45 protein-coding genes and 1 pseudogene (1 of these 46 running past the window's edge) are annotated in these 57,671 nt (G+C 38.6%); 3 read left to right on the top strand and 43 right to left on the bottom strand.

Annotation, left to right across the window (positions count from 1 at the left end; genetic code table 11):
• From BLR54_RS12870 to BLR54_RS12835, 8 genes and pseudogenes are all read right to left on the bottom strand, one after another.
• Positions 1-349, bottom strand: the 5' end (the start) of a protein-coding gene (locus BLR54_RS12870; protein WP_090421720.1) for a hypothetical protein. It extends 419 nt beyond the left edge of the window; 349 of the gene's 768 nt are visible here — the first part of the coding sequence; it begins with the start codon at positions 347-349; the stop codon falls past the left edge of the window.
• Positions 350-516: 167 nt separating this feature from the next.
• A pseudogene (locus BLR54_RS12865) lies at positions 517-1,098 on the bottom strand (T7SS effector LXG polymorphic toxin); the annotation flags it as partial.
• 27 nt (positions 1,099-1,125) lie between these two features.
• The gene (locus tag BLR54_RS12860; protein WP_090421716.1) at positions 1,126-1,341 is read right to left on the bottom strand and encodes a hypothetical protein; all 216 of its coding nucleotides are present in this window, start codon (positions 1,339-1,341) and stop codon (positions 1,126-1,128) included.
• Positions 1,342-1,398: 57 nt separating this feature from the next.
• Positions 1,399-2,547, bottom strand: coding sequence for a GGDEF domain-containing protein (locus BLR54_RS12855; RefSeq protein ID WP_090421714.1), 1,149 nt, complete (start codon positions 2,545-2,547; stop codon positions 1,399-1,401).
• Between the two features lie 129 nt (positions 2,548-2,676).
• Positions 2,677-3,930 carry a serine/threonine transporter SstT gene (gene sstT, locus BLR54_RS12850; RefSeq protein ID WP_090421711.1) on the bottom strand — a complete coding sequence of 418 codons (1,254 nt, stop codon included), beginning with the start codon at positions 3,928-3,930 and terminating at the stop codon, positions 2,677-2,679.
• A 189-nt stretch (positions 3,931-4,119) separates the two neighbouring features.
• Positions 4,120-5,682, bottom strand: coding sequence for an ABC-F family ATP-binding cassette domain-containing protein (locus BLR54_RS12845; RefSeq protein WP_090421709.1), 1,563 nt, complete (start codon positions 5,680-5,682; stop codon positions 4,120-4,122).
• A gap of 98 nt (positions 5,683-5,780) precedes the next feature.
• Positions 5,781-6,503, bottom strand: coding sequence for a hypothetical protein (locus tag BLR54_RS12840; protein WP_207645286.1), 723 nt, complete (start codon positions 6,501-6,503; stop codon positions 5,781-5,783).
• The gene (locus BLR54_RS12835; RefSeq protein ID WP_090421707.1) at positions 6,500-6,961 is read right to left on the bottom strand and encodes a LytTR family DNA-binding domain-containing protein; all 462 of its coding nucleotides are present in this window, start codon (positions 6,959-6,961) and stop codon (positions 6,500-6,502) included. The genes BLR54_RS12840 and BLR54_RS12835 overlap by 4 nt, the downstream gene beginning before the upstream one ends.
• Positions 6,962-7,580: 619 nt before the next feature.
• Between BLR54_RS12835 and BLR54_RS12830 the strand changes: the two genes are divergently transcribed.
• Positions 7,581-8,066, top strand: a complete 486-nt coding sequence (locus BLR54_RS12830) for a hypothetical protein (protein WP_090421706.1) — start codon at positions 7,581-7,583, stop codon at positions 8,064-8,066.
• Here the strand turns inward: BLR54_RS12830 and BLR54_RS12825 are convergent.
• The 19 genes from BLR54_RS12825 to BLR54_RS12735 all read right to left on the bottom strand — a co-directional run bounded on the left by BLR54_RS12825 (position 8,063) and on the right by BLR54_RS12735 (position 42,404).
• Positions 8,063-9,601 carry a PP2C family protein-serine/threonine phosphatase gene (locus BLR54_RS12825; RefSeq protein WP_090421704.1) on the bottom strand — a complete coding sequence of 513 codons (1,539 nt, stop codon included), beginning with the start codon at positions 9,599-9,601 and terminating at the stop codon, positions 8,063-8,065. The genes BLR54_RS12830 and BLR54_RS12825 overlap by 4 nt on opposite strands.
• A gap of 28 nt (positions 9,602-9,629) precedes the next feature.
• Positions 9,630-11,162, bottom strand: coding sequence for a PP2C family protein-serine/threonine phosphatase (locus BLR54_RS12820; protein WP_090421702.1), 1,533 nt, complete (start codon positions 11,160-11,162; stop codon positions 9,630-9,632).
• 18 nt (positions 11,163-11,180) lie between these two features.
• Complete coding sequence (locus BLR54_RS12815) at positions 11,181-13,523, bottom strand: hypothetical protein (RefSeq protein WP_090421701.1); 2,343 nt, start codon at positions 13,521-13,523, stop codon at positions 11,181-11,183.
• A gap of 16 nt (positions 13,524-13,539) precedes the next feature.
• Positions 13,540-13,941 (bottom strand): ATP-binding protein, encoded by a 402-nt coding sequence (locus BLR54_RS12810; RefSeq protein ID WP_090421699.1) that lies wholly within the window; start codon positions 13,939-13,941, stop codon positions 13,540-13,542.
• Between the two features lie 76 nt (positions 13,942-14,017).
• Complete coding sequence (locus tag BLR54_RS12805) at positions 14,018-16,783, bottom strand: hypothetical protein (protein WP_090421697.1); 2,766 nt, start codon at positions 16,781-16,783, stop codon at positions 14,018-14,020.
• 43 nt (positions 16,784-16,826) lie between these two features.
• A complete protein-coding gene (locus BLR54_RS12800; protein ID WP_090421695.1) occupies positions 16,827-18,038 on the bottom strand; it encodes a hypothetical protein in 1,212 nt (403 codons plus the stop codon).
• 56 nt (positions 18,039-18,094) lie between these two features.
• On the bottom strand, positions 18,095-18,595 hold the full coding sequence (locus tag BLR54_RS12795; RefSeq protein ID WP_090421694.1) for a hypothetical protein: 501 nt from the start codon (positions 18,593-18,595) through the stop codon (positions 18,095-18,097).
• Complete coding sequence (locus BLR54_RS12790) at positions 18,592-19,344, bottom strand: hypothetical protein (RefSeq protein ID WP_090421692.1); 753 nt, start codon at positions 19,342-19,344, stop codon at positions 18,592-18,594. The genes BLR54_RS12795 and BLR54_RS12790 overlap by 4 nt, the downstream gene beginning before the upstream one ends.
• A 31-nt stretch (positions 19,345-19,375) precedes the next feature.
• Positions 19,376-24,589, bottom strand: coding sequence for a hypothetical protein (locus BLR54_RS12785; RefSeq protein ID WP_090421690.1), 5,214 nt, complete (start codon positions 24,587-24,589; stop codon positions 19,376-19,378).
• 31 nt (positions 24,590-24,620) lie between these two features.
• On the bottom strand, positions 24,621-24,920 hold the full coding sequence (locus BLR54_RS12780) for an STAS domain-containing protein (protein ID WP_090421688.1): 300 nt from the start codon (positions 24,918-24,920) through the stop codon (positions 24,621-24,623).
• 2 nt (positions 24,921-24,922) lie between these two features.
• Positions 24,923-28,735, bottom strand: a complete 3,813-nt coding sequence (locus BLR54_RS12775) for a VirB4 family type IV secretion system protein (protein ID WP_090421686.1) — start codon at positions 28,733-28,735, stop codon at positions 24,923-24,925.
• A gap of 49 nt (positions 28,736-28,784) precedes the next feature.
• The gene (locus BLR54_RS12770; RefSeq protein WP_143008448.1) at positions 28,785-30,593 is read right to left on the bottom strand and encodes an Mbov_0396 family ICE element transmembrane protein; all 1,809 of its coding nucleotides are present in this window, start codon (positions 30,591-30,593) and stop codon (positions 28,785-28,787) included.
• A 16-nt stretch (positions 30,594-30,609) separates the two neighbouring features.
• Positions 30,610-31,554 (bottom strand): hypothetical protein, encoded by a 945-nt coding sequence (locus tag BLR54_RS12765; RefSeq protein WP_090421681.1) that lies wholly within the window; start codon positions 31,552-31,554, stop codon positions 30,610-30,612.
• Positions 31,555-31,591: 37 nt separating this feature from the next.
• A complete protein-coding gene (locus BLR54_RS12760; RefSeq protein ID WP_242871253.1) occupies positions 31,592-33,619 on the bottom strand; it encodes a type IV secretory system conjugative DNA transfer family protein in 2,028 nt (675 codons plus the stop codon).
• Positions 33,616-35,316, bottom strand: a complete 1,701-nt coding sequence (locus BLR54_RS12755; protein ID WP_090421679.1) for a hypothetical protein — start codon at positions 35,314-35,316, stop codon at positions 33,616-33,618. The genes BLR54_RS12760 and BLR54_RS12755 overlap by 4 nt, the downstream gene beginning before the upstream one ends.
• Positions 35,317-35,328: 12 nt before the next feature.
• The gene (locus BLR54_RS12750; protein WP_242871252.1) at positions 35,329-35,730 is read right to left on the bottom strand and encodes an Mbov_0395 family pilin-like conjugal transfer protein; all 402 of its coding nucleotides are present in this window, start codon (positions 35,728-35,730) and stop codon (positions 35,329-35,331) included.
• Between the two features lie 232 nt (positions 35,731-35,962).
• Entirely contained in the window at positions 35,963-38,305 is a 2,343-nt protein-coding gene (locus tag BLR54_RS12745) for a hypothetical protein (RefSeq protein WP_143008447.1), read from the bottom strand.
• Entirely contained in the window at positions 38,271-40,328 is a 2,058-nt protein-coding gene (locus BLR54_RS12740) for a hypothetical protein (RefSeq protein WP_090421674.1), read from the bottom strand. The genes BLR54_RS12745 and BLR54_RS12740 overlap by 35 nt, the downstream gene beginning before the upstream one ends.
• 42 nt (positions 40,329-40,370) lie before the next feature.
• A complete protein-coding gene (locus BLR54_RS12735) occupies positions 40,371-42,404 on the bottom strand; it encodes a hypothetical protein (RefSeq protein WP_143008446.1) in 2,034 nt (677 codons plus the stop codon).
• A gap of 174 nt (positions 42,405-42,578) precedes the next feature.
• Between BLR54_RS12735 and BLR54_RS12730 the strand changes: the two genes are divergently transcribed.
• Positions 42,579-43,175, top strand: coding sequence for a Crp/Fnr family transcriptional regulator (locus tag BLR54_RS12730; RefSeq protein WP_090421670.1), 597 nt, complete (start codon positions 42,579-42,581; stop codon positions 43,173-43,175).
• Between the two features lie 69 nt (positions 43,176-43,244).
• On the opposite strand, the gene BLR54_RS12725 is transcribed toward BLR54_RS12730, so the two are convergent.
• The 3 genes from BLR54_RS12725 to BLR54_RS12715 all read right to left on the bottom strand — a co-directional run bounded on the left by BLR54_RS12725 (position 43,245) and on the right by BLR54_RS12715 (position 47,349).
• Positions 43,245-44,774 (bottom strand): alanine/glycine:cation symporter family protein, encoded by a 1,530-nt coding sequence (locus tag BLR54_RS12725; protein WP_090421668.1) that lies wholly within the window; start codon positions 44,772-44,774, stop codon positions 43,245-43,247.
• Positions 44,775-45,013: 239 nt separating this feature from the next.
• On the bottom strand, positions 45,014-46,636 hold the full coding sequence (locus BLR54_RS12720; protein WP_090421666.1) for a spermidine synthase: 1,623 nt from the start codon (positions 46,634-46,636) through the stop codon (positions 45,014-45,016).
• A gap of 167 nt (positions 46,637-46,803) precedes the next feature.
• Positions 46,804-47,349, bottom strand: coding sequence for an AI-2E family transporter (locus tag BLR54_RS12715; protein ID WP_090421664.1), 546 nt, complete (start codon positions 47,347-47,349; stop codon positions 46,804-46,806).
• Positions 47,350-47,553: 204 nt separating this feature from the next.
• Between BLR54_RS12715 and BLR54_RS12710 the strand changes: the two genes are divergently transcribed.
• On the top strand, positions 47,554-48,405 hold the full coding sequence (locus tag BLR54_RS12710) for a DUF4825 domain-containing protein (RefSeq protein ID WP_090421663.1): 852 nt from the start codon (positions 47,554-47,556) through the stop codon (positions 48,403-48,405).
• 257 nt (positions 48,406-48,662) lie between these two features.
• Here the strand turns inward: BLR54_RS12710 and BLR54_RS12705 are convergent, their stop codons facing one another.
• The 13 genes from BLR54_RS12705 to BLR54_RS12645 all read right to left on the bottom strand — a co-directional run.
• A complete protein-coding gene (locus BLR54_RS12705; RefSeq protein ID WP_090421662.1) occupies positions 48,663-48,890 on the bottom strand; it encodes a purine biosynthesis protein PurH in 228 nt (75 codons plus the stop codon).
• 97 nt (positions 48,891-48,987) lie between these two features.
• Positions 48,988-49,428 (bottom strand): DUF5680 domain-containing protein, encoded by a 441-nt coding sequence (locus tag BLR54_RS12700; RefSeq protein ID WP_090421661.1) that lies wholly within the window; start codon positions 49,426-49,428, stop codon positions 48,988-48,990.
• Positions 49,429-49,430: 2 nt separating this feature from the next.
• Positions 49,431-49,901, bottom strand: a complete 471-nt coding sequence (locus tag BLR54_RS12695) for a GNAT family N-acetyltransferase (RefSeq protein ID WP_090421660.1) — start codon at positions 49,899-49,901, stop codon at positions 49,431-49,433.
• 692 nt (positions 49,902-50,593) lie between these two features.
• On the bottom strand, positions 50,594-51,247 hold the full coding sequence (locus BLR54_RS12690; RefSeq protein ID WP_090421738.1) for a hypothetical protein: 654 nt from the start codon (positions 51,245-51,247) through the stop codon (positions 50,594-50,596).
• Positions 51,248-51,591: 344 nt separating this feature from the next.
• The gene (locus BLR54_RS12685; protein WP_090421659.1) at positions 51,592-52,317 is read right to left on the bottom strand and encodes a MerR family transcriptional regulator; all 726 of its coding nucleotides are present in this window, start codon (positions 52,315-52,317) and stop codon (positions 51,592-51,594) included.
• Between the two features lie 118 nt (positions 52,318-52,435).
• Positions 52,436-53,263 carry a deoxyribonuclease IV gene (locus BLR54_RS12680; protein ID WP_090421658.1) on the bottom strand — a complete coding sequence of 276 codons (828 nt, stop codon included), beginning with the start codon at positions 53,261-53,263 and terminating at the stop codon, positions 52,436-52,438.
• Positions 53,264-53,266: 3 nt separating this feature from the next.
• Positions 53,267-53,563 carry a hypothetical protein gene (locus tag BLR54_RS12675; RefSeq protein WP_090421657.1) on the bottom strand — a complete coding sequence of 99 codons (297 nt, stop codon included), beginning with the start codon at positions 53,561-53,563 and terminating at the stop codon, positions 53,267-53,269.
• A 98-nt stretch (positions 53,564-53,661) separates the two neighbouring features.
• Entirely contained in the window at positions 53,662-53,991 is a 330-nt protein-coding gene (locus tag BLR54_RS12670; RefSeq protein WP_090421656.1) for a putative quinol monooxygenase, read from the bottom strand.
• A 58-nt stretch (positions 53,992-54,049) separates the two neighbouring features.
• Positions 54,050-54,826, bottom strand: a complete 777-nt coding sequence (locus BLR54_RS12665; protein ID WP_090421655.1) for an alpha/beta hydrolase — start codon at positions 54,824-54,826, stop codon at positions 54,050-54,052.
• A gap of 36 nt (positions 54,827-54,862) precedes the next feature.
• Entirely contained in the window at positions 54,863-55,585 is a 723-nt protein-coding gene (locus BLR54_RS12660) for an AlkZ-related protein (RefSeq protein ID WP_090421653.1), read from the bottom strand.
• A gap of 39 nt (positions 55,586-55,624) precedes the next feature.
• Entirely contained in the window at positions 55,625-56,755 is a 1,131-nt protein-coding gene (locus BLR54_RS12655; protein WP_090421651.1) for an alpha/beta fold hydrolase, read from the bottom strand.
• Between the two features lie 37 nt (positions 56,756-56,792).
• Positions 56,793-57,176, bottom strand: a complete 384-nt coding sequence (locus tag BLR54_RS12650; protein WP_090421649.1) for a VOC family protein — start codon at positions 57,174-57,176, stop codon at positions 56,793-56,795.
• Between the two features lie 193 nt (positions 57,177-57,369).
• The coding region (locus BLR54_RS12645) for an integrase core domain-containing protein (RefSeq protein ID WP_090421647.1) at positions 57,370-57,671 on the bottom strand (302 nt) is incomplete at its 5' end.

Genomic DNA, 57,671 nt, shown 5'->3' with positions numbered 1-57,671 from the left:
CGTGAGAAGATTCCTCAGTTTTTCTTTTTATTGTAATTTCCCCTTCGAAGGAAGAAGTATTATAGCCGTCTGCAAATGACGTAACTTCCCCTGTTTTACCGTATGCGATATCAAAAAAAGGAGCAAATTTGTCCTCAGTAGTTGATACATTATCACAATAAACAGCATCTAATATCAAAAAATCTGTATTTGGGTTAACATCATCTACAGATTTAGTCATATTCTCAGCTTGATTATCCGTTTCGTCCGCCTCAGATATTTCAGGTTCCTCAGCCTGATAGATATTACTGGAACAGCCATTTATCAAAAGCATCGTCAAAGCTGCCATCACTAGTATCTTAGATTTCATTGTATTTATGTTTTACTCCTTAATTACTACACTCGAGGAATTGTTATACCAACTTTTCTTATCGTGATTATATACTATTAAACTAGAAGATTCATATTGCTTAGCACTAGATGATTCATTGTGTATTCTTCCATAATCTTCATCCGTATAGAATAAATTTCCATCAACTAAATATATCTCGCTACATTGATCAACTTCATACTATCAATGTAAGCAGATTCTTCCATGTCATATTTTATAAAAGCTTGCTTAACACTATGAATGAATCCAGCATCTAAATCATCACCTCCGCAAAGATGTGATAGTGCTTCCTTGGCAGGTTTTGAATATGGTTTTGAATATGGTCTTGAAAAGTTGTACACATTACCATGATTTCTGTTCAAATCATCAACTACAGACTCAAAGAAATCAGAATATGACACAAGTTCTCGATAGATAGACCTCAATTCAGCTTCTGCTTCATTTAGATGTTCTAAATCAATTCTAGCATTAGGCGCTGAATCTACCTTTTCTGCAAAAGAAGTTACAGCATGCCTATACATTTCAAGTAACTTTTTCTGCATTTCTAGCTGCGAATTGATAAATCCTTTCTCTACAGTATTTACAAATTCTTTTGACGCGTCAGCTTCATCACCTTGGAAACTATCATTGTTTACGAAATTATCAAATTTTAAAAGCACAACATCAGCCTGGGATTTATAGTTTTTAAAGCAGCTTTCTATATCTGTTATAACACTATTCATTTCCTCGGTGCTAAAATATTTATCTTCCCATAGTTACACTTCCTTCACTTGAATATTTTCTGCTACAATTTCATCCACATTTTTAAGAGAATCTTTTAATGTGTTCAACGCTACAGGAAGAACTTCTCCAACATGATTATGATGATGTGCAGATGATTCACATAGGGCATTAAGATAATTAGCCAGCTTGTTTCCAGAGTTACATGCTCTAGTGTTTTTTAGATACCCTCGACCGCAAAAGATGAACAACTAAAGCTGTCCATCCTTTTGGGTCATCTCCCGGTCACAAAAGTTGGGTAGCTGAAGCTACCCATCCTTTTGGACCATGTGGTGTTCTTGTTTTTGGTTGTACATTAGTGAGTCGATGTGTTCCGTGAATTCCGATAGGGTGGTTTTTCTGTTGTGGTTGTAGATTTCATAGCCGCAGCTTACATCCACATTTTCATCCCAGCCATTTTTTTGTCGGACCTTAGCTATTCGCTCTCGAACTCGTTCTATCATTAACTCAATCTCTATTCGTGATACATTGTCAGTGATAACACAGAATTCATCACCACCAAATCGTCCGATTGCTACCGCATCATCAAAAGTAAATGCAATTATGTCAGCAACTGCTTTGATGGCCTTGTCACCTTCCTCATGTCCAAAGGTATCATTTATGGTTTTAAAATTGTCTATATCCATCATGATAGCAGCAAAGTCTTTTCCAAAATTCTGGGCATTTTTAATTTTTTCTTCCATTTTAATATCCAAGCCACGTCGATTTAGAACGCCAGATAGATAGTCAACGTTAACGTCATTGCTTTGGAAGAAGAAAAATAGAATTAAGCATCCCAAGGAAATTCCGCCGTAAGTTGTATCTATACTAGACAGGAAAACCTGGAGCACAGCACCAATCAACGCAAATATTGGTAAGAATAAAATCATATTCTTGTACTCACTCATAAAATCCTTCCTAAACACCACGGCGTAAATAAGAAGCAGAACTATAAATATCATTACCATAATGGCACGAACCATAAAGAACTCGCCGCGGTAATAAACATTATTTTCAAAGTAATAAAACCATCTCAGATTTAAAATATTAGATACAGTTACAAGAATAATATTTATAAGGGCAAATGCCTGGAAAGCTGCCCTAAAATAATCGCGAGGCTTGCTATTTTTATTGGCCATCCAGCAATCTACATAGCTCACCGCGAATAGAATATCTACCGGATCTAAAAGGAAAATCATGTAATAGCCTATTTGTGCAAGGAAAAGATATTTATCAGGGTGTAACTCGCCAATACGACCTATGGATTCTGAAAAGAGTAAAACGAGCGTACAAACTAGAATTGCAGAGTATTTTCTACCAGACTGCAACCTTGAGGTTTTGTTCTGAAAAATCAAAAGAAGAATCAAAAGAAACGATGTGAAAAAATTTAGTATGACCCAACCAGGTACTTCTATCATTCTTTACCTCTAAACTAACTGATGATATATTCCCCCATGATTGGTTCCATTTTAGCACCATATATTTACGAAATTGTGTCCTAGAGAAATAACAACCCCCAACCAATTAAACTTGGTTGGGGGAATTTTTTAGATATCTACTTTTGTTGTACCGCCTAGGAAGGTTGGAAGAGATTTTCCAGCGCGCTTCCACTGTGAGTACTCAGCTGTGGCTGCAAACATAACATCACCTGATGAGTTAAGTGCTGTCTCCACAGAATCCTGAACAACTCCGATGATGAAGCCAACTGCTACAACCTGCATGGCTACGTCTGCGTTTACACCGAAGAGTGAGCAAGCCATAGGAATCAAAAGAAGTGAACCGCCAGCAACACCTGATGCTCCGCAAGCTCCAAGAGTAGCGATGAAAGCAAGGATTAAAGCTGTCACAAAGCTTACCTGGATTCCAACAGTGTTTGCCGCTGCAAGTGACATAACAGCGATTGTGATAGCAGCTCCATCCATATTGATGGTTGCACCAAGAGGAATAGATACTGCGTACATTTCCTTATCCATACCAAGCTTCTCGCAAAGCTCCATGTTTACAGGAATGTTTGCTGCTGAGCTTCTTGTGAAGAAGGCTGTCAAACCAGATTCCTTCAGGCATCTGAATACAAGTGGATATGGATTTCTTCTAAGGATGATTGCTGCAAGAAGTGGATCAACCACAAGTGCTACAGTGAGCATACATCCAACTAAGAGAGCAAGAAGCTTTCCATAATCTGTAAAGATTGAAAGTCCGTTTGTTGAAACATTCTCATAAACAAGGCCCATGATTCCAAATGGAGCAAGATTGATAATCCACTTAACGGCAAGTGAAGCAATGTTTGAGAGATCCTCAAGAAGCTTCTTTGTTGAATCACTAGCTACTCTCTTTGCAGCAAGACCCATAACAACTGCCCAGAAAAGAATACCAATATATCTTCCTTCAACGATAGCGCCAACTGGGTTTGCCACCATGTTTATAAGAAGATTTGAAAGAACCTCTCCTACACCTGTAGGAACAACATCTGACTCAGCTGCCTGGCTAAGAACAAGTGTCTGAGGGAATAAGAAGCTACCTACAACTGCAACTACAGAAGCAAGAAGTGTACTTGCCATATATAGAGCAATAACTGTCACAAATCTTCTGTCCAACTTGTCATTTCCCTGTGCAAGAGAAGATATAACAAGAACAAATACAAGCACTGGTGCAACAGCCTTTAAGGCTCCAACGAAAATGCTTCCTAAAAGTGCAACCACACTCAAGTTACTGAATGCTACACCAAGGACAGCACCTATAACCAAACCACATAGAATTCTTACAATTAGACTTACGCTATTGTACGCTTTAACTAGTTTCATACTAATCTCCCTAAAATATTATTTGCATTGCACGGACATTTGTCTTTCCACACAAGACATTATAGATGGTATTTTAACGCTTTATCGAGTTAAAGTAAATAGTGATTTAACAATTTCTCATATTTTTTTATTTCAAAAAAGCCTTCACACAAAAGTGCAAAGGCTTATCTTTATACTATTTAATTTAAACTAAATCTTTAAGCTATGGCCGCTAAAATCCCACACATCTGTGGCAAGGCCCTCATAAAACTCTGGCTCATGGCAAACCATAAGGATGCTTCCATTGTATTCCTTAAGGGCACGTTTAAGCTCCTCCTTAGCCTCCACGTCTAAGTGGTTTGTAGGCTCATCCAAAAGAAGAAGATTTGTCTCGCGATTTAGAAGCTTGCAAAGTCTGACCTTGGCTTGCTCTCCTCCGGAAAGTACACGGCAAAGACTTTCGATATGCTTTGTGGTAAGACCACATTTTGCAAGAGCTGAACGAACCTCATTCTGATTATAGGAAGGAAACTCGTTCCAGATTTCCTCAATACAGGTGGTGGAAATATGCTGATCCATCTCTTGCTCAAAATATCCAATCTCCAAAAACTCTCCCTGATATACAGTTCCCTCAAGTGGTGGAATGAGACCAAGAATACTCTTGAGAAGAGTGGTCTTTCCAATACCGTTTGCACCAACAAGAGCAATCTTCTGCTTGCGCTGCATTTCAAGGTTAAGAGGCTTTGTAAGAGGCTCATTCTTGTCGTAGCCAATTACCAAATTCTTTGTTGAAAAGATTACACGGCTAGGTGTGCGTGCCTCCTTGAAATAAAACTCTGGCTTTGGCTTTGTGGCAGCAAGCTCAATCACATCCATCTTATCCAGCTTCTTCTGGCGAGACATGGCCATATTTCTTGTAGCCACATTAGCCTTGTTTCTAGCAACGAAATCCTTCAGCTCAGCAATCTCCTTTTGCTGTCTGTTGTAGGCTGCTTCCAGCTGGCTTTGCTTCATAGCATAAACCTCCTGGAACTTGTCATAGTCACCCACGTAGCGATTAAGCTGCTTGTTGTCCATATGATAAATCAGGTTAATTACTGAATTGAGGAATGGCACATCATGAGAAATCAAGATAAAAGCATTCTCGTATTCATTTAAGTATCTCTTCAACCATTCGATATGCTCTACATCCAAATAATTGGTAGGCTCGTCCAAAAGAAGAATGTCTGGCTTTTCAAGTAAAAGCTTTGCCATAAGCACCTTTGTACGCTGACCGCCAGAAAGTTCTGTAACATCTCTATCAAGCCCAAGCTCCAACACACCAAGAGCTCTTGCAACCTCTTCTACCTTGGCATCAATCATATAGAAATCATGCATAGTCAAAAGATCTGCGATAGTGCCTGCCTCTTCCATGCGCTTGTTCATTTCATCATCGTCAGTGACCTCTCCAAGGCTGGCATAGATATCATTCATCTCCTGTTCCATCTCGTAAAGGAAATCGAAGGCACTATGTAAAACCGAACCGATGGTCATTCCCTTTTCAAGGACAGTGTGCTGGTCCAAATAACCAACTCGCACCTTTTTGCTCCACTCAATCTTACCCTCGTCAGGCTGAAGCTTTCCAGTGATGATGTTCATGAAGGTGGATTTACCTTCACCGTTGGCACCAACAAGACCAATGTGCTCTCCCTTTAAAAGTCTGAAGGATACATCCTCAAAAATAGCTCTATCTCCAAATCCGTGAGATAAATGTTCAACATTTAAAATACTCATAAAAATCTTCCATTCTAAAAACTAATTAAAACCTAGAAAGGATGATTAGCATTGCTAACCATCCTCCCGAAAGACATTGTAACATATTCAATTGAAAATTACTCGAAATAAATATCTGTCTGTCCAAGACCATTGTCGATATCAAGGGAAAGCAGTGGACTTGCTTCATCATGGGAATACTCGCCATGAGTGTTAATAGCCCCAAGGCCATTATCGATATTCATCTTTACTCTGAATTCCTTTGGAATAAATACCTTCAAGCTTCCAAGGCCATTGTCGATGCTAATGAAAGCACCGGCTGGATCAAGGGTTGAACCATTAAGATAAACTGTAAGGCTACCAAGTGCATTATCAATATCACCACGACGAAGATTCTTTACTGTAACGTACTCTGTTCTCTCTCCCAGATTGTTATCTACACAAAAGGTGCCCTCTGCTTCTGAGTATTCCACTGTTGAATTACCTCCGCAATGCTTATTCCAATTATGACTCTCTTTACCTCCAATAACCTTTACCGCTGGATGGTGACCAAAAATCAAGGTAAGACCAATACCTACCAGCACTGATACAAGGATGATGATAGCTGGTGAAACCTTATCAATTCCAAGCTCTGTACTAAACAGACAAGCAATAAGTCCAAGTGGGAAGGTGATTCCTACAAACTGTAGCTTTCTCAAAGAGCAAGCGATAACATAAACCAAAATGGCAGACATACCAATCTTTATAATTGGCAACTCTGGGAATACTCCCAATTTATCCATAAATAATGCTACTGCAAAAAGTATAAGCACTAAACCTGCTACGACTTGTTTTCCTTTCATCTCTTTAACCTCTTTTCTTCCATTATTTCAATAAGTGCCTTAATGTAGTTTCTTGAAGCAAATGCCTTTTTGTTTGAATTGCTAAAAGATATCTCACTTGCACCAGTTATATTTTTCTTTATTGCGGATATCTGTATCGTATTTACGATAGTTGACTTGGATACCCTGATAAAATCTCGCGGAAGAAGTTCTTCCAGCTCGTATAGCTTTTGCCTGGTTTTGTAAATCTCCTTTGAAGTATGGATCAAAATATAATTACCATCAGCCTCCATAAAGATTATGGACTTGAGCTCAAGGAAATGTTCCACATCATTTTGAAAAGCTGATATCCTGAGAGAACCAGATGATTTGCCGGCCAAGCTTTTTTGAAGCTCTAATATTTCATCACTCAGTTCCCTGCAATGAATCGTAATGTAATCCTGCTCCAAAGAGTCATCTACATCAATCGTGATTTTCAACCCCTTGCCCTCCTTGTGATTATAGTAAAACACACTCCCCCACAAACCTCAACACTTTGGGACAAGAGGTAAAAAAATGAACGTAACACGTAACTTCTGCCCCCTGCCAGGATAATCTTTGCAGCCCCGCAAGTGCCCTGCCCAATGCCCTGTCTCTAGCATGATTGGATATGAATTTTGCATTTTCTTAATGCTACAAACGAGCTTTTAGTAGGTGTCTTTTATTTGGTGTTGCACTTTGAAGCTACTGTATGAATCACGCAGACACTTGTAATACTCACTAATTCTCTTATCAGCTATATACAGATTAAGTGTCTTCATGCTCCATTCACCAAGTGGAATTAAGAAAATGAGTTTTGTATGTATAGTCACCGTGCTCAATGTCAACGTCCTGTTGCAAATCGCACTTGTGCCGCCGTCCATGGCGGCACATGCCTATACATTTCAAAACTCATTTTCTATTCCACTAGGTTCATTCCAAAATCAGACACTTAATTCTGTATATAGTCTGATAGAGAATTATTTATATATAGAGTGTGTCTGCGTGATACATACTGTAGTGCACAAAGTGCAATGAATATAAAAGACTTGTTCCGAGGTCCTGTGCTATACTAGGGGTATGAGTAGGGAATTTAACGAGGCTTTGGGGAATTTCATTACGGATTTTGCTGGTGGAGGTGCAGTGCGCCATTTGGCGGATCAGGGGCTTACTGTGTCCGAGATAATGGGTAAGCTGGATTATCCGCTTCCAAAAGAGAAGGTGGCGGAGATTGTGTGGCAGCACTACATAAATACTGGTGTAGTGTGCCTTGAAGAGCCTGGGGGTACGGTCGAGAAGGTTTCCTACGTAAAGGAGCAGGATAGCTTTGGCAAAACCAGCATGCGACGTGTGGTTGAAAAGATTGATATGTCTGATGTGAAGTATGTAAAGGTGGATTTTGGTAAAAGGCTTTATCAGAATCCTGAGGGATTAAAAAAATCCCTAGCAGAATTATCTGCCAAGGATTGTGATTACGTATTAGACCTGCCATGGCCTCTGCAGGAGGTTTTCCATATAAAAGATGACAGGATGAAACGTATTTGTAAAACTCTAAATATCAATTAATCCTGCTTGCCATTGTAGGTTAGGCATAGCATTGTAATATCATCATTCTGTCCTGCATCTTTTACAAAATCGTAAATTGATTTAAGGACTAGTTCGATTGCTTCTTGTGGTGTGGCATCCAGAGCCGTATTTAACGTATCCTCCAGACTTTCTTTGCTATAAAGCATCTCATTTGCATCCATTGCCTCAGTAACACCATCTGTATAAACAAATAAACTATCCCCAGGATTCAGCTTGAAAGTGCGAGCGTGATATTCCATATCCGGAAGCATGGCCACAGCCAAATCGTGAGGGTATGAAACCAGTTGATAACTCTCACCGGCTCGTCTAATGACAGGGTTTAGGTGTCCTGCATTCACCTCTACGCCTTCTCCAGTGTTTAGATCTATAATTCCAACCCATACAGTAATGAAAAGATCTGCAATATTACCTTCGCACAGTTGGTTATTTACCTCGTAAAAAATCTTTGAAAGACTATCTCCAGCTTGTATTCTGTTCCTAATCAGGGTACGACTGTTCATCATAAAAAGCGCAGCTGGAATTCCCTTGCCAGACACATCTGCAATTACAAGAGCCAAGTGGTTATCATCCACCATAAAGAAATCGTAGAAATCACCTCCTACTTCCTTTGCAGGCTTCATTATGGCGTATAAATCAAATTCTTTTCTGTCCGGTAAATAAGGGAATGTCTTAGGGAGCACATTTTCCTGTATTGATGACGCAATGGAAATCTCACGCTCTGACACAGCAAGTTCTCGCCCTTGAGTAACATTCAAGGCACAGTACATAAAAAGAGTGATTACCATTGTGGTAATTGGCGTTAGAGAAAGGCCTCTCACCCATATGGAGATTACGCCTACCAAAATTGGAGCCAAGGCGTATAGAAAAACTGCTATAAGCTGTATAGGCTTAAACTGCTTTCTTTCGGCTACAATGACAGATAAAGACAAAATCATTATGACGACAAAGTATACTTTTGAAAGAGAATAATATGGTCCTCTGGAATAGATTCCCATTTCATCTATAGTAAAATAATAACCGTATTTTACATTTAGGATTCGCACAATGATTGTCACAATAAATCCTGCTGCAACAAACTTATTAATAGTAATCAGCTTCTTGTTTCTGACCTTTAGATAGTTCATAGTATAATGCCAAAACAGCACAGCATTTGCAGGAATTGTAATATAGTAAAGCACTGTGACAAAAATATTGTGCATGCGATATTCAGGTACACCATCAGAAATATATTCAACGGCATCTGTGAAAAGACCAATATAGGTAATTACAATAATTGCCATAAGATACTTAATGGTCTTCCCTTTTTTTTGCTTGTCCAAATATAGTCCCACAAGGATTATATATCCTACCAGCATTCCAAATATATCCAAGGTTATGTTTATGATATAAAGAGGATTCAGTACATCAAAGCCTCTCTTGTTGGCAAGCTGAGACACAAAAATAGCAAGCCCTAAAAATAGGACTGTCCTAGCTACAGTATTCAATACTTCTTTTCTAGATGAATACTCTTGCATTGCCCCCTCCAAACAAACATCTCAGCTATTATGAGCCATAATAAGTCATAGCTAACATTGTAATATCATCAAACTGTTCTACATCCTTGGCAAAGGAGTGAATAGCCTCCAATACATTTTGAATAGATTCTTTAGGTGAAGAATTAGGCTTGTCATTAAGTACTGAGGCTAACCGCTCCTTTGTAAACAGCTCATCCTCATCATTTATTGCTTCTGTAACTCCATCCGTATATACGAATATACTATCACCAGGATATAGCTGAAAATCACGTTCCTTAAAGGTCTGCCCCTCAAACAAAGCCACCGCCAAATCATGATGGTAAATCACAAATTCGTACTGGCCATTGGCACGCTTTAAAAGTGGATGCTCATGTCCTGCATTAACAGCTACGCCTTTACCTGTTGACAGCTCTATTATTCCAATCCAAAGGGTTACAAACAAATCAGCCACATTACCTTCGCAAAGCTGATTGTTTACATCCTCTAATATATCTGACAGTCTATCTCCAGCCATAACTCTGTTTTTAATAAGAGTTCTACTGTTCATCATAAATAGTGCCGCAGGAATTCCCTTTCCAGACACATCTGCTATTACAAGAGCCAGATGATTATCATCCACCATAAAGAAATCGTAGAAATCTCCACCAACATCCTTTGCAGGCTTCATGACAGCATATATATCAAATTCCTTCCGTTCTGGTAAATAAGGAAAAACCTTTGGTAACACGTTTTCCTGTATAGATGAAGCTATACTTATTTCCTTATCTGCCACAACCTTCGAAACGCCTTGTGTTACATTCAAAGCGCAATACATTAGCAAAATAGAAAGCATTGCAGACGAAGGGTTCAAGGATAACCCAAAGGCTGTAATGGTGAGCCCAGACGCTATTAATGGACCGGATGCATAAACAAAAAATGCAAAGATTTGTAAAGGCTTTAGCTGTTTTCTCTCAACCACGACCACTATAAGTGATAGAAAAATCAGGCACAGAGAATATACCATTGACAGCTCATTCCAAGGACTTCTTATATAAGTTCCATTACTATCAACAGTAAAATAAAAACCGAACTTCAAATTAAGGAATATCAGTAACAGACTTATAGCATAAAAAATATTAACCAAAATATTTGCTAGATAAATGCGTCTGTTCTTAACCTTCAAATAAGTAAGAGTATATTTCCAAAAGAAAATCGCTCCGGTTATTAATGAAATATAATAAACCGTATTTATCACGTAATTAGTGATTATAAAATCCGGCTCATCCTGTACAATCCAAGCAATAGCATCGGCAAAGGCTGCCATATAGGTCGAGATAATAAGACCATTCAAATAATGGGCATTCAATCCATTTTTCTGTCTATCCACGTACAAACCTAACAACAATACATATCCCGTAAGCATGCTAGCGATGTCAGCGCTGATACTGATGACATGATAAGGATTAGCCCCCTTCAACCCGCTTTGAAACGCAAGGGCAGGGACTACCAAAGCAACGCACAAGAATAGCGCTGTTCTAATAGTTGTGCTCCATATAATTTTTTTTACTGAAGCCTCTCCCATACGTTCCTCCAAGCCTGGCTACACTGTTGCCACCTTATTTGCTGCAACCTCATTCGCAGGAGCTCCCTGTTTTTCATTCTTCTTAGGGTCCTGCTGAAGATTCTTATTATCAGTCCCCATCTCTTTTTCCTTTTGGGCCGCCAATCCTGTAACTATCGATTCTCTTATAGTTTTAGGAGTCTTAAATGAGCTATTGTAAACAACATCTAAAACGTCTTTCAAATTGTCACTTTTAAACAAGGTATCCTTGTTGGCTTCCTTAACCTGCTGAACAATCTCCTTATAGGCCTGACTGCCCTTATCTCCAAAATACTTTATGAGAGTGTTTACCTCTTCCGATCTAATCATGTCTGCATTAAATGATGTACCATCCACCATTTTTGACAGCTTATCTGAAAAAGCTACATTTACCTTTTGTTCAATCAATCTATCAGTAATAAATTGCTTATCCTCAGGAGAAATCCTTGCATTAGGATCACTCTTGTATGACTTGACCAACTCAGAAATTTTTTCATTTAACAATCTTGTTGGTTCATTAAGATTTTTTATGGCCTTTACAAACTTTTCCTGTGGCATTCCTGCACTTAATTCTCTCATAGCCATTAATGTACATTCACCCTTTGAATTCTCCACGCCTCCATTTCTGAAGAAATGCTCTATAGTCTTATTTAATACCTCAGACTTCTTATCATTGGAACTGATTCGCAAATTTCCGTAATGCCCTATATCATTTAAAATCTTCTCTTGCGCCTTCGTTACCTTAGAAGGTGTCTTTGTAAGGTTGGAAATAGTGGATATTGCGTTTCCAACACCATAATTATCTGCTATCAAAAGGTATACCGTTTTGAAATCATTAAAATCGTGATATGCAATTTCAGAAACCTTTTCTGGGAACTCCTCCTTTAATGAAATATTCTTTTCGGCTGTGTAGGTAGCCTTATCCTCCAACCAAACCTTGAAATCTGGCAAGTTATTACTCTTAATCTTGTTTTTATCCCTGACTATGCCTGATTCATTTCTTTCAAACAAAATTTTGTCTGGATTGTTATTGGTCTCGTCAAAAACATGATAGCGCTCTACTATAGAATTACGACGCGCTTCTTTGGCTGCACTGGTATCGTTGTTAAATAAAGCAGCCTGTTTATCCTTACAGGTTTTGATTTTAAATGGACCCCAGTTGAAAAAAGTTCTTCTAAACCAAGAATGACTTGAAACCTCTCTATTTGAAGCAAGTGTTAAATCTGCCTTCACCTCCATTAGGGTTCCATGCATTTTTCCATTCTTGTCCATATAGCGCACTGTTGTCTCCACATGATGTTCACCACTGAATAAGGCCTTCAAGCATTCTCTAGCATATACCTTATCATTTGCAAATTTTCCCATTTGATCATTAACCTGGTTCCCACAGTAATCCTTCAGGGATACTCCATCAATGAACACCTGACTGGATATGTCATCATTTAATGGTTTATCCATGTTACTAAACAGATGTGGAAATACTCCAGTAAACATAGTGTATGCTTGATCATTTTGATCCAAATCAGCAGCAGTATAATTCCAACTTGAATGAGGACGGAATTTCAACTCGGGCTCTGGAGGATTTTTTTCACCATTCACCATGGCCATTCTATACCCATATATTTGCTCCATTGCCTGAGCACCTACAATTGTAGCCAGAGGGCCTGCAAACTGCGGATTTCCACTATTGATTTGATTGTAGATAGCTATGTTTGCTTCGCTGTTTTCATTGCCCAAGCTTTCATCATATCCATTTTTCCTTAATAAATAATGGATAATAGCATCCTTTGTCCTCGTTCCATACTCCTCATTTATATACTCCTTATACCTTTCCTGTGGGGATAGACGAGACAATCTATTTAAATAATACTCTTCATTTTCCTTTGCCCTTGTAGAGCTAAGCTGATTAACTTTTGCGTAGAGAACAGTTTTGATTACATCGTTCTCACTTGATGTCAAACCGTTGGGCTGGACTTCAGTATTATCCTGTCCTGATAGGCATGAAAAATTAAAATTTCTATAATCCAAATTGCGAAGCCGTTCATAATACTGATCCAAAGTATCTTCTCTAGCTGCCTGGTCCTGGTTTATGTAATTCATGCCATTTTGAAAGCCATTATCTTCTGCAATATTAGACAAAGAAATATCATCAGCCATAGCCCATGCAAAAGGTGCAACCTCTCTTAAATCGGTTTTAAAGCTCCGATAATTACGCTGGGCATCTTCTTTAACCTCTTCAGCCATTGGGCCTACAGAATTACAAAATGTTCCAAGAACTCGTCTAAGATTATCTGTTAAGTTAGAATTTGCTCTTTCATTTAAATACTCGTTAATAAATGGCATATATACCCCCTAATCATTAAAAGTATTTCTTTATAGTCAAGACGTTCTTTCTATCCCTATACTCATATGAAACTTCGTCCATACTCTCCTTCACAATATAGATTCCCAGGCCTCCTAACTGGTTGCTTTCTGCAGCGGCTTCCACATCAGGGTCTTCTTTTTCTAGAGGATTGAAAGGCTCTCCTTGATCCATAAATTCAATTAGCCCTCGCTCTGGTGAAATATCCATACGAATTGACACTTGTCCCTTGTTTTCCCCATAGGCATAATGGGAGATATTTGAAAAAATCTCTTCCACAGCAACATCAAGCTGCAGCTGTGCCTTCATAGGACAGTCTACAGCTTCCAGCTGCTCATCCAAGATTGATACCAATCTCTCTACATTTTCAATTGATGCATCAATCCGTATTTCCTTCACTACCTAATTCCTTTCAAAGGTTCCTTATACTTAAATATGAAACATTTTTTGCTCACAAAACCAGACCCAATAGTATCTACAAATTAGGAGCTTGTATATTAGGCTGATTAATAATATTGTTATTGGCTGGTGCTTCCACAGCTGCCTCTGGTTTGTGCTTGTTCATCTCATCTATTAAAAGATTTGGATTTTTTAACGCAATATTGCATAGCTTTGCACAATCACCAGTGGTTTTCACACTATCCATCATAGCTTTAAAGGATTCATTCTTCAGAAGCTTCCCGTATCCCTTCGCTATAGCATTATCATCTACATCTTTTATAGATATTTTCATATCTGGATTTTTACCTAATGCTTTTTTCGCCTGAGATAACAAAATCAACTTGGCAATTCTACTTTCAACACGATCCTTATAAGATGCAAAATCACCATTAGCATTGTCACTTATTAACAAATCTTTAGTACCACTAATATGTGTGTCAATGTATGTCTTAACCTCAGGATACAGCTTACTAAGGGTCTCATCTGCCTTTGCATCTTCCTTCTCGTGAAGCTTTTCTGTAGCCTCTTGATGCAAATCCTCTACAGCAACTTTTTGACTTACAATAGACTGGCTAAAATCCATACTTTCTGGTATATCAACCAGTGTATCTAGTTTTTCCTTTGCGAAAACCTGTAAAGTCTGAGATAGAGTTTTTCTTTTAACTCCATTGTCCCAAAATGCTGCAAAGGTCTGAGCATTTATCTTATCCTCATACTGCTTTGACGTATCTCCCAGATATCTAAAAGCTTCACATATCTCCTTAGGGGAGTCATTTATAGTTAATTCATCTACCTTTCTCAAGGCTGTAAGCATATTCTCAAATGAACTAGAATTTTTTTCTCTTCCCCTAGCAAGTGTCTCTAACTGTTCCAGATAAACTGATACTTGGCCCTTAATTTCATTAAAGCCTCTTTCATATTCGTTGATTTTCGCTACTTCCTGACTAAGGGTTGATTCTCGTAATTCATCGTTAGGCAAAGAGCCAAGAATACCATCTATATCAGATAAAATACCATAGCCTTCCATAAGGTCTGTTTTGATATTTTCTGCACTTGTTAAATAGAATCTTCTTTCTGCCTTTGTAAGACCATCTGTAGCATTCTTTATATAATCGTTTTTAAGTTCGGTCTCATCATGATTATTTAGAACACTTTCAAATCTTTCATGCATTTCCTTCAAGGCTGCTATATTTCTAGCAAGATTGCTATCTGCTAGTAAATTATTTGCATATCGTTTGCTGAAGGTATAGTCTTTCTTGACAGCATCAAAGTCCTTACCTGTGTTAACCCTACCTTCACGAATATCCTTTGCCTTCTGTTCCAATCTCTGACCATATTCTATTTGTCTTTCAAAATACAATTCATTAGTTGCCTTTTGTAATGCTACTGCGTCAATACCCCCAGGATTAGTTACCACTGACATGGCATCCTCAAACTGTTGACGTACGCCACCTCCATTAGGATAAGCTGCAGTCAGTTGCTCTTTCATCTCTAGATATTCCAACAGGAAAACCCGATAATTACCTGAATCTCGTGCCTCTTCTAATAATCCATTTATATACTCTACTGGATTATTCATTTTTTCCGTACGAATAGAGTTTTGATTTTGTCTTTCTAAAGCTATGCTTTTATCAATATACTTACTAATTTCATCGAAATGTTTAATGTTATTAATGGCTACACCACAACAGGTCTTTGCCGCAGGAGATGCCTCCGGAGAATTTGCAGCATTAACAAATGCTATTACCTTATTAGCAAGCTCCTTCTTTTGAACAGCCGAATCCACTCTGGTGTAATAACATTCTTCCTTTAAAGCATATAACTGAGATTTAAAGGCAGATAGCTGCTCTTTTGTTTTGGCAGAACCATATTCCTCCTGTCGACGTACTTCTGCCTCTATTGAACCGATTACTCCGATAATATATGCATCATCTCTATCCCATCCATTTTCTAGGGCCTGCTTTTCTCCTCGGATAATGCCAATGTATGGATCAACATGTCGATCCCCACTTCCTCTACCAAAAAGGTGAGCTAAGCTGTTACCAAAATGAGCTGGTGCTCTATTTGGAGGATTGTCATAAAACTCTTTAAGTCTCTCGTATTGAACAAGAAGATTAGAGTGGGCCTCATACATTTCATCCCGTAAGCGATTCTCAATCATTTCGCTCTTCTCAGGCTCCATTCCCCACTCCTGATGGTAATATTCACACCTAGCTTCGTTTGCTATAGCATGTAAAAAATCGAGGCTCGCTTCATAAAGAGGTACTCCCAACTGAGCTTTTAAATCCTTTGAGCTTACTCCTTTTGGAACCACCAATTCTGCATAACGGCCCATCAATGATGGAACATATGGCGAAGTAAAAAATAATTGGGTAACATTTCCATTGGTTGGTGTGTATATATCTGCTAAATCCTCATAGAACTGTACCATCCTAGGGTCATTACGCTTTTTTGCCTGCTCTCTTATTGCATTTCCTGCCTTAACAAACCCTCTTTCTGCAACACTAATGCCCTCTGAACCAGGAATTCCTGCAATAATTGGCCTAGAAGAATCAAGAAATACAACCCCTGATTTAGCATCGTCGTATTGGTTTATATTTCTCATGACGGCCGTCCTTGCCTCTAACTCTTCATGAGAAATCGTCGCAATATCTTGTCCTGCACCAAGTGAATTCAGTTGAAAAATCTCTTCATCGTTGAATGTACCATCTGGTAATTGTGATATTAGAAGATTAGTTAAATAGGTTTTATAATTTGCACAAACTGCATCGCTTAACCAAGCATCAATTTTCTCAGGCATAAGCAATACCTCTCTTTCTTAGGCTAACCAATCCATAAAAGATTTACATATTAGGTAAATTTGGTGCTTTAAGCTGATTTGAATCTATCTCAAGGGATTTTTGCTTGCTCTTTTCTACATTGGCATCAATCTTTGAGATATTTTCATCTCTCTTGGCCAACTCATTATACAAACCATTACCATTGTCTTCATTTACAAGTGTTCTGACCTTTTCCATATCTTCTGGAGATTTAATAGAATCAGCTAAGCTCTTGAAGGCTTTACTACTCTCTCTATATACTTTTACATTCTTATTAAACTCTGATTTGTATTCTTTGCTAGATAATGCTCCAGGATTATTTTTTTCTGCAACTTCCATTTCCTTCAGCATACATAATTTTGACAGACGATTTAAAAAGAGCTCTTTTCCTTTTACAAAATCACTATGCTCTTTATTAATAAATGATAATTCGTTATCTCTCTGTTCCTTATTCCAGTCAAAGAATGCCTTCTGCTCCGGGGTGTACTCTGGCTGCTTTTTATTCTTGTCAGCAGATTTTTGTTTTAACTCGCTATCCTTTACCTCTGGAGCTTTTACCTTTTCTTTCTCCTTTGCTTTTGACTTTTCAAGTTCTTTCTCAGACTTTTTTGAATCTTCCTTTTCCTTTTGTTCTGCCTTCTTCTCCCCTACCTTCTTTGCTTCTTCTCTTGATTTCTTAAAATACTGATAACTCTTTACAGCATAAGAAGCTCCTTTGACTACAGCAGAAAAAAGAGAAAAAATAACCAGTGGAGCTACCACAACGGTATAACCTATAAGTGAGCCTACTAATGCACCAACACCAAACCCTACAGCTGGCAAAAGACCTCTGTCAAAAAGTCTTGGTGGTTTCTTGCCTGCTCTTCTATATGCATCCTCACGTTCTTGCTTTTTTCTTTTCTTTTCTTCCTTTTTTTCTCTTGCCGCCTTTTCTTTGGCAATTTTAGCTTTTTCTTTCTCAAGCTTTTCTTCTGCTTTTCTAAGAGCGGCTTCATCCTTTTCTTTCTTTCTCAGTTCTTTAAGCTCTTTATCAAGTTCCTCTTTAGTTTTTTGTTTAAGAGCTTCTCCCTTTACCTGATTGTTCGCTTCTTCCTTTTTTTCTTCGTCTTTTTTTTCTTCCTCGTCATTAGAAATAGCATTTATATCATTAATATTCACTTCTACATTGTTTTCTTCTACATTTTTTTCTTCCACCTTATTCTCTTTTACATTGTTCTCTTGACCTTTACTTGGCATAGCTCTACCTCCATTTATATAAACAAGCTATCGCACTGATATTATTAACACCTAATTTATTCTTCCTTAGGTGCATAGTAACGTTTTATTTTTCCTCCTGAAGTTTTTTCCAGCTTTGACAGTGCATGCTTTATTGATAATCCTGCAAGAGGCGCTCTTCCACAGTATGCCGAAAGTACCAGCTCATTATGTGAAGCTTCGATTTCTTCCTCGTTAACTGGTACCTCTTCTAACACCAGCACCACCGGTCGAAAGAAAACATGTCTAACTAACGCACTGGCACTATCAGGAGCCTCTTCCAGCTTTAAAAGTCTTCCAATATCCTTCATCGCCTCTGTAGCCTTATATATCGTTTGTGTGTTGCTGGTATATTCAGACTCCATCAAATAGGCTTTTTTCTTCACCCCGAGAACCATGGTTGCACCAGCTCCATCACCTACTCCCCAAAGAGTAATTCTAAAATCTGGTCCCACTGCAAGCCTTTTGTCATCTGTTAATACCAAATTGTTTAATAGAACCTTTTTTATTTCATGCTTTCTCTCTTTTGAATCATTCATTTTGCCGCCGCCTTTTTTATTGTGATATTTCCATTATCATCCGAAACTGCAACAAGCTTTATTTCTTGCTGAAGGGTTTCATTTTTTAAAACCAGTTCCAGCTGTTCCTGGTCAGCCAAATGATTTACACGATAGTAATGACTGCCGTTATCATCCATGCCTGGTGTCACAGTATAATCATCCTCAGGTACTTCTTTACCTTCAAAGGCTGCATTATACAACGACCACTCTCCTCCATTTGGAAGATATACATAGTTTTCTTTGATGTAGTAAGGCTCGTCTGTGTCTTCTGCTCCAAGTATTCCCTCTGATACCCTTTCATCAACCTGAACCAGCTTGGCCACAAAGCCTTTTTCTCCAGCAGCCACCACCACATCTAAATATAGGGTGGCTACTGGGTAATCAAGTTCGTTAATTCTTCTTACTTTTGTAAGCTTTATTGTTTCATAGCCAGATTTTACAGGAGCAATTGTTATGGTCAGCTTAGCATCACTTGAAGCTTTCACCTTATACTCAATTGGAGAATCCTCTAACTCCTGGTATTCCCATGGAACATCTGCAGACTTAGAGCCATCTACTGTGATTTTTAGTCCCCCATCCTTTAACTCCTTTGACTTAACAGGATAGCCTTCATCATAGTAGGTTTTAGGAGTTGCCTGATCTGTAATTAATAACACAGCAATCACTATCAGAGCTAATACTCCTACTCCAATCAGTATTAATTTCTCCTTTCCAATCTGTTTCAACATATTTTTCTCCTAACCTATCTCCTTGATAATATTATGGATCTGTTGGGTCGGTACCACCGCTACTTGGGTCAGTACCTCCACCACTTGGGTCGGTGCCTCCACCGCTTGGATCAGTACCTCCACCGCTTGGATCAGTACCTCCACCACTTGGGTCCGTGCCGCCACCGCTTGGATCGGTGCCTCCACCACTTGGGTCGGTACCACCGCTACTTGGATCGGTACCTCCGCCACTTGGGGTTGTGCCGCCAGAGCTTCCACTATTATTATTCTTCTTTTGTTCCTGAATAAGCTCCTCGTTATTCTTCTTAAGCTGCTCCACAACATTATTAAGATTTCCTGTATCCTTTGGATAAACAGTAAGTGTAATCACATCAATAATGGAAGGATTAGCCTTTGAAGCCACTTCAATATTGTAGGTCTGTGGATCACCTGTGGTATTGTCAGGCCCTAACAGATAGAAGCCTGTTCCTGTAAGCTCCTTAATTACCGCTCCGGTCATTTCTGTCTTTGTGCCATTAACAACCCAATAAGCCTTTGCAGTAAATCCTGTTCCATCTGCAACAGTAACAGTCACGTTGACCTTTTCACCGCTCTTCATTACAGCACCAGCCTGATGATTTGATACAGTCTGGGCTGCATTATTATTGATTGAGAAGTAAGTGGTCATTACTACTTCCTTAATAAATATTGTTCCACCAGCGGCCTGAGTAAATACTTGATTTACAGCTCTGTTAAACATGGCATCTCCCAAACCAAGGCTTCCGCTTATATTGCTAATAGCCCAGTTTGCATTGCCGCTTTCGTCGTAAGGAAGAATTTGTATAGATAATAATTCCTTACATTCTGGCAGGAAGAGTCTAACCCTTGTATCCGAACCAGTCTTAAAGATATGCTCTCCTCCCTGAATGTATTGCTTAATATCTCCAATTGTCCTGTTTCTGGTAGCACCTGCCTGGTCGTAGTAATTGAATATCATCTGAACTGGTGCCTGAGTACCACTTTCGCCTGTGGCCACTGCTCCAGTTGTTGTAAAGATAATATCTAGAGGATTTAATGCACGGTCCCCTATCATTCCCTGAGCAGAAACCTGTTTTTCTATAATCGAATTGGTTATAGCATAAGGCACTAAAACACCACCTTCGGATACATCTCCAATGCTATAAACACCAAGTCTAGTTAAATCATTTGAAACTAATTCACCTGTAGCCTCATCCTTTGTCTTTGATGAATAGCTATTGTTTGTAATTACTGCACCTTCAATTGTCGCCTCTATGCCACCAAAGCTACCGATTCTGTAGCCGGTAATTTCTGTAACGTAAGGAATATTGAAGGTTACCTCAGCCATCATGCCAGGATATATTTTGCCAATTCCCACATCTGTTAAATAAACATATGGTGAATAGTATTCCTGTGCTCCACTATCAAGAGAAGAACGATATTTGAATGCAACTGCTATATCATTTTCCTCTGAGAACAAGTGAGATTCTTGTGTAGCTGCACCAAAGGACAAATAGGCCACCTGCTCACGAGGCTCCGCCGCACTAGTGAAGTTGTTTGGTTTTACAGTGACACCAAATAATGCAGATGAGTTATTAAAGCTTAAATAATAATTATTTACAACAACACCATCTCTTACCTGCTGCACTACCGCAGAATCAAAGCCCATTCGCTCATTATTACAGCTTACTGTAAGGCTATTTAAGGTTGCCATGCCAGAGGCTCTAACTCCCGAAGCCATATAACAAGCTTTCTCTGTTCCACTGGACATAGGAACAAAGGAACCTCTCATTTGCTGTGGCTTAGAGAAGGTCATAGCATACTGAACTGCGTAATTAACTGGAGTTCCAGCAATATCTCTTGAACTAGCTGTAGGATAAAGATAAATGTTTAAGGTATCCTCTTCGCCATCAGGAATACGAGTAACAGGAGATACCCATGAATCATCCTCTGACCATACCAACTGATTTTCAGTGAAATCAATTTTTAAGGTCTCCAGCTCTCCAGCTGGAAGGAACATTGACAGCTTGTTCTTATCTGTTTCCATCTTACAGATTGGTTGTGTCTGTAAATCTCTGTAATATTCGTTGTCAGCTGTCAGCTGAACAGGACCATCGTTGATGACCTGAGATATGGCCACATCTCCAATAACCCATTGAGCTGGCTTGTTGTTTCGACTCATGGCAAGAAGGGTCATACTCTTAATTGTCTGCAGATTCGGAATTGCAGGAAGAATAAATCGGTCTGTGTGATTTGGTCGAAGCATCCACTCTGGGTCCGAAACTGTGGTCATATTCTTATAATATTTTGCTGAAGAATCATTAGGATCTGTAGGAGCTTCGAAGGATATGGCGGTCTTGTCCATGTACATTGCCATACGCTTTATAACATCAAAAGTTATTGTCTGAGGCTGACCACTAGTATCCAAATAAACAAGCTCGCAGCTAACAGAACCCTCTACCTGCTTGTAGTCCTCCATCTCCCAAGGAAGGGTCATAATCTCGCATAAAAGATTTACTACATGACGCTGGGCAGAAACTGTATAGCGGCTTGCCAACTCAGACATCATTCTGCCCTCTCTACCCTTAATTGAAGAATTCTCAGCTTCATCATGGTAGTCAATTCCAATCCAGCCAACATTGTCAATAATGTACTGCATTGCAGCTCCACCATTTGAATCCTCTGTGACTGTGATTTGAGAAATATTTAATTTATCAAAAATTTCACTATCTGAAGAAATATCCTCTGGAATAATTCGAATTCCAGTTAATACGCCATAATCTCTGTTTACAGAAATAGTGAAATTCTCATTTACACCTGCTCTAAAACCATCAGCTGACAATTGCTGATTAGCAAGTACTACTGCCGAATTACCATTCTTAAACATCAATTGGAAGAAGAACTGGTTTGTAGAACCCGAATCTCCATTCTCATTTGAAACATCAGAATCTTCTGCAACACTAACTGTTACATCATAGGTCTTTTGACTTTTAACAAAGCCAAGATTCATCTGTGTCTGCTCGTAGGTCATTGAGTATCGCATTGAAGAATAATCTAATTCCTCACCTGCAGTACCTCTTCCAGTTTTCACATTCCAATCCATGCTATCATTTGCATTAAACAAATGCGTGATTCCAAGTGGGAATGGTGGAATGTCAGATTTTTCCATTGTTCTGACAATCATAAATGGAGAATTATCACCCTGGGCAGATATTGGACGAAGATATATTCTTCTAGGGCCAATATTATTTACAAAAGCAACAGACACACCATTTATCTGCCACTCATCTTCACTTTCTCCATCAAGGCTAATCTCAACATTTTCAATGCCTGTAACATCTGGTAGCTCTATTGGAAACTCAATGGTTCCACCTACGTCCGTCTCATAATAATATGCAAAGTTACCCTTAGGATCTGTAATAGATGGCCAATAGCCTAATAGCTCCTGGACTTCTTTCTTTGCATCAAATTTAGCTGTCTTTTGAGAAACACCACCAGCTGTAGAATAAGTTAATCTCACAGAAACACTATTCTTTGTAGCTGCATTTTCCATAGTGTCTGTATGAAGACGAATCATGAAATTGCCATAGGCTTGAGCAGCTATAAGTGGGTCTTGAGTATTGTATTTCTTCATTCCCACCTTCTCACTGGTATTACCATTTATACGCATACCATTCTTATTTTGAACGGTATAATACATAAATGGTGCTGGCTCTGAAAAGCTAAAGGCTGTCGTTAGCGCTTGATATTCTTTTCCTGTCTGACTATCAACACCATTATTAATGTTGGACATACGACAGGTTCCTTTATAAAGGGACATGCCTGACAAGAATAATGCATCCGAATCAAGTGCGCTAATCACCTCGGCTGAAATCTCACTTGTTGGTCGAATACCGCCTTCTTTTTCTATGGCTTGTCTTGCTGTTGTTCCTGCATATAGCTTTGAAGTTACAATAGAATCGAACTCGGGAAGACATGCTGTAAAGGCAATAGTATCTCCACGTTGGCATAGTCCAGCTGTTTGTACGTTATCACCTAGCTGCTTGCTCTGCCCCACCACCGACAGCAATACCGGCATGGTAACATTTCTTGTCCAACCATTTTTATCCTTATATTCTATTTGAACTGCCAAATCCTCGACCAAACCATTGGCTGGATCCAAGTCACTGGCAGAATTTTTTATTAATGTTTCAAGACCTGAATCTTTCTTATCTAATACGTCTATACGAATTGAGTAAAGATCATCGAAAGGAGAGTCTGTTTCCTTCTGATCTGAAGCCTTTACTTCCTTGAGTCCAAAGTACGCTGAATCTTCTCCACCTATACTGAGCAAAGTATCTCCATTTGCCGTAAGGGTAAGTGTACCCTTTTTCTTACTTTCTAGTTCAGCAATCTTCTTTTTACCGATTCCAAAGAAATACTTTCCTGAATAGAATCCATATTCACCGTATCCGGCGAAGGATGTTACCTGGCTGACAGACATACCTTGGACTGTCCAAGAACCTCCAGCCATAAACACATCTATACTTTCAACTGAAGCTAGGCCAAATTCTGACTTAAATAAATATTCGTCTACAGACCATACGCTAAGAGGGACTGGGCCTGATGGTTCATTTATTTCATAGCCCATACTTCTGAGAATCTCGTGGCGCTTTGTTACTGTTCCGTTCTCTCCACCCTTAGCTGCCATGTAGTCATAGCTCACCTTATAGGCATCCAGGTGAGGGAAGATGTATTTTGTACGCCTACTACCATATGTATCAATATATCGCACAGCAAAATAGTGAACAGTCTCTCCAGGCTTAATACCTGTGGCAACGGTCAAGGTATAGAGATTATCTTCTGCAGGATTTGATTTTGTTTCTGAAATCATTTCCTCCACGGAAGGAGCAGGAAGAGTTGGGTCAGAGCTACCGTTTAAGGTAGGTGTTTCCCAAGTGATAGTCTGAATTATATTTTCATCACTTCCTGTACCAGCTTCGTTTTCTTCCGTACTTCCTGGTTCATTATTTCCTGCTTCATCTTCTGAATTGACATTATTTTCCCCATTCATGAAAATATCATTAAGACTTGGCTGTCCCTCCGGAGAATCCTGATTAGTATTATTTGTAGGGGTTTCATTATTTTCTTCAGCATAGACCTTAGACATTGGAAGAGAACATGCCAACAAGACTATTGCAACGGTAGTTGCCAATAGTCTCTTAAATGGACTTCTCTTTAATTTGTCTGTAAACCCCTTATAACTCATAGATAAAATCTAACTCCCCAACAGAACCTTGCTACTTAAAATTCAAGATTGTGGCAAAGCCAGTCATTTCAAAAACTTCCATTACATAATCAGACACATTGCTTGCTGAAAGTTCCCCCCCATTGCCTCTGACCTTCAAATAGAGTCGTTTGATAACACGAAGTCCAGCACTGGAAACATACTTTAAATCCTTCATGTTCAAAGTAATATTAGTAAATCTGTCTGCCTGTTTTAGGAATAACTCCTCTGCTGCTGCCGAATTGGAAGCTTCCAATTTTCCTGAGAGAATTAACTCTCCTTCCTCTCCACGGTCAACTAATTTAACATCCATAGCTACGCTCCTATTCTTTTCCTTTTGGCCTTAACATACGCTGCTAAGTCCTCCACAGAAATCTCCAGTGTATCTGCTTCGATTTCCTCCATACGCTCTTCTATATCCATGCTGTTATATGACTTAAGCTGCTCGTCCAATAGCGACATTAAATCGAAGCTGAAGCTATCATCCTCATCATCTTCTTCATTTTCTTCATCACCTTCATCAAGCTCTTCTTGCTCTTCCACAGGCTCTGGTACTGTGAATTCCTCTTCTACTTCCTCTGGAATCTCTTCAGTTATTTCTTCTGGCTCTTCTTCTGGTACAGCTTCTTCAACTTCTTCTGGCTCTTCCACAGGCTCTTCTTCAGCTTCTTCTGGTACATAATTTGGAGCCTCTCTTAGTTCTGGTGCTTCAAGAGCAGGTGTTATCTTAGCTAATTCTGTCTCAAATTCTCTTCTTACCTCTGCTCTTATAAGATCCACAATATCTGCGATGTTTAATGAAATACCTTCAGGCTGCGAAGATGGTTGCACTGGTTCTGATAAATCTTCCGGAATCTCATCAGGTATTGAAATATCCTCTATTTCTGGTAATTCTTCAAGCTCATCTTCTTCCTTGGCCTGCTTAGCAGCCATGAGAGTTTCAAGAGCTGATGTAACTTTTTCTTCAGGTTCTGGATTCCATAGCTTATCTGCTTCTTCTGCAGTAATTTCCTCGAAGGTTACTGCTGAGCGTTTCTCGTCCTCGATTATCTTTTCAACATTTCTTGCCAGTTCTTTTTCTCTGGTATTCTCCTCGTGAACCTCACGACTATTTCCAATATAATTTTCCCAGTTTTCGTCACCGCCCCTTCCTGTAAAGTAACGGCTGACATAACCTGGCTTTTCAAACATTGATACCAGTGTGTCTGGAACTGCCACCTTAAAGAAAGAACGACTTGTTGGGCTCATAATTGTAAAGGCATGGCCTCTAGGTGCAGTAAGAATCTGCTCCTGTTCCATTTCATTAATACCACCTGCCTTGTCATAAAGCTTTACTAAATCATCCATATCATTTGGTGCTAACCCAAAGATAAAGCTGTACTGACAGGCGTTTATGATAGCAGTAGATTTACGAGCAATTTCTTCGCTTCCAACGAAGTCCTTCACGTTCTGAGTGATAACGATTTGCATACCGTTATACTTTCGAATTCGTTTTGCAAGCTGGAACATAAAGTCCAAAGCAATTGGGAATTTGGAATCGATAAATACGTGAGCCTCGTCAATAACTACAACGATTTTTCTATTTAATCCGTATTTACGATTATAATCACGGTTCTTAATAATCTCGTTATCAATGTATTTCAAAACCAGAAGCATCTGGGCATTGGCGATGGTTTGGTTTCGATTTGCCAACAAGGACTGGAAGTTAAAAACTGTAAAGTTTTCATCTGTGGTTATGGTAGATGGACCATTCCAAATATTGGAATTTCTACCTCCTGTAGAAAACTTTGAAACATAGTTAATTAGGGTCTGCAGCATAGTTCGTAAATACGGATTATCCGTTCTTTGGAACTCTGCTAAAACTACGTCATACAAATCGTCAAATACTGGATAATCCATTGGTCCAAGGCCACCTAGAGGTGTCTCTGGAATTATACCTTTATTGGCATAGGTCCTCTCTACCAAAGAATTCAAGTATTCAAGAGACTCTTTATCAATATCCGGCAATATCTGTCGGAAGAACTCTTCCAAGAACTGAAGGTGTGTGGCAAAGCTTCCACCAACTGCCTCATCACCAGCTTCATCATCCTCAAGGGCTGTAATAATATGGAACGGATTGAGTCTACCCTGGGAAGCATTTCCCACGTTAATTACCTTGCCGTGAAGATTTTCTGCCAACTCCATGTACTCGTTTTCTGGATCAAGTATGAAAATCTTTGCATCCTCGGAAGCCATATTCACAAGAATAGACTTTGTTCCATAGGATTTACCTGCACCAGATTTACCGATGATAACCATGTTGGAATTTACACGTTCTGCATCTCGCTTGAAGAAGTCAATAAATACAGGTACCCCATCATGCTCACCAAGACGCATACCACCCTCATCAGAGATGTTTGCGTATACCCATGGATACATTGCTGCAATTGTGTTGGCTGGAATTCCTCGTCCTTCTTTCACAAAAGGGTCATAGGCTGAGACCTGTGAGCCTATAAAGGTCTGCAATTGAACGAAGTCCATAGGGTTTAAGCGCATTCCCGCTTCATGCCAATTTCTAGTTAGAGTCTTCTTCATGTCAGCTATGACAGGAAGTACAGAATCCTTTACAAATTCACCGTCTGTTCCCTCTGCAGTCTTTACGGAATCGTACATTGAAATATAGATATTCACAGTGAGCAATGCCTCGTTGTCCTGCTGTAAGGTAACAAGAAGCTCACTTAGGGTTTCAATATGCTCTTCCAATTCAAGTAATTTTGAATCAGTGCTGGTGGTTGAATACTGACCTCTCAGTTCTGCCAAGGACCTATCAATAGCCTTTACTGAAGCGGCTCTATCCATAGGAGTACATTTCACCACTACCTTAGTGCCAGGAATAGACATAACACCAGCCAGCCAAGCATCCCCCACTGTGGAAGGGAAGGTAGAAACACGAAGCTGATGAGTTATAATTTTATTTATTGCTACATTCCTTGTAGTAAATCGGAGACTCTCTGGCATAGCCCAGCTGATATAATCCTCTGGGTCAAGCTTATCAATATCACGCTCCTCAAAATCCACGCTATTTGTGTATTTCAAAAAAACGCAAAGCTCCTTATTTTCAGTCAATCGACGGACAGGAAGCTCTCCTGCTGCAAGCTCTGTAAGAGCCATCTCTGTTTCAATTAAAAGCTGTCGCTTGTCACTGTTGAAAAGGGCAATATAATAAAATGGCTGAACCACCTTGTTGTCATAACAAATATCTCTAAGGGCATTGATTCTATCGTACTGAATCTCAACTCTGGCCTGAAGCTCCTCCTCTGATAGAAGGCCGCTTTCATAAGAAGCCCTAAGAGCATCCAGCTTGTCATACTCCTTATCGAGATAATCCTCATAAATTGTAGGACGCTCGATTTTTATGATATTGAAGGCGTAATCATCCCTCAACGCTCTAAGAATCTTTCCAAAATGATCTTCAATGGATGCATTTCTTCTATAGACGCTAAAGAAGCGGAACTCAATCGGGCTAATCTCGATGATAGTTCCGTAGTATTTTCCGTCATATTCAATAAACCCATCTGACACACCTGTAAATGGGATTACATCTTCGATGAAGTTTTCTTCTTTTTCTTCCTTGGCCTCCTGTTTTCGCTTTTTATTATTCTCAGATCTTTTGGCTCTTGCCTTCCAAACCTGGTTCTTCTCCTCATCAGTGGAAGCTTTACTTTTAAGAATCTTTTTTTCTTCCTTAAAAAGCTTCTTTTCTTCCTTACGACGCTCCTTTGATGTCAAATCAGAAAGAGGATCTTCCTTCAGCTTCTCTTCAAGCTCCTGTAGATAAAGCTCCTTTTCAGTTCCAAGAGCTCGCGCCAGCATATGCTTGTCATCATATACTCTGAAAAATCTCCTTGGGAAAGAAAGATACTTCAGACAATGAATCAACAACCTATAAGTAGGTTCCTCATCTAATCTAAATAAAAGGATTCCAGTTATACCAAGGATTACCAAGGCAATATATAAGCGTCCAGGAATAGAAGAAAGGCCAACAAGAGTCACTAAAGCTAAGGCAATGACTGTAACAGCAACATCGCCAAGAGTTATTCCTTTGAATAATTCAATTTTTACTTTAGTCTTTCCTGGTATAAGTCTCATATGTTAACCTGTCTTCTTCCTGAAAATCTCAAAGTAAATTCAAACCAATTTAAACATCACGTTGTGGTGGTGGAATAGCCGCCTCTTTATTGCTTCCTGCTCCACCGGAACCGCCGCCAGCTCCTCCAGCTGGACCTTTTCCAGGCCCTCCGCCTTTTTTATATGCTTCAGCGCCGGCCTTTACACCTCTAGCTGTAAACTTTGCCAAAGCACCTGCAGATTTTATAACAGTACCAAGTGCACCACCCGTTTTCGCATCCTGTGGATTTGCCTTGCCCTGTAAAAGATTTGATAATTTCTTTCCACCAATAGCTTTTAAAGGCATTGAATTCACAAAACCACCGGCTGTTGATGCAACTCTTCCTGCAAAGCTTCCTTTTAGGTAACCTGACATATCACCTGAAGCTACAGACTGCCAACCTGCATTGTCTGCCAAGATACCAGTGAGAATACCATTAGCCTTTGAAATAGCTTCAATACCTGCATAAATCAATACAACACGACCAACCATATCTATGATTATGTTCTGAGAAATCTGAAGTCCAGGATCCAGTATGATTGGAAGGAACAACAAATATATTCTCATGGAAATAACAGTAGCAAATACAGAAAAACTCTGTACTATAAAGGCTGTGGTCCACTGCTTAACCTTGCCTCCATCATCCAGCGGTAGAACTGCAAAAACTGGAGGAGCAATTACATATAAGAATAAAAGGTTAAATATTCTCGCCACACAAGTAACAATTATAAGTGCCATATTCAGCGCCAATACGCCACCAGCAATATAGACAACTATGTAATTTGTCTTGTGTAAGGCGATATCAAAATCCTTATTTACTTGATCTATATCGTATACGTTCTTCGAGCCACGATAATATGGTGCACGAACCGGGTCTGTCAATGAAGGATGTTCGTTGTAGGTATCATTTTTAGCGGCACCAGTAATGCCATTACCCATAGTTCCTATCAAAAACATTACCCTGCCCATATTAACCTTGTCACCACTATAATCCTCAATTCTGTCATAGGACTGAAGCACTGGTATTGAAGAATTCTGCCGTATTATCTCCATTGCACTATAGATGGAATTCGCAATACCTTCATTGTAAACATCCACTGGTACTTCCTTGTTGTAATTAGCTGCATTTGCTATTTCCTGTATAATAGACTGCCAGGTTGGTATAATGTTGTTATTCTCATCCTTGGTCTCGTAATAGAACTTGAATACCCCCTGGTCTGCAAGATAACCTATATCTCCACGGATTTCGTTGTAACAGGCATTGATGTTGTATCTGTTTTTATAAGATGGATTTAGGGAATAATTGCCAATGGTATTAAGTATACGTGCCATGGCTGCGTATTCTTCATCTGTAAAATCAATATGGTCGTTTCCATTACTTAAGTCTTCTGCATGGTCAAAAATGAAAACTACAGACTGCATCAAAACATTTGTAGCAGTGATGATTACATTCATTCCAGCATTCAAGCAAATAATCAGCAATATACTTTTGAATAAATTAGTAAGAATCTGTCCATAGGACATCTTTACCTTCTCATTGCTGTCAAAACTCTTTCTAATTACAGAAATGAGGGCAAAAACAAATGCCATTACAATTCCAATTGCCGCCATTCCAAGATAGACTCCTGACACAGCTCCGTTTTTAAAGAAAATATTAATCAGGTAATTTTCGGGTGAGCCGAAATTGGTCTTGTAAATAACCTTAGTGGTTCCAGTGAAAACGTCCATAAGCTCCTGAATCCAGTCCAAGGCCATACAAATAGCAATTTCCAGGTAATAAAACAACCTATATATAAAGTTGTATAGGATGTAATTCCATCCTTCTTCAATCCAATCCATAGGGTTAAGACTCATATTAACGCACCCTCAATCTTTTTCTGGAAACATACATATATACTCCGGCTGCAACAACAACAGATAATGCAAGAGCTACAAAAATACCACCTTGCATATTCAGATACATTCGGATTGTAAAACCCTTCGTAACTGTATTTCCTGCATCATCAGAAACAGTAACTTCATATTTTCCAACAGAGCGAAGCTTTCCATTTGCTGGGGCTGTCACATCCTCATCATTAAATCGAATATTTACAGTGTCACCCGCCTGCAAGCCTTCAATAGTAACAGGGCCATCGGCTTTTCCATTTTTCACACCTTTGAATTCCACCTCAGGAGGAGTATGATCAATTTCAACTTTCAAGCTGTAGTTAATTTCACTAGCACTACAACGGTAGGAAACATCGTATCTTCCCTCTTTGGAGAAATCTATGGTTCTGCTATAATTCAGTCCCTGCTTTACATCATCTATAGAAATACTTTGAATCACAAACCCCTCCGGTAGTATGTAGGAGGTAAGCATTCCTGTCTTCTTTCCAACTATGTCAAAGGACAAAGCCTGTTTTTTTGTATCAACACCGGTCACTACAATAGAATAACTTCCAATATCTTTTATATTTCCATAATCGGGCTTTGATACCACTTCGCCATTACGATATAATTTTGCATCCATATCTGACGGTATTGTCACTGCCACTGGGTCGGTGACAACCATACCATTCGCAACAGTGGAGGTGATTATTCCTTCGTAGCCTGCAACGGTGTAACTAAAAGTGTGGGCTGTTCTGTCGTAAGTGCTACCATCCGGCAGCTTAACGGCTGGCACATTTGAGGCCTGGGACTCCTGCTGCACAGGGGCACCATTGTAAGGATTAACCGTACCCTCATAATCCATATTCACTTCCGGAGATACCAGCATTGTTGCCATAATGGGGAACACTGCCAGATAACCAAGTAGTGACATTCTTTTGCTCCTTTTATCTTATAGTCCCACTTCTTTATTAAGAACCAAGCACAATCTCATTTCTGGCATCCAAATCATAATAAACATCATCTGCACGGAACATATGGGATCTAATCTCTCCTAAATCCATCTGTCCAATTTGATAGTATGGGCACTTATAGCTTGGTGTATATTTTGTCTTTAACGGATAATTACCAAAGGTTACAATGATAGCATTTCCTGTGGATTCCTTATTGTTGAGCATCTGCAGCTCCGAAGGATAAATAAGAGGTCTCACCTGCGTCTGTGCTGAAAGGCTAAGGTCTCCTTCCTTGGCACCGATACTTGCAGAGGTTGAGGTTGTCTTTACCGTCATGTTTCCGCAAAGCTTTGAGAACTCCTCACAGGTACCAATATCGTTGGAACCAATAAACATCTTCATACCACAGTTTGACTTAACAATATCAGCTACCTCATTTCCGTATACATTTGATAGCTGTGAATATGACTGAACTACCATGTTGAACCAAATCTTTCGGCTTCGACCTACGGTAATCATTTTGTCAAACTTCTCAATTTTTGGCATATTACCAAACTCATCTAGAATGAAATAAACATTTCTAGGAAGAGATAAATCCTCTCTAGCTGACGCAACCTTGATTAATGCCTTGTACATACAAAGTATGAACACTGCTGCAAGGCCATGTCTTGTGTCCTTCTCATCAGGTATCTTCATAAACAAAGCTGTTGGCTTGTCTGCAAAGGATGCTGCATCCACATCTGTAGCGCTTGTTAAACCACATAATCCACGATCGTTAAACATATTAAGCTTATCGAAGGTAATTGACATATAGCTGGACATGGTCTGCTCAGCTGCCGAAAGCACCTGACGCGAAAGGGTGTATGCCTGAGAAAGAGTGTTTCGACCTTCGAAGTACTCCTTTAGGGTAGCAAAGTTATTTTCCGAATTTGTCAGGGCCTTGTTTATGTTGAAGAAATTAAACTTGTCCTTGGTCATACCAAGTCGTTCATCCTCTGAATCCTCAAGCATTGCAAGACAGGTAGCCATAATGATAGAGCGGGCGCCCTTTTCCCACAACGGATCTTTTGCATTCTCAATAGGAACGATAACAGATATCAGGTCATTTAAATCCTCGTACATCTCATCATATATCTGCTGTCGCTTTACCATTACATCATCTAAAGCATGGGATGGATCTGCATAAGCATTTCCGTTCCATTCACACCAAAGCTCGCCTGGTTCGGCAGGTCCATCTAGCTGCTTTAAATCAGGATAATCTGCCATGTCATCCTTATGGGCCACTATTCCCTCGCCTGCATGAACATATTCCTGATACATATCATAAATATCACCTAAAGGATTCCAGCGGCTAGAAGAATAGGTATCTCTTAAATCAAGAAGAAGTACCTCATAGCCTCTCTCCTGAAGGTACTTTGAGTGAAGGGAGAAAAGCTCGCCCTTAGGATCTGTCATAATCATTGACGAGCCGCAATTGGTAGCCGCCAAAAGCTGAATCATTGGATTTATAAAGGTGGTTGTTTTACCACTACCAGTTGCACCAATAATTAAAGAATGGGCTCCAGATAAAAAATTCACTTGAAGATGATTTTTCTTATCCAGAACCGCACGCACTGGAATTCCATCTTTTTTCACATCCTTCAAGGCAGAATACTCCGCCCCTGGAAAATAGGAATCCCTCTCTTTATCAGTTAAGAAACGGCTGTTTTCCAAGGAACCTCTTACCACCTCAGCCTGGCCATCCTTTCCAAGTAAATCCTTGTTGTTCTTGAAAAGATGGTTCATATTGTTGCCTGTAAGAAGGTAAACAACTCCTCCAATAACATCCGCCAAAATTCCAATAACCCATGTTCTTGAATCAAAAAGATACATAGGATTTATCTGAAAGCCATTTCCAGATTTAAAGTTTCTTAGGCTGTTGATATAATCTCCAAAGCTTCGAAGGCCGAAGCCTACCGCTCCTGCAAAGAAAAGCAAAAGCAGGATTGTCACAAGAATTCTTTTGAAGTTTATCGGACCAATAATTCGCTTAAGAAAATCTTTCATAGCTCTAATATTCCAAAGTTAATTAGACCTTCTTTTATGAAGGTGTTCTGCCAATCAGAACTTGGATCACTAACATTCCCCTCAGTTCCACTAGCTGTATAAATAGATGGGGTATGCTCTAATGTTGTAGGCCAATTGATTATGGTAATACCACCAATAAAATCTTTGTCAGCGGTCTGTATATAACCCAAATCTAATAAGCTATCTGTGTTTCCAGACATAAGAGCTTCATTGTTGTCGCTTAGTTGATTTACGATAGTATCCCAATTCTTCTGCCATAGACAGGTATATATATGTCCATTTCCACGGTTTTCAATAACAGAAGAATCACCTAATTCAAGGCTTCCACAACAAAGTAATCCATAGTTAATAAGTGTGGAACTATTATCCAACCAAAATGGCGCAGACCTTCTCACATTGTCAGTAGCTTGTGAACAATTTAAGCCAGTATAAAGGGCACCACCTTCCTCGATAATTATGTCTCCACCATTACATTTGATTGAACCGCAGCCTTGAGAACTATCTGCTCCCTGGAGGAATGGATAAATATTTCCACCCTTTTGAATAACTATGGTTCCACCGTTGTTAATGATAGTTCCATTGTTTATAAAATCACCACTAACTGAAAGAACACCGCCTTTTTCAATAGTAACAGTATTTCCAGTTGGGTTGATTACACCATTCTGACTCTCTTCGCTTCCTTCCGAATCAACGTATACGCTAGGCGAGATTGAAAGCAATTGCCCCTTAGTTACAGTAAGGTCTCCATTAATAGAAGAAAATCGAAGTTTTTTTCCTATGAACCATTTGAATAGGTTCCAGTCATGGTCCTGTGATCTTGCATGTGCATATCTCTGCCCCTGTGCTACAGTAAGTGTTGGGTCATGGGCGCTTCCTTTGTTATAGAAAACTCTCCAGGCATCACCTAATTTGCTTTTACGACAGGCAAAGGTCCACTCTGCCTTATACTCGCTTCCACGGAAGGAAATGGCACTGTTATCCTCATCACCCCAAGGCTCAATAATATAGTCAAATCCTTCAGGAGCATTCTTGCTTTTTGACATTTTCATATGATATTTGGGAGCATGATTACCGTCTAAACCATGGTTGTCACTATCAGTACCACCGTATTTCACGTAAAGACAGTCTCTGTCATCATCGGTAAAAAAGGTATCCTTGTTGGGCTGAACTTGCGGATCACTATTAATGTCAATACCCTCAGCCCTGTCTGTCAAACGAATATAACAGGTTTTATTTTCTTTTATCCACTTTTTGTCCTTAAACTGGTCTTTATAGACAGGATCTTTGACACCAAATCGATTGGTTACACCGGGAACAGGAGTTGCATCTGGCCCCTCCCAAATATCATCAGGAGCCAAGGCGCCAATGTAGCCATCATAAATACTCATACTTTCTCTAGCCCACACCAGCATTGATAAATACCACTGATCAGTATCAATAGGATAATCCCCACGATAAACTCTGTCCCATCGATACATAACCACTTCGCCAAACACATCATTTAAGAGAGTTGCCCCCTCTTCACTTTCTGTGCTCTCAGGCTCTGTCGAAGCGGGAGTTTCAGCCTGGTCCTCTGTGGCATATACAGGCATGGTTATCCCCCAAAAAGATGATGCTGCTATGGTAGAAATCAATGCATTAACTATTAACTTTTTAGGAACCAGCCTTAATCCCATGTTTTTCTCCTACTATGAGTTTGCGTTCATCCATTCTGTAAGAATAGGTGTTGCTATTCTAAGGGCTACGATTAATACAAAGATTAAAACAAAACCGATAATTGCACTCTTTAAATGCTGCTTAGCCTTCTCTCTGTCCTGAGGCTCCTCTGCTCTTGCATACTTCACACCAAGTAATACACAATATAGTGCACCTACAGCTGCAACTAAAGGAATAGCTGCTGCCAAAATAGAATTAATAAGCTTGATAATAGGATCTGTTACATTGGTAAGATCTACATTTGTCGAAGTGTCAACTTCTTCAGCATATACTGAGAACGGATTAAGCATGATTGCTGTTGCAACTGCTGAAACCTCCATTCCCACCTTTAAACAATTGATTTTAGCTGTGTGTAATCTATTCTTCATACTCATAATACTGGCCCTCCTGTTCCTTTGTTTATTCCCTTTTAAGCCTCAACTGTCTATAAGTAGACAGACTATTCCGACTTTATGTTCTCATTCTAAGAAAACAGGAAACAAAACACAATAAAGTACACACATTTATAACAATTGACGCAAAATCTTCACCTTTAGGACACAAAAAAACCATCCTATCCAAAAATACTTGGCTAGGATGGTCTAAAAATCCTTTGTTTATTAAATTTTATAATACTGGTTTACCTTTAGCAGCCTTAGGAACCACATCAGCAAAATTGTGCTTAGCAGAGAAATTAGTTAATGCCTCTGCTGCATTCGTCATCTGTTCTGATATTGGCTTATTCAAGTCGATTGAACTATCTTCAGGTATTTTGAAATTTGCCTCATTTTGTTTTGCAAAGGTTTTAAATTCCTCTGCAAAATTAAGTCTATCTTGACCGTTTTTTGATTTTCCAGCAAACCATTGTCCCTGAATCTTCTTCTGATACCCTTCCGATGCAGTCTGTGCAGCCTTTAAGGTAGAAAGAATCTTGGCTGGTGATGAATCATTTTTAAGCTTTGTAATAGCTCTTAGAGAATCATACATATACATAAAAGCTGGGGAATTCGCTTTTAACAAGGATATTTCTCTGTTATCCCTGTCTATATATACATCATTATCCTCATCCCATTTTGCAGTTTTTTTTGCATCTTTAAGTACTTTTAGTTCGTTGAGCTTTCTTTTTGCAGCTTCTTTCAGTTCAGTAATCTTTATAGTATAGCTGTTAATCTCTTGCATATTACTATTCATTTGCTCAATGCATGCATTGGAATTTGTAACTTTTAAAATAGTATCCTTACTCCGTTCTATTCCATAATCTCGCAAATCAATTGGTGAATCATTAATAGCCTCCTTAAAAATCCTTACCTTTTCTTCACCACTGAGCCCACATTGTTTTGTCTCCATATATTCTTTGGCAAATCTTTGCAGCTCCTCCCTGTTGGCAGGATTCATCTCATCTAATACCTGGGCAGCCTTCTTTGCACCCGCAAGAGTTTGATATACATCTTTACCTTTAAGGGTTTCACGGGCTATTAACTTGCTTAGCTTATAGTCCACACACAAACTTTCGCAATTCTCATTAGGTGCATAGTCTGGGCTATTTCTCATAAGCTCAGCATTAGCCTCTACCAACTGACCAAAAGCAATTCCACTATCAATAAGATTCTTAGCAATTTCCTTTTGAATTTTGAGAATGTCTTGGCTATTCAAATTGGATTCCGTGCCAAGCCCTATGGTATTTAAATAAGTATCGACCTGCCCATCAATGCTGATTTTTGCACTTTTGCCTTCTAACCAACACAGCTTTGCAGCATAATCACCAATATTACCATTTTGTTTTACTTGCCCCCAAAGCTTTGCCAGATATACATCAGGATTCTTTATATCTTTTTCATCTAGAGCATATGGGGAATTATTTTTTACCGCTAATTCATCATCACTAACAAGGGCATTAACCGCTCCATTCAAGCTATAAAACTTTGGATTTATTGCGGTCATACACTTATTTGCAATTTCATTATCCTCCGGATAATCATTAATGAATTTTTTCATTGCCCTGGCTACATATTTTTTTGCCTCAGTAGAGCTGGAATATGTGGTATAGCATTTACTCTTTAATTCATAAAAATCTGCTTTAAATATTTTAAATCTAGTTATGTCATCTTGCTCTGCATTTTTACTGGTGCTATATTCAGCTTCATATTTTTTTATGCCCTCCTCAATAGCACCTATTGCTCCAAGGATTCGCATATCATCTACACCCCAACCCTTTTCTAAGGCTTGAAGCTCTCCTCTAGCAAATCCCACATACAGATTAGCATCCATTGCCTGATCGTTAGTTCTTCCTAATACCTCGTCAAGTGTATTTCTCAAGTTGCTATAATTTCGATTACTTTCTGGAAATGAATTTAATTTCTCACAGGCCTTTATTAATTTAATGTGCTGGTTCTTTAACTGTTCACGACTGTTCTCCCTTGCCAGCAAATTCTTTTTTTCAACTGCGTCGTAAATATCATAGTGGGCAAGAACCTCTCCAACAATCGCATTTTTCAAATCATAAACTGCATCAAAAAAGGGGATTCCTGCTTTAAATCTTTCTTCATCCGACTTGTTCTTTGGGTCTAGTAAGTATTGATCAATTTGTAACAAATCCGACAAATAAAAATTTTTATTAATTGTCCGAAGAATATTGCCTTTAGAGCTATCCATAATATTTGCAATACCCTCATAGTAGGCTTTTACTTTTTTGTTTTTTCTGTTGGCGGACTCCTCTAGCAATGCTTTACTAATAATGGCATTTGCTTGAGCATAGTTATCCCCAGCAGGAATTGTAGCAGGTTGAGTCAAAACATGTTCATTGAAATACTGACCAAGAGTGTTAAACCCATATCTCGCTGCATCTCTTTTATCCAGCCAGTTGTATTTCATTAGATGATCTTCATTATTCCTTTTTCTAGGCATAAATGTACCCCCATAAATAATAATGCTTTGCTTAGATGTTCTTTTGAATAATATTATTGTTTTCAATAATATTGTTATTGCTATTATTCAGTACGTCTTCTTTTTGGACATTTGCATTTTCCTTGGATCTATTCTTGGCTATTTCGGCGTTAATTGCATCCTTATACTTCTCGCTAAATTCTTCGCTGGCATTAATGCGGTCTGGGATCTGCTTTACAAATTGTTTTGGTCTACTGACATTATTACTTATATCCTTGTCAATAGCTGCTATGCGAGACTCAACCTCTGCTGCATGTCCTCCAAAAGTATAGATTTCACTGCATAGTAAGAATGACAGCTCATATCTTATCCTACCATGTTTCCAATACTTCTTCTGTGGACCTTTGGCTACCATATAGTCCTTGCCAGCATCATATACTTCACCCAAGGCATCTAGCATTTCTTTCCTAGATTTTTTTTCTTCTTCGTTCAACTTGGAAATATCTTGTTTTTCAGGTTTTAATAACTCAGCCCAGCCCTTTTCTTTAAACTGCTTTTCAAAACTATCAAGTTTTGTAAGCAATGTGCTGTATTCTGTTGAGTTGCTTGTAAAGCCAGTCTTCGAAGTTGTTTTTAACAGATTATGGATGGCTCGAATTTTATCAATATGCTGTCCTTGAGCTACTCGCAACTCATCCTGATCTTGTTTAAAGGTACCCTTTAGGGCAACCAATTCACGATTCCATATTTGCTTATAACCATTCATATTTGAGTAGATTTCTGTAGTACCTTTTGCTGTGTCAACAAATCCGCCTGATGCTTGTCCCAACAATTGTTTATTTACATTATCCATCATTGCAAGTCTATCAATCTCTTCTAAGAGCTCATGTTTATTTGTAATCCTCTTATATTCTGGTTCTTTTACCTGACCAAGCTTTGCATAATAGTTTTCTTCTTTAATTAGTGCTTCATCATTAGAGTTATCCAGGCTTTCCTCTACCTTAGCCTTTGGCTTTGGTTTTTGACTCTTTCCGATTTTGGCTGCAGACTCTTTTTCTACAGAATCAGACTTTTCCACAGGTTGTACTATTGGCTCTGACTCAACTTTATCCTGTATATTTGCTTCAGCTTTTAGTTCTTCACCATCTAGTACGATTTCTTGAGGTTTCTGTGTAATAAATTTCTTTTCGCTTTCAAGTTCCTTTAAAAAATTAGCAGATTTTTTATCTCTTTCCTGTTTCTTCGCCTCTGAAAGTTTTTTGATAGAATCATCCAGTACGCTTGCTACCTTTCTATTTACCTCTTGAGTCTTTTCATTTATTTTGTTAATCCAAGCGGCTTCGACTTTTTCCGCCTCCAGTAATCCCCTCTCTTTTGTCAATTCTTCTATTCGTGCTCTTAACTTATTTGTAAACATCTTTCCGAAGGATTCTTCTTCCTCTAGAAGAATAAAATCCATTTTCTCTTTGAAGGAACTTTTTTCGACTCCACTCAATAAATTATACTGTGTATTCAATTCACCTTTTTTCTGCTCATAACTACTTTTAGCCTGCTTATACTCTTCATCGTTATTTACATCATTAAGTGCATTTTTTTCTATTTCGTCTTGCTCTGTTTTTGTAGGAATATATGTCTTTTTATCCTTCTGAGATTCCAAAATCATTTCATTCAACTCAGGTTCTACTTTAGCGCATAGTGCGTCCACCATTTCCAAATATTCGCCCTTGGAAATTAGAGTCTGATTTTCTAAAGATAAATACCGCTCATAGGCAATATCCTTTACATGCAAATTCTGCTTCGATTTAAACTCATAGGATTTATAAATCTTTTCTTCAGATTTCAGATTTAACTCTGTTATCATTCCCTGTAAACGAGCTTGGTAGGCATTGATATTAGACATTATCTTGTTATTTGCCTCATCCCCACTTCTAAATAGGGAATCTTCAGTGGATTCCCAGTCCTCTTTTCTTGCTTCTGTGTATTTGTATATTTGACCTAGATAAATCTGAATTTCAGATAGTCCTAGCTTATCAACTCCATCAAGCTTTTTTGAAAGCACTCTGTCTAGTACCTGAATGTCAATTAATTCCTCTTCGTTAAAAATAGGCATACTTTCTACCTCCATAAAATCTGTTTTACTTCCCCATATCAACTATATTTTTATATTATTGTTGCTAATAATATTGTTTGTTTTCTCTTGCTTAGGATTTTTAATCTCATTGTCAATAATCCCATAATCACTGATTACATCAACAACCCCCATTTTTGAAAGTTCTGTAGTTATTAATTGTCCATATTTTTTATTTAGTCTTTTAACTGCTGATGCCTGATCAGGAATTTGTTTTACATAATTGCTAGGTGTAGTGCGTTTATTCTTTATATCATTTGTTATAACTTTAATACGTGCTTCGCATTCTGCGGCATGTCCCCCAAAGGTGTATATCTCGCTGCACAGAAGATAAGTAAGTTCATATCTAGCCTGTCCATGTGCCCAAAATTTTTCTTCAGGACCTTTTGCAACCATGTAATCTTTGCCAGCCCAATAAACATCATGAAGGCTTGTTAGCATTTCAGCTCTTGCCTTTTTTTCCTGATCTGTCAAGTTATTAATGTCTTGTTTTTCAGGCTTTAGAAGTTCAGCCCAGCCCTTTTTCTTGAAATCCTTTTCAAAGGAATCCAACTTGGTTAAAAGGTTTGTGTATGCAGTAGAGTTACCAACTAAACCCGTCTTTTTATTCTTCCTAAGTAGATTGTGTATAGCTTGTATTTTTTCAATATGATGATTTTTTCCAACTTGAAAAGTCTTTCGTTCTCGTGAAAAAGTTTGTTCACAAGCGAGCAGTTCTCTTCCACATATATATCTGTATGATTTAATGTTTTTAGCTCTGACTACTGTATTAGCATCACCTACAAAACCAGATGCGCTACCTCTTCCTTCTATCTCAGCCTTCTTTTTTATCACTTTTAATAATTCTTCATTTGTAGTTATAGTTTTGTCTTTAACATTATCAATATTTATTTTTCTTCTGCTTTCTAAATCCTTTGTATATTGGTAGTAATTCTCATTTGTCGTTCCCTTTGGAAATACAATATCCTTTGACTTTGAATTATTACCTTTGCTATCCGGTTGTATTTCATTTGGGATTACATTATTAGAATCTGTTTTATTTCTATTTCTTCTAGTCGATTTCTTAAGGCCGGATTTTATTGGTTTCTCCTGCTCAACCTTTTTTACCTTTTCGGGCTCATTATTAAGTATTGCCTTCTCGTTTTCTACCTCCTGTAGAAAAGGTTTAGCATATTCGTCTCTCTTAGCTCTTCTATCTTTTAAGCCTTGTTCCAACGCTGCCTTAAGAACAGTCTCTGCCTTTTTTTCACGAGCATTAATTTCTTTCTCAATCCTATTTGCCCATTCTTGCTCAACAAGCATACTCTCATTATTCTCTTTAAGAAGCTCATCCAATATTTCTTTTTTCTTCCTTGTCCATATTTCTGGTTTGTCCTTCTTGTCTGCCTTTAAATACTCAGGATCCTCTTTTGCTTGGGATGAAGCCATATTTTTTAAATTATTTTCTATAGATAAAAGCTTTTTACCTTTTTCTACACTTTGTTTTCGTATATAGTCATTCAAGTCTGGTTCTAATTCATCACGAATTTTATCTATCATTCGACTTAAATCCACATCTGAAACTAGAACACGATCATCTTTATTTACAATAAATGCATCATAAGAAATATTTAAAAGATTATGATTGTCCATTTGTATATTTTCCATAACAGCATTATTTAGATTTAAATAATTTACATATTTTTCTTCCTTCGCTTGCCAACTTGTATATTCAAAGTCAAAATGGTATTCATCTGTTTTAGCATAAGACTCCATCATCTTAAGATTCTTTTGCTCTAAAATTCCTTCAAGAAGAACCCTCTGAGCATCTAGTTTGGATATAACCTCATATTTTTCTTCTTTATTTTCTTTGATGGCATCAAGTGTAGCATTCCAATCTTCCGCTCTAGTCTCGGTATACCTGTAAATTTGGCCTAAATATACCTGTACATCCTTCAACGACACTTTATTGTCAGCCTTTTCAAGCCTTTTTGAAATGGCATTATTCAACGCTTGGATATTAAATAAATCTTCTTTGTTAAATACAGGCATACTTATCTCTCCTTCTTTTAATGGCATATGTTAGTCCTATCTTTTTTTAATTTCAAAGGTAATGTTCTAGAAAAATATAATTAGCTACATTATATTATCCACTTGAAATGTTATAAATCTGTGTATTATATTGAGTTTTCGCCTTGATTTTTTTAGAATTAGGGCATAAAGAGCCATTGTTGTTTTCGAAAGCAGAAAAAAATGGATAAAAAAAATAATGAAGCTTACTCCATAAAATATCAAAATAGGATTATCACCGTTCCAGAGGGAATGACCATTCTTAAGGAAGGGGAAATAAGCCTTGATATGTACAAAATATTAGATGGTCATGTAGAAATGTATACAGGCTATGGCACAAATAATGAAGTTCTAATTGGTGTACTTGGACCGGGTGCCTGTTTTGGAGAATATGGTCTGCTTCTCAGTAAACCAGCAATTTATACAATCATTGCGTATTCTAATGTCAAAATATTGCGAGTAACAGAAGGTTATCTTGAAGATTTTGTTAAGGATAATCACGAAAGCATAATTTTCATAATGAAAAACATGGCAAACCTCCTGACCCAGATGCAACATAATATCGTCCAGCTAAGTCATGAGTTAGAAATTGCCAATCAAGGTGGAGCCACCGAGCACGAGCGAATATACAATCAGACTATGAAGGCTCTAAAAAGCTCCTCTCCTTCATCTGCAAACGAAAAAGATGATGATGTTATTATCCTTCAAAAAAATGATTTGCTTCGACAATACGTATCTAATAGTTATCACTTCCTTGGCAGGGATAAAAATAAGCCGTAGTGAAATTAATCACTACGGCTTTGTTTTTGCCTTTTAATCTTTCCTTTAGACAACTATTACGTCTTATTCTTAGGCAATTTCTTCGTTCTTAGTCTTAAGCAACTCTTTATCAATAAGTTCTTGCTCATGTAAAGCCTGAATATCCTCAAGTGCAGAAAGCATTGGCTTTACATCCTGATGAAGGATAGCTCGCTGTACATAGTTGTGGGTGATTTTCATAACAGTACCGCTTAAGGCGATAACACCAATAAGGTTTGGAATTGCCATCATGCCGTTAAGTGTATCTGAAATATCCCACGCTAGTGTTAAGTCCATTGTAGCACCTACAACAATAAATGCAACAAAGATAATCTGATAGAACTTCACCTTTCCTCTACCGAAAAGATACTCGAAAGCCTTGCTACCATACTGGCTCCAGCCGAGAGTTGTAGAGAAGGCGAAAAGCAAAATTGCAATTGCGATGAAAGCATAACCAAACTGGCCAAATACTGTAGAGAAAGCCTCTGCTACAAGTGCAGTTGAAACCTGGCTGGAAATAACCTCTCCTGTGTTCAAATCTACAAGTCCACTTGAAAGAACTACGAAAGCTGTGATTGAACAAACGATGATTGTATCAGCGAATACCTCGAAGATACCCCACATACCCTGAACTACAGGCTCTCTAACATTTGAGCTTGAATGAACCATAACCGAAGAACCAAGACCTGCCTCGTTTGAGAAAACGCCTCGCTTCATTCCCCATTGAACAGCCATGGCAACACCTGAACCAACCATACCGCCGCCAACAGCACGCATTCCAAAGGCACCCTTGAAGATGGCTGTGAAAACTGCTCCTGCCTGATCAATGTGAACGATACAAACAATAATTGCGCAAACCATATAAATAACTGCCATAAATGGCACAAGCTTTTCTGTAACCGATGCGATTCTCTTTAATCCACCAACAATAACAAGGGCTCCAAGAATCATAAGGAAGATACCAGTGAAGAGGGCTGGAACTCCAAAAGCTGAGTTTACGTTTACAGCGATAGAATTAACCTGACCCATATTACCGATTCCAAAGGAGGCAATAACACAGAAAATACTGAATAATGAGGCAAGTGTTGCTCCAATGTGTCTGAAGCCCTTCTTAGAACCAAGACCATCTCTCAGATAGTACATGGCACCGCCGCACCACTCGTTCTTTTCATTTCTTCTACGATAATAAATACCAAGTACGTTCTCAGAGAAGTTTGTCATCATTCCAAAGAATGCAACAATCCACATCCAGAAGATGGCACCAGGACCACCAGATGCAATAGCTGCTGCCACACCAGCGATGTTACCTGTTCCGATTGTAGCTGCAAGTGCTGTGCAAAGACTCTGGAACTGAGAAATCTGAGTATCCTCTTTACCTGTGTGAGCTGTAACATGAGAATCCTTGAAGATACCACCGATGGTATTCTTTATCCAATGCTTGATGTGAGTGACCTGGAAAAATCTGGTAAGGCAGGTCATTAAGATACCTGTTCCAACCAAAAGAATGAGCATAGGTAATCCCCATACAAATCCATTCACCGCACCGTTAATCTGTTCTACTTTTGATAAAAACTCTGTCATACATATCCCCTTTGTTGCAATTTCTAGTTCACGGGAGATTAACCGGTTCTCCCTAAATTTAGTTTTAGTCTTGCTACTTTGTTCTGTCCCATTAGCTCAGGTTCTACGGCTTTCCACGGACATTTGTCGTTGTCAGCAAGACACCTTGGGGATATTTTAACGCTTTACCTTGTTAAAGTAAAGCGTTTTTTTTTGAAATCTAGTTTAACCTTTTAAGGGTTATTAGCACCATATTTTTCTTAGAAGGAGTTCAAGATTCCCTGTATTCCTTCTTCCTTTAATTGTGTCTTATAATAGGTAAGCTCGTCGGAAATTAGTTCATCTATGACCTTCATTCCAAGAAGCTCTACCGGCGCCTTATCATCGGTCATGGTATGATTTCCCGGCTTGTACTTTTTCAAGCCTTCCTGTGATAGGGACATCATATAGAAAAGATCAGAATCCTTTTCCTTCTCTATTGCCTGACCAAGATTTGTGGTTATATCATCGTTGAAGCTGGCATAAAGGATTCGATTGGTGCATCCTAAAACCTCTGCTGTATATATATTAGGAAAGACACTGGCGATTGTATCCGCCAGATACTCATTTATATTTCCTGGAGAATTGCTTCGCATGTTAAGGTTTACAACCATCACGCCATCCTCCTCAAGATGGTCTGCAACCAACTGGAAAAACTCCTGGGAAGACATTTGAAATGGGATGGTAATATCCTGATAAGCATCCACTAGAATCACATCATATTTATCATCTACGGCATTCAAGTATGCGCGGCCATCATAGGTCACAACTGGTATATCCTCTGAAAGACCAAAGTACTCTGTGGCAAGCTTTGTAATCTTCTCATCTATCTCCACACCGGTAATATCAAGATTCTCATAATATCTATCACACTGGGTGGCGAAGGTGCCGCTTCCATTTCCAAGAATCAAAATTTTAAGTGGATTATCCTTATCTCTAGATTCTACATTTGAATCTGCCATAGGAAGAGCAGCCATGGCATAGTCGTAGTAAAGCCCCGTTGGGCCCTTGTCCTTTTGATATACTGACTGGACTCCAAAGAGCACATTTGTGGAAAGAATCACCTGATTGCCTTCCTCATGCACCTGAAGATAATTGTAAATAGACTCTCCCTCGTAGGTTAAATCTGTCTGCCAAAATGCAAAGCTATTGCTATGACCAAGAAGGCAGCAGACAAGAAATAGCACTATGCTAACAGGAACCCTCTTGGCCTTTGAGAAATTTATTTTCGAGCTAACAAAATATACGATACAGAGTATCAGCAAAATTCCTGCAAAAATAAGGAAGGTAATGGCAGTCCCCACAGCAGGAATGCTGATAAAGGTTGGAACAAAGGTACCGATGATGCTTCCAATTGTGTTGCTAGCATTAAGCTTTCCCACAACACTTCCACTATCATCCAGACTATCCACAGAAAACTTCACCAGGGATGGTGTCACTGTACCCAACAAAAATAACGGAAATACGAATATCACCATACAGGCAACAAAACCTGCTATAACTAAGAAATTCGTATTTACGGTAAAAACTATTAGTCCTGATATTACCAGAATAACGTATTTACCCACCACTGGAATTGCAGCAATCCATAACGCTGCAATGATTATTCGCTTATAAAGCTTGTCTGGATTTGGATCCTTATCCGCCATTCGTCCACCATACAGATTCCCAAGAGCCATGGCTATCATAATTGTTCCGATGATGATGGTCCAAACTATCTGAGATGAACTAAAATAAGGCGCCAGCAACCTGCTTGCACCTAACTCAACCGCCATAACAGACATTCCGGCAAAAAATTCTGTGAGATAAAGATATAGCTTGTTTCTAAGTATCGGCCTGTCCATTTTATTATTCCCCCTACTATTAAATAATCTGTCTTAAAACTAATGTGACTGTTCTATCTTTTGAATTACTCTGGTTTGTGCATTTCTCTGATTTAAGCATTTCTCTGGTTTATGCATTTCTCTGGGTTGTGCATTTCTCTGGGTTGTGCATTTCTTTCCCCTGTGCATTACTCTTGCTTGTGGGAATGCTTAATAACCTTAATCACATATTGGATAATGGCAACAATCGGCACTACAAGAATTAACCCTACAATTCCAAAGAAAAATCCTGCAACCATCATGGCAATAAACATCCACACGCCAGATATTCCAAAACTATCCCCAAACAATTTAGGCTTAATAAATAGGCCGTCTATAGTTTGAAGAACCACCGTAAATCCTAAAAACCACAAAGCCAACTTTATATCAAAGAAGGCTAACACAACTCCACTTATTATGCCTCCCACAACTGGACCAATACTTGGTACAAGATTGGTTATTCCCATAAAAATTGAGATTAGTACTTTCAAGGGCATATCCATGTATAGCATAAAAATAAAGTTGATTACACCTATGATGGCTCCATCAATAATGGAGCATTTTAGGTATTTTAGTATGATTCCAAGTATGTTTTTTATATGAGTGACTATTTTATCTTTATTCATCTTTTTTATTTTCTTTGAGTCATTAAGCAGTTTTCTTGTTCTATTGATTTCATGATTTGATGATTTCATAGTCTAATGATTTCATACACTATTGATTCCAAAGTCTGCTTTCTTTAGAAATATTTATATCTGCTCCTAAGTATACTAAATTCAAGCTTTATTGCATAGTTGTGTTAGTTTAAAAGGGGGATGGTGCTTGCGGTCTGTTGATATGTATTACATTGACATATATAATTATTCGTGTAATTAGCTGCAAGAGAGGAACACTATACTATGAACAAAAAAATAATTATGTGCTTGATGCTGAGCTTATGTTTAACAGCATGTGGCAAAACATCTACAACTATAAATAACTCTGCTACATCGGAGGGTGAAGCTTCAATTACTGACGGTTCCACCACTGACTTAGAGCAATTCAGAACAGACTACATTGGTGACAACACTAAAGTAGTTGGAATCGCATCAAATCAGACATATCCAGAGGGCTACAGCTACGACAGCATTGAGCTTCAAACTGAAGAGCAGCCTTACGAACTTAAGGTGTTTTTGAAACAGGATGACAGCGCCAAAACCTTATACAACGAATTGGACGAAAATGCCAAGGAAGCCTTCGATCTTATCGGGAATATGGACATGCTCACCTATATGATTGGAGACGACACTATCGTTGCTCAGTACACCAAGGATGAAAAGGGCCAGGTTCAGCCATCGCCTTTTAACTATAGCTCTGTAATCGACAGAATTGTCTCCGATTATGCTAATCAAGATAAGGAACCATTAGACTGGAGCAATGCTGATGAGATTAACGAGAATTCAGATGCGTTGGTTAAGATTGCAGATGATTCCACTGGAAGATACAACCTCTACGGCGTAATCAGTAAAGAAGAAGGCACCTATGGTTTTATCTTAAATGATAATCAGTATAGCGATGACAAAAATATGAATCACGCTTATGTGCGCTGGTATTATTCTGGAAAGGATGATGTAAAGCCATCCTTTGAGTGGAAGGGTGACACTCTTTATCTTAGCTACCAGGAGCCTGATGGGGATAGCTACAAAGATGTGACAGCAGAAATTCTCTGTGGATTTGAAACTGGACATATGGAGCTTATGCCTGAAGAGTAAGTGAGAATACTTTTGGTTTAAAGCTTTTCAGAGAATATTATAACTATATCTGAGAGTTATACTGAACTTTTTTCTGAGTTAATAACTGCCATATCTATGAATTATATTAAGCTTTTTCTTAGTTTAAAACTGCTATATCTATGAATCATATTAAGCTTTTTCTGAGTTTAAAATAGCCTACTTCTTATTGCTGAAGTAGGCTGTTTTATTTGTGATTGTTTTGATTTTCTATTTTATAATTTAGAGGTTATTCTGCTCTACATTACACAGCTAGAGCCTCTAACCTCCATATCATTATCCTTAACATATCTGGCATTGAACTCCATATTAATCTCTCTGAGCTCCTTCTTGCCATCAATGTAATCCTGATACATTTCAGCCAATCCAGCCATACAGCCGTCACAGTTAGCCTCTATGTTTCCAAGGGACTCCTTTACAATCTGTTCTCTTTCTTCTTTTGTGGTATCTTTAATTAAATATGACATAATAAATCCTTTCTACCACTATATTCTAAGGCCTGGAGCTCTATTTTTCAACAGAGAGCTGAACACCTAATTCTGTTCATCATCTTTGGTGCTATGCTTACTCTACCAACCCACCATGGAAAACACATTCATATATTTCGGTGCCCCTAAGACTTATTATTTCTTTTCCTTGGAACCACTCAAAGTCTCCTTCTATCTCACAATGATAGCTGTAGTCTCCATTTGAATAATCGTCTGGGCCACGGAAGGGTTTATCCTCTGGAACTCTAAGTAATGCCTCCTTTAGGAAATCTCCGCTGAAGCTCTCCCCAGTTACTCTGCCGATATAGTTCATGCTCCAATATGGATTTCCCTTAATCCAAAGGGCTTCCTCTCCGGCAAATTTGCCTGTACCAAGATATGTATCATAGTACATGTAATCTCCATCTTTATAAATCAAGTCATGTGACTTCTCTCTTGATGGAGCTGTCTCTGCACCCTTTCCTGCATAAGTTGCCTGTTTTGCTTTGATTAGAAATTCTACTAATTCTTTGTCCATCTTTAATCCTTCTCAAAAATTACTATATCCATTTTGTCATTGATATTTATAATTGTACCTGTTTGGTGATATCCCATCTTTTCATATAGATGCAGATTTCCTGGCTCCTGAAGAATTGTCCCCAAACTCCAGTTATTAGCACCATGTATGTCCTCTGCAGCTTTTATAGCAGCACTGGCATACCCATTGTTTCTGTACTCCGGCATAATCCAAATAGGCGAAATCTTTTTGGGACTGTCATCCTTATTGTCCACTATTCTTATAGCTCCAACATTTTCACCCTCAGCAGAAATATAATAATAAGTGGTCCATGGCTGCTCAAACCTTGCCATTACTTTTTCAAAGCTTTCAGCCCCTGGGCTAGTAGCATAAGCACGATATTTATCCAAAAGTCCTGAAAAGCCATCTATCTGCATTTGCCATATGTCGTGCATATCATCTTTTGTTGCTTTTATCAAAGTTATATCTGCCATGCTTTTCTCCTAATGGTTCTTAAAACTTTAGGTTCTATGATTATTCTGATTAAATCAACTTACTCGCTTGCACTTATCACTGTAAATAAATATATTTTTACGGTAAACCACTGCTTATTCTCAACATGTTCCGTAGCCGCTTTTCTTACTTTAAAGCTCTTTACGGAATAAATCCCATATTCCTATATTTTTTCCGTAGTATTTTGTGATGTATCCTATAATGCTCTTATATTGGCTACGGAAAAATCTATCTTATTCTGGTGTTCTTCCGTAAAATGCCTCTTCTTTCAAAGAATTTTGACTGTTTTACCAAAACTGACTACGGAAGAAATGCCATAATCATGTCCCTGTTCCGTAAAACACCTCAATTTAAGAATTTAATCCAACGGATCCTAAAGAATACAAAAGGAAAATTTAATTCAAACTAGCCTCAAGCCCCTAATGATAAAAATAACAACAATAGCATAAGGAATTCAAAGGTAACAAAGTCACTATAGCACAAAAAATACAATGATAAACAAAGCCACTATAGCACAAAGAATACAATGATAAACAAAGCCACTATAGCACAAGGAATACAATGATAAACAAAGCCACCATAGCACAAAGTATTCATTGGCAACAAAGCCACCACAGCACAAAGTATTCATTAGCAACAACGCCACCATAGCACAAGAGATTCAAAATAATATTTATAGAATAAACAGCAGCGCAATCAGTGGATATGCTTTTCGGTAATCTCTGTTTGTGAAAAGATAGGCTGCACCAAATAGCACTCCTGAGAGTCCTGTAAAGATTCCAGCCAAAACACTTCCCTTTGATAGTATGTGGCCAAGTCCCCATGTAAGTCCAAGGATAATTCCACCATATGGAATCTTTTCATTCTTAAACCACTTTTCACAGGCTAACTGACCGTAGATAATAACAAGGGAAATCAAAAAGCTTTCTGCCAAATAATAAATATATTGGAATATAAATTTAACTGCCCCAAGCCTCTGCCATTCAAGGGAAACCTTAAAGCCACCCCAATCTAAATACTGTGCAAAGGTGATAACCGCAATACTGACTAGAATAGCAACATACTGCCATCCCTTTAGTTTTGTTCTCTGCTCCCAGATATCAAAACCAGTGGATTTCTTTGCATAGCGAATAACTAAGATGCCAGCAACCACCCACAATGCAATAGTGATTAGCCAATGAGTTATATTCTGTGAAACAGTAAACTCAGCATATGTAAGCCCCATTTTTTCTTCAATAAATACAAGTATCAATTCAATCATAAAAGCTGCACATGCATAAAGCGAACACCATAAAAAATCAAATCCAGTTACTTTCTTTTCATTCATTTTCATTAATCCCCCTAAAGCATTTAATTATTATTCTACTATATATGATTTTTGAGTAAAAAAATAGTATTAAGCCATTTTTTCTGAGAATTTCTACTGATAGAAGAAAAACGTATCAGAAGCAATCTACATGTCAAAATTCTTTTTTATTTTATGCAAAAGATAATCCCGTACTTTTTTCTTATAAAAATAAGAATCTTCAAAAAAATAAAGCCATATATGAATTGCACCATAATGCTATATTTTCCAACCAAAAATAAGTGCAGATATCAGAGTTAATTACTCTCTAACAACTACACTTTTATGGTACTAAAAATGGAGCCACCAATGTAGCTCCATCAATCCTACTTACAATATGCTTTTATGGCTTCAAATGCAAAGGCTCCAGTGCCTGCACCGCCTGCCTTGTCAATGTTTTCTGTAAACTCACCACCGCTGGCGTATGCCTGTCCAAGTCCAAGAAGAATATTGTTATCACATTTGTAGAAATGTTCAGTGATGTACTCCTGGATTTCTTTAACTATACTCTGTGCAGCGGCAGAATCTGGAGACTCATTTTTAACCTCACCAAGCTTTACAAATAGCTGCATAAATTCTGCCCAAAGTTGCTTCTCGTCTTCCTTTGTTCTGCCAGCAGACTTCTTCTCAAAATCCTTGTAGGCAGCGGTGTTGCCCCACTCTTCCTTTGCTTTCTTTGCATATTCCTCAATTTTACTATTATCAAATACTGAAAAGTCCATTTTCCTTCCTCCTGTTGTTTTAATCTCACGGGCGAAAGATATTAGGTTTTCTAGGTGCTCCTTCTTCAAGGTTAAAAGCTCTATCTGTTGATCCAGTGCTTTTTCCTTGTCAAAGTCGGGATTATCAACTATGTCCTTAATCTCTTTCAGTGGAAACTCCAGCTCTCTGAACAATAAAATCTGCTGCAATCTTTCCATTGCTGTATCGTCATACAGTCTATAACCAGATTCTGTATACTCTGCCGGCTTCAAAAGACCAATCTGATCATAGTATTGCAGGGTGCGTATACTCACTCCCGCTAGTTTGCTAACTTCATTTACTGTCATCATCACTGCCATTCCCTCCGTGTGATTTTAATATAAAGTATGACGTAACGTTAGAGTCAAGAAAAAATTTAAGAGGTTTTTCAACCTCTTAAATCCTAGTTCTGAAACTTTAAATATCCCACTAAAACCAACTCTTTACTGTGGCGATTTCTCCAATATATCCGGCATCATCATTTGGTGTTTCAAGAATAAATGGAAGATTTTGGGTAACTGGATGCTGTGCAATTCGCTTCATTGCTTCCATGCCAATGTAGCCCTGTCCAAGCTTCTCATGACGGTCCTTTGCAGCTCCGCATTCATTTTTACTATCGTTGAAATGGATAGCCTTTAGCCTATCAAGACCGATAATCTTATCGAACTGAGTCAGCACCCCGTCGAAATCATTTACTATGTCGTAGCCTCCATCCCAGATGTGACAAGTATCGAGACATACACCGAGCTTCTCATTTAACTCTACGCGGTCGATAATTTCTCTAAGTTCTTCAAAAGTCTTGCCAACCTCAGAGCCTTTTCCAGCCATTGTTTCAAGAAGCACTGTGGTGTGCATATCAGCCCAAAGTGACTGGTTCAATCCATCTGCAATCTGCTGAATTCCAACCTCAGCTCCCTGTCCTGTGTGAGAACCTGGGTGAAAATTGTAGTATTGATTTGGAACCTGCTCCATTCTCTGCAAATCCTGCTTAAGCATATCAAGACCATTTGCTCTGGTCTCTGGCTTTGCTGAGCAGAGGTTCATAGTATAGCTGGCATGGGCTACCAGCTTTCCAAACTTTTCCTTTTCTAAAATAGCCTGAAGCTTTTCCACATCTGCTTTTTCAATATCCTTAGCTTTTCCACCTCTTGGATTTCTTGTAAACCAAGCAAAGGTGCTACCGCCAAAATCAGTCATTTGGCGTCCCATTGCCTCATATCCATTTGTCACTGACAGGTGACAGCCTATGTATATCATTTTCTAAAACTCCTCTTCAATTTCTGCTATGGCGCACTTGCCGCAAAGCTGTCCAACAAACTCTTCCATATAGAAGAACTCTCCGTCGAAATAAGAATCAAAATCCTTTATAGCCCCTGACAAAGTAAAGGCTTTGCCACAATCCTTGCATTTTCTCATGACAGACATGGCCACATTATCATCCTCGACTTCATAGTCATCATGCTCCATGTCGCCTTCTTCATAGCCTTCCAAAGTGTGGTTTGCTAAATAATCATCTGATGGCTTAAGCTCTCCATCTATCTCTGAAAAAAATCCCATATTGTTACTCCATTTTATTATACTCATTGAATTTGGCCACTAGACAAATTTGAATATTTAGACTGATAAAAGATTAGCCTCACATCTAAATCATACCATCATTTTCTTATAAATGACTCATCTCTGTCAGGCATAGAATCATCAGAAACATATCTTTCAACAGTCATATGAAGGTCATACTTTTCTCTGAGCTCCGTTATTTTCCCCATCATAGGAGATGCATGATGAACATCTATGGATTCCTGATTCTTCCAGCTATCAATTAAAAGAATAGTCTCTGGATCATCTAAGGCAACATAATATTCATAGCGGAGATTTCCACTTTCATTTCTGATAGCTTCAACAGTTCCACTGCTAATCATCTCCTCTGCAAATTTCTTTGCAGCTCCATTTGCACCTTTGTATCTTAAATTTACTGTAATACTCATATTTTTATCCCTCTATCACTCCACACATGAAACTTCAATATATCGCTCTGGTCCATATTCACCATTCGGATTCCAAAGGCAACCAATCTAGAACTTTCTTAATCTGACTGTCCCAGAAGTCCCAATCGTGACCATAATCATCCTCGTCCCAAGTTACCTCAATGCCTTTCTCCTGTAGGAAATCTCTGAAAGCAACATTTGCTGGCATTAAGTCATCCTGTGTTCCACAGGCCATGTAAAATTTTGGAATAGGACGCTTCTCTGAAAGCATCTCTTCCACAGCCACACAAGGGTTCTTGTTGGTCTTCGAAGCTTCTGCAATGTTATCAAACAGACCAATATTTGCTTCCTCTGAGGTATCCTCAAAAATATGCACTGCCGAAGACAGACCTGCAACATGACTGAAATTATTCGAATATACGATACCATTTCGAAGTGCACCAAATCCACCCATTGAAAGACCTGCTATAAAGGTATCCTCACGTTTATCCGAAAGTGGAAACATTCGTCTGGTTACTTCCACAAGTTCTTCGCCAATAAAAGTTCCATAATCATTCCAAGGTGTTCTTGAATTGAAGTAAAAAGCATTATCTCCAGATGGCATTACCACCGCTAGGTTCTTTTCCTCAGCCCACTTCTGGATTCGGGTCTGGCTTATCCAATCGTTATAATTTCCTAAAAGACCATGCAAGAGATAAAGAGTTTTGTACTTGCGCTCTTTTCCATTTAAGTATCGATTAGTGTCAGCATCAAAACGATCCACAGGAAGTATCACATTAACCGGTACTTCTCTGAATAAAGCTTTTGATAAATAATTTACTTGTATTAAGGCCATTTTCGTTCCCTTTCTTTAAGCATATATATCTTTATATCACTTTATTATCTTCTGAATCTGCTTCTCTGTAGCTATAGGGTAAATATCTCTAATATGATTTGCAATAGCCTCCTTTGAAGCAGACGGTTCTTCATTATATCTGCGCCTTACATAATCGTAGCCAAAGAGGTTTTCTGGTGTTGCATATATGGCGATTGGCCAGCCATAGGCTTCGCCCTGCTTATTCTTGCGCTGACGGAAATCCTTTACTGTAAGATATGTCTTCATCTGTAAATCCGTGATGGTTCCATCAAAGCCCTTCTCTCCACCTTTTCCAAAGCCTGCCAGCTTTTTGATTTCATTAGAATAGAGCTCTTCATTCTCTTCAAACAAATCCATAATCTTTTTCTGTCTGCGAGAAGCCTTACCATCCTCCCAAAGGGCATCAAAATCATACCCATCACGTCTATAATTTGCAAAATAAGGAAGCCATTCTCTAGAAATAAAACCAGCCTTCTTATCAAAGAATTTGCCATAGGCAATCTCTCCTCGGCGGGCAATTATCTCTCGCCACTCCCATGGATCCACCCCTTGGTCTCCGCTCCACCAATATTCAGGAACGGTTCTTTCCTCTAAAGAAAATCCAGGAATCTCATTCTTGAATAATGGTAAAAAGCCTATCTCATTAATATATGCAATTGCATCATCTACTGTGTGAAGACACTCTGGGTCATCCCACTCTACCCCATACATTATCCAAGTTCCGTTTTCGTTTGGCATGGTTTTCTTCTCCTATTTTACATGGTTTTCTTAGGACAACTATGCTAGCCACCTAAGTATTGTATCAATTGCCAACTCATGATTACCAATCTGGCAATGCTGCTCTCCACCTTCTATTGCTGAAAAACAGCGTGCTTTCATAGTTTTAGCATTAATAATTCTTTTTCGACATCTCTCAAATTGACAGAGAGGTATGTAGTGATCTTTTTCGCCGGCCATTAGCAAAACATCTTGATCAATCTTTTCGTATAAACCGTTTAGATTATGCTCTTGAAGTGCCATATACATGTCATAAATAGATTCTGTTCCAGTGATAAACTGTCCCTGGGCAAGCATCCAATCTGCCAATACACTTCTTTTGGCAATTCTCTTTAATAATAGATTTACCTTAGTCCTGTCGCCTTCTTTTATAAGCTTGCGAACATACCAGCGAATTGGCCTTGGAAAAATATTAGTCATAACTTCATAGCCATCATCCATGGCATCATAGGCTACAATTTTCGTCACTCGCTTTTCAAAAGCTGCTGTCCTTAGGGCGAAATATCCTCCCCAGGATATTCCTACCATGGCACAAGCTTTGACTTCAAAAAAATCTAAAACTGCAGCAACTGGTTCTTCAAAGCTTGCTTCAAAATATAAATGCTGTCTAACACAATCTCCCTGCCCTGGGCCCTCCATCAAGATTACCTCATAACCCTGCTGGACAAATTTATGGACCTGAAGCACAAACTCTTCAATAAAAGAATCATAGCCGCCACAAACTAGAACTGTTTGCTTATACTGACTTGGAGTCATTCGGATGCACATCATAAAGCCATTTTTATATGGAACTTCAAATGTTTTGTAATTTATTCTGTACTGTTCGAAAGCCGTTTTAAATTCTTTTATGCACTTGTCATATAGTGGTGACTTTCTTGGATCATCCTGCTTCAGAAAGAATTCTGCCATCCTATCATAATAGGCAGCATGCATGTATCTGTTATTATTAATAGCAATATCAGATAATTCTGTCCATGCTTTATACCACTCATCTAAGGTTGAAACCTTTGCTAATCGTGCTGTAACCAATCGCTCATCACAGGCGTCCGAGCCATAAGTTAACACTCTGTTAATTTGAAAGTTAAATTGCTTAATTTTATTTACAGTTTTATATCTTTTCAAGTCCTTCATTGTTCGCCTCACTGTATCTCTTTCTATTTGTAATATGCTAAATTGTTATCTCGATTTGATTTCCCTCAACACCAACAATACAGCTTTCATAATAGCCATCCCCTGTGGTACGAGGTCCACTGACAACTTCAAATCCATCTTCTTTTAATGTGTTTGTCAGCTCGTCCACCTTTTCTTTGCTACCAACTGAAAATGCAATATGAATCAATCCTGTTCTGTTAAGTGGCTTTTCCATATCATTCAGCCCAGGCTTATTCATTATTTCAAGTCTGGCCCCAGCCTCAAAGGTGATAAAGTAGGATCTGAAATCAGTATTCTTGTTGTGGTATCCATCATTGGATTTTCCGCCGAGGTATTTAATGAAAAAATCCCTGGTAGCCTCAAGGTTGTTTACATACATTGCAATGTGTTCTATTTTCATTGTAATGTCCTCCTTTAATACCTCAATTACGGACTTTTCTCTTTTAACCGCCCAAAATGCCGTAAGCTATTTTCTTACATTGATCTGAATTACGGTAATGTTCCTTATTCTCAAGCTTTTTTCCGTAGTCATTTCTCTTATTTGCACTAGTCAACTAAAAGTAGACACGATTTCTAATTTTTCGTCATTCATTTTAGGCATAGTACTCCCGGTATTGTTTTGGAGTCAGGTAGTTTAAAGAGTAAGCAGGGCGTTCCTCATTGAAGAACACGATATAATTAGCTATTTCTTCAGCTATATTTTCTGTGCTTGTAAGATGTAGATCCATGAACATTTCTGCTTTCATCCATCCATTTATTGCCTCCATCGCTGCATTATCTGTAGGTGTTCCAGCACGGGACATTGAATGAACGATGTTGTACAAAGGTAAAAGTTCATTAAAACTTTTAGACGAATAAACTGAACCTTGATCAGTATGCAGAATCATTTCCATAT

The sequence above is a fragment of the Pseudobutyrivibrio sp. YE44 genome, assembly GCF_900104335.1.
In the GTDB taxonomy this organism is placed as follows: Bacteria; Bacillota; Clostridia; order Lachnospirales; family Lachnospiraceae; genus Pseudobutyrivibrio.
This window is presented reverse-complemented; position numbering and strand designations above follow the sequence as displayed.

Bases quoted from the DNA above. Each gene is read 5' to 3' on its own strand.
- BLR54_RS12855 (WP_090421714.1), bottom strand. From the start codon at position 2,547: ATGATAGAAGTACCTGGTTGGGTCATACTAAATTTTTTCACATCGTTT.
- sstT (WP_090421711.1), bottom strand. From the start codon at position 3,930: ATGAAACTAGTTAAAGCGTACAATAGCGTAAGTCTAATTGTAAGAATT.
- BLR54_RS12845 (WP_090421709.1), bottom strand. From the start codon at position 5,682: ATGAGTATTTTAAATGTTGAACATTTATCTCACGGATTTGGAGATAGA.
- BLR54_RS12840 (WP_207645286.1), bottom strand. From the start codon at position 6,503: ATGAAAGGAAAACAAGTCGTAGCAGGTTTAGTGCTTATACTTTTTGCA.
- BLR54_RS12830 (WP_090421706.1), top strand. From the start codon at position 7,581: ATGAGTAGGGAATTTAACGAGGCTTTGGGGAATTTCATTACGGATTTT.
- BLR54_RS12825 (WP_090421704.1), bottom strand. From the start codon at position 9,601: ATGCAAGAGTATTCATCTAGAAAAGAAGTATTGAATACTGTAGCTAGG.
- BLR54_RS12820 (WP_090421702.1), bottom strand. From the start codon at position 11,162: ATGGGAGAGGCTTCAGTAAAAAAAATTATATGGAGCACAACTATTAGA.
- BLR54_RS12815 (WP_090421701.1), bottom strand. From the start codon at position 13,523: ATGCCATTTATTAACGAGTATTTAAATGAAAGAGCAAATTCTAACTTA.
- BLR54_RS12805 (WP_090421697.1), bottom strand. From the start codon at position 16,783: ATGCCTGAGAAAATTGATGCTTGGTTAAGCGATGCAGTTTGTGCAAAT.
- BLR54_RS12800 (WP_090421695.1), bottom strand. From the start codon at position 18,038: ATGCCAAGTAAAGGTCAAGAGAACAATGTAAAAGAGAATAAGGTGGAA.
- BLR54_RS12795 (WP_090421694.1), bottom strand. From the start codon at position 18,595: ATGAATGATTCAAAAGAGAGAAAGCATGAAATAAAAAAGGTTCTATTA.
- BLR54_RS12790 (WP_090421692.1), bottom strand. From the start codon at position 19,344: ATGTTGAAACAGATTGGAAAGGAGAAATTAATACTGATTGGAGTAGGA.
- BLR54_RS12785 (WP_090421690.1), bottom strand. From the start codon at position 24,589: ATGAGTTATAAGGGGTTTACAGACAAATTAAAGAGAAGTCCATTTAAG.
- BLR54_RS12780 (WP_090421688.1), bottom strand. From the start codon at position 24,920: ATGGATGTTAAATTAGTTGACCGTGGAGAGGAAGGAGAGTTAATTCTC.
- BLR54_RS12775 (WP_090421686.1), bottom strand. From the start codon at position 28,735: ATGAGACTTATACCAGGAAAGACTAAAGTAAAAATTGAATTATTCAAA.
- BLR54_RS12770 (WP_143008448.1), bottom strand. From the start codon at position 30,593: ATGGATTGGATTGAAGAAGGATGGAATTACATCCTATACAACTTTATA.
- BLR54_RS12765 (WP_090421681.1), bottom strand. From the start codon at position 31,554: ATGTCACTACTTGGTTATCTGGCAGTGTTCCCCATTATGGCAACAATG.
- BLR54_RS12760 (WP_242871253.1), bottom strand. From the start codon at position 33,619: ATGAAAGATTTTCTTAAGCGAATTATTGGTCCGATAAACTTCAAAAGA.
- BLR54_RS12755 (WP_090421679.1), bottom strand. From the start codon at position 35,316: ATGGGATTAAGGCTGGTTCCTAAAAAGTTAATAGTTAATGCATTGATT.
- BLR54_RS12750 (WP_242871252.1), bottom strand. From the start codon at position 35,730: ATGAGTATGAAGAATAGATTACACACAGCTAAAATCAATTGTTTAAAG.
- BLR54_RS12740 (WP_090421674.1), bottom strand. From the start codon at position 40,328: ATGCCTATTTTTAACGAAGAGGAATTAATTGACATTCAGGTACTAGAC.
- BLR54_RS12735 (WP_143008446.1), bottom strand. From the start codon at position 42,404: ATGCCATTAAAAGAAGGAGAGATAAGTATGCCTGTATTTAACAAAGAA.
- BLR54_RS12730 (WP_090421670.1), top strand. From the start codon at position 42,579: ATGGATAAAAAAAATAATGAAGCTTACTCCATAAAATATCAAAATAGG.
- BLR54_RS12725 (WP_090421668.1), bottom strand. From the start codon at position 44,774: ATGACAGAGTTTTTATCAAAAGTAGAACAGATTAACGGTGCGGTGAAT.
- BLR54_RS12720 (WP_090421666.1), bottom strand. From the start codon at position 46,636: ATGGACAGGCCGATACTTAGAAACAAGCTATATCTTTATCTCACAGAA.
- BLR54_RS12715 (WP_090421664.1), bottom strand. From the start codon at position 47,349: ATGAAATCATCAAATCATGAAATCAATAGAACAAGAAAACTGCTTAAT.
- BLR54_RS12710 (WP_090421663.1), top strand. From the start codon at position 47,554: ATGAACAAAAAAATAATTATGTGCTTGATGCTGAGCTTATGTTTAACA.
- BLR54_RS12705 (WP_090421662.1), bottom strand. From the start codon at position 48,890: ATGTCATATTTAATTAAAGATACCACAAAAGAAGAAAGAGAACAGATT.
- BLR54_RS12700 (WP_090421661.1), bottom strand. From the start codon at position 49,428: ATGGACAAAGAATTAGTAGAATTTCTAATCAAAGCAAAACAGGCAACT.
- BLR54_RS12695 (WP_090421660.1), bottom strand. From the start codon at position 49,901: ATGGCAGATATAACTTTGATAAAAGCAACAAAAGATGATATGCACGAC.
- BLR54_RS12690 (WP_090421738.1), bottom strand. From the start codon at position 51,247: ATGAATGAAAAGAAAGTAACTGGATTTGATTTTTTATGGTGTTCGCTT.
- BLR54_RS12685 (WP_090421659.1), bottom strand. From the start codon at position 52,317: ATGATGACAGTAAATGAAGTTAGCAAACTAGCGGGAGTGAGTATACGC.
- BLR54_RS12680 (WP_090421658.1), bottom strand. From the start codon at position 53,263: ATGATATACATAGGCTGTCACCTGTCAGTGACAAATGGATATGAGGCA.
- BLR54_RS12675 (WP_090421657.1), bottom strand. From the start codon at position 53,563: ATGGGATTTTTTTCAGAGATAGATGGAGAGCTTAAGCCATCAGATGAT.
- BLR54_RS12670 (WP_090421656.1), bottom strand. From the start codon at position 53,991: ATGAGTATTACAGTAAATTTAAGATACAAAGGTGCAAATGGAGCTGCA.
- BLR54_RS12665 (WP_090421655.1), bottom strand. From the start codon at position 54,826: ATGGCCTTAATACAAGTAAATTATTTATCAAAAGCTTTATTCAGAGAA.
- BLR54_RS12660 (WP_090421653.1), bottom strand. From the start codon at position 55,585: ATGCCAAACGAAAACGGAACTTGGATAATGTATGGGGTAGAGTGGGAT.
- BLR54_RS12655 (WP_090421651.1), bottom strand. From the start codon at position 56,755: ATGAAGGACTTGAAAAGATATAAAACTGTAAATAAAATTAAGCAATTT.
- BLR54_RS12650 (WP_090421649.1), bottom strand. From the start codon at position 57,176: ATGAAAATAGAACACATTGCAATGTATGTAAACAACCTTGAGGCTACC.